We start from the raw sequence: 55,878 nt of genomic DNA, 5'->3' as shown, positions 1-55,878 counted from the left end.
GATAGGTGGCGATGCTGTTGAGGTGGGCCTGGTACTGGGCCTCGTCCATAGGGAAGGACGCCTGCTCTAGGTAGCGCCACATTACCTGGAAAAAGATTTGCCCTTGCTGGCGACGGAACTGCACATCAAAGGAATAGCCCCATTTTTGGACAATGAGTTCGTGTAGGTCTTCTCCGGTCATGGGTACTCCAACCCCGCAGCGTTCATATTTTTTCACATTTCCATCATCCCCCCAGGGCCGGGGGCGCGATCGCAGTCTTTCGTCCCCTAGAATCCCCCTCAGGTTGGTCGAAATGCCCACCCTGGCAATCATTGGGCCGATGCGTAGGGGAATAGGGGGGGAAATAGGAGCCACCCATCGCCCCGATCGCGACCCATCATCTAGACACCTCTGGCCCCCTTCCTATCCAGTTCCTCACGGTAGGGGCGATCTCAGAGACGGGGGAATGCAATAATACCCGTAGAAGTCTGCAAACTTATGTGACGAAGAACTCATACAGGGTCAGGCCCGAAGGGACGTTCCCTGGGTCAGATTCGCGTTTGAAGGACGCCAAGTCCTTCCCCTGAAACCATTCTCCGTTACTAGCGCCTGTAGTTTGTTAATTAGTTTGTACTGAACTCAACACCCTGCCTGGAATATGACTCAAGCGTCTGGAATGTCCGATGTCCCCGATTTGGGACGCCGCCAATTTATGAACCTACTGACCCTCGGTGCTGCCTCGGGAGCCGTGGGCGGCATGTTGTATCCGGTGGTTCGATACTTTATCCCCCCTTCCAGCGGTACAGCCGGGGGGGGGCTCCTTGCCAAGGATTCGCTGGGCAAGGATGTCATTGCTAGCCAGTTTTTACAGACCCATGGACCGGGCGAGCGCGTCTTGGTGCAGGGACTTAAGGGCGACCCCACCTATCTGGTGGTTACAGAAGACAGTTCCCTAGAGCAGTACGGCATCAACTCGGTCTGTACGCACCTCGGCTGTGTGGTGCCCTGGAATGGCAGCGAGAACAAGTTCATCTGCCCCTGCCACGGGTCTCAATACGACTCCACTGGCAAGGTGGTACGCGGTCCCGCCCCCCTCTCTCTGGCCCTAGCCCATGCCGATGTCACGGAAGATGACACGGTTTCTCTAACGGAGTGGTCAGAAACCGATTTCCGCACGGGGGAAAATCCCTGGTGGGCTTAGGCAGTCGTCTGATAACCCGCTGTCCTAATCTCTAGTCCGCTGCTGTGTTGTTTGCACATCCCTTGATAGCTAATACCTAAATGAAGATGCGAGCCCTATTGAGTCGGTGCAACCCCATCCTGGGTTGGCTGCACCCCCTAGCGAAATCCACCGCGATCGCGATCGCGGTTGCCCTGGTTGTGGTTTCCGGAAGTCTCGTGCTTCCCCAGCCCGCCGAAGCCTATCCCTTCTGGGCTCAGGAGAACTACGAATCTCCTCGGGAAGCCACCGGGCGCATTGTTTGCGCCAACTGCCATCTGGGGGCCAAGCCCACCGAGATCGAAGTTCCCCAATCTGTCCTGCCAGACACGGTCTTTAAGGCTGTGGTCAAAATTCCCTACGACCTGAAGGCCCAGCAGGTGTTGGGTGACGGCTCCAAGGGTGGGCTCAACGTCGGTGCAGTCCTGATACTGCCCGAAGGCTTCAGGATTGCCCCTCCCGACCGCATCTCGGAGGAATTGAAGGAAGAGGTGGGTAACACCTACTTCATGCCCTACGCCGAAGACAAGGAAAACATTCTCATTGTTGGCCCCTTGCCCGGTGAGCAATACCAGGAAATTGTCTTCCCCATCCTCTCCCCCGATCCGTCTCAAAACAAGGCGGTCAAGTTCGGCAAGTATGCTGTTCATGTCGGCGGCAACCGGGGCCGAGGTCAGATTTACCCCAACGGCCAAAACACCAACAACGTGGTAGTTAAAGCGCCGACGGCGGGCACTATCACCGCCATTGCCGGTGTAGAAGCTGGGGGCTACCAGATCACTATCCAGTCCGACACGGGAGAAGCCGTCGTCAAGGACGTACCCGCTGGTCCTGAACTGATCGTCACGGAAGGGGAAACCGTTGCTGCTGGTGCCTCCCTCACCGCCGATACCAATGTGGGTGGTTTTGGCCAGGTGGATACGGAGATTGTGCTGCAAAGCTCCGGTCGGATTAAGGGACTGATTGCCTTCATCGCCGCTGTCATGCTCACCCAGATTATGCTGGTGCTGAAGAAGAAGCAGGTAGAGCGCGTCCAAGCCGCCGAAGGTCTTAGCCTCTAGCTCTCCTAGTACTGGGCGGCGGAAATACCCTGGCCGTTCCACCGTGGCACAATCGGCCCCTCACCCTAGCCCTTTCCCAAGGGGAGAGGGGACCGGAAAATGTTGGGCTGGCGCGGCAATAGTGGACTGATTTACGCCCTGCGGTACTAGGTGTCTTCATCCCAGAGAAAACGCTCAAATACAACGCTAAAGAGGGGCAATATTGCCCCTCTTTTTTGGTCTATGGCACCCCTGACACTACTGACGGACTTTGGCCTCCAGGATCCCTATGTGGGGGTGATGAAGGGGGTGATCGCCACACTGGTTCCCACCGCCCAAGTGATTGACCTCAGCCACCAGATTCCCCCCCAAGATGTAGTGGCGGCGCGGTTAGCCCTGATCTTGGCCTATCCCTACTTTCCCGCTGGAACCGTGCATGTGGTGGTAGTGGATCCGGGGGTGGGGACCGATCGTCGGGAACTTGCAATCGCACTTCCCCAGGGCTATCTCGTCGGGCCAGATAATGGGGTCTTGATGGGGGTAGTGCAGGACCAGTTAGCCTCCCCCCCAGTAGCCCCAGACAAAACTGAATCCCTGATCACAGCGGTGGCCCTAACCCAACCCCAGTATTGGCGCACCCCGACCCCCAGCCGCACCTTCCATGGACGGGACATTTTTGCCCCTGTAGCGGCCCATTTGGCCCTAGGCGTTCCCATTACCGCCTTGGGACCGGAGATTCCGGTGCCAGACTTGGTCACCCTACCTCTAGATCGCCCTGAGGCCCAAAGCAGTGACGGGGTGGGTCAAGTGCAGGGCTACGATCGCTTTGGCAACCTGATCACAACCCTGCCCGCCCCTGTGCCCTTGCCCTCGACCGCTAGAGTACTGTTCAAAAACGAAACCCTCCCCATAGGACAGACCTACGGGGAGGTTCCCATCGCGACCCCTCTAGCCCTAGTGGGTAGCCATGGCTGGATTGAGATCGCGGTGAATCAAGGCAGTGCCCAGGCCCATTTTCAGGCCCAGGTGGGAGATAGAGTGAATATGCTGTGGGAGTAGTCGGTCTATTGTGGTGTGGTGCTGTGATGGACAGGGTCCGCCACAGCACGGGTTTTGCAAATAATGGATCTATTGGGGTGGATCGACGGGCTGCCCCGGCTCACCCCCTCCTGGGCCATCCTGACCAGGAGCTGCGGGGTCTGTGGGAGCCGTTGGATCTACTGGTTCCCCTGGAGCCGCAGGTTCCGTAGGTTCTACCGGGGCGGTCCCATCAGGAACAGGCTCTTCGGAAGGCACGTCTCCCCCCCCACAGGCCACCCCCACGACAGAGATTCCCGCTAAAAAGGGCAATACGGCCCATTGCGTCCATTTCAATTGTGTCCATTTCATAGGATGGTTCCTCATTCAACACTGGTTTATAGCGGTTCCCTAATGGATGAGGTACAGCTCAACTTGATGGCAATTCGGGGAACAAGGGGCTTAAGCCCCTTGCCTGTACTTAACCCGAGTGAGAACCGCTATAGGCCCCAGTAATGGGGCCATAGGTAGGGAAGATCATCCCCGTCTGTCCTGTGGAATATTCCCTGAAAATAGCTATAGCCTTGGCCAATTTGCTTAAGACACCGAGCACCGTAGGTGCTTAGTGGCAAAGCAAATTGGCTCGCAGTCTTGCCCTAAACGGACTTGTGACTGCTGTAGTTCCAGCTTTAGTCCTCCGCTAGACGCTGGTTAATTTCTGCCCGCAGGGTGGGGTCTTGCTGGGCCGCCTCTAAAATGGCGTCAAACTCCTCCAGAGTGAGACCTTCTGCCTGAATGGCTTCCTGCATATCTGCCCGAGCGGCCTGCTGAAGTTCCACGACTTGCTCCGATGCTTGGGCAAACTGTTGCACCTGTTCCGGCGGTACCTGTTCCGCCGTTTCCGGCGCTTGCTGGGCTTGGGCAATGGTGTTGAACTCTTCCACCGTCAGCCCCTCTGCCTCAACAGCGGCGACCAGTTCTGGCTGGATGTCCTGCTGGATTTGTTGAATAGCCTTGTAGGCATTGACGAAGAGGTCAATTTGCCCGCCAGAAACCTGAATTTGTGGTTGCTGCGGTAGGGGTTCCTGGGTTTGGGCTAGGGCTGCCCCGGCGCTCGGGAACCCGATTAGGAGAAGAGCGGCTAGGGAACCTCGGAGCAGTTTGGATGTGACCATGGTTGAGTCCTTGTTACTTACATCAGCAGCCCACGCGGGACTCGGGCGATCGCCTTTGTCGAAGTCTGATGGGGAGATGACTTGGCTACTATCCTGGGTGCGACTCCCCTAATCAGTTCCAATCAGTTCCGAGGGGCCTAGAGTTTGCCCGAAATCGGTGGTGCTGCAAGGCACGGTTTGTCTGTCTGACTGTCTATGCCTCAGTTATGGAGCAGCTTAGGAAATGGGTATGACAGAGATGTTCAACAGAGATGACAGGGATGTGAAGTTTTTGAGGGGCTGGGGCCAGATCGGTGGATCTGGGGGTGATGATCTAGGCTGAAGGCAGGTTGTCTCCGTCGTGAAATGCCATGGTTTTTCCGTCTCCCTCTACTTCCCCTCCAACCTCCGAGGTCTACCAGGGCCAATTTGGGGAATTTACAATTACTGAAGATGATCGCTGGGGGGTGCGGGTCTATCGCGGTGGACTTGCGATCGCAGCCCTGAGCCTCGTCTTGTCTACGATGGTCGTTCTCTGGCCCCAGCGCCCCGACTGGGCACTGGCGGTGGTGAGTGGCCTCTATGGTCTATTTTGGCTGGCCTTAGGGGTGAGCCTGTGGACTATTCATATTTATCTCAAGCCCCTGCACCGCCTACTCCAGGTCTTTTGGCTGGTGGGGGGCGTGGCCTCCCTGGTGGTGGCCCATGGTGATGCTGCCCCCTTTGTCCAGACGGTGTACCAGCATCCCGTAACGCTCTGGGGGGTAGGCTTTACCTTTGTGGCGCTGACGGGCATCTACTTTAAGGAAGCCTTTTGCTTTAATCGTTTGGAGGCAAAAGTGCTGACTCCCCTCGTTCCCCTGCTCCTTTTGGGCCACTTGGCGGGGGTTTGGTCCGTCCCTTGGGCGACGGGAATGCTGATAATCTGGGCGGTGGGCTTCACCGTCTTTGCTCTGCGGAAACTAGTGCAGGCAATTCCCGATGATGTAGGGGACAAGAGCGTCTTTGTCTATCTGGCCCAGCAGCGCCAAGCCCCATCAGAGGGAGTTGGCTAGTACAGAAAGGTAGAAATCGGGTATCAACTCAAAGCGGGACAAATCTCTTGGGGAGGAGTTAGGAGTTAGGAGCCAAAATCTAGGAGAGTACTGGATTCTGGCTCCTGACTCCTGAATTCCTCGGAACCAATTTGGCATCAACGACCTTGGCATCAACGACCTTGGCATCAACGGTATCAGAACGGGTATTGTGGTGGGCCTGGAGCCGCATTGATGGGGTTGGCCCCGTCACCCTCAAACGGTTGCACGATCACTTTGGCTCGCTGGCGGATGCCTGGATGGCGGATGCGCTGTCGCTCCAGGCGGTTGAGGGCATCGGGGCTAAATTGGCGGGGGCCATTGCCCAGCAGCGTCACCAGCGAGATCTAACCCAAATTCAGCCCGTCGTGCCCGCTGCGCCGGGGGCCTATCTGACTCCCGCTGATGCCGCCTACCCTGCCCTGCTATTTGAAATCGCCGATCCGCCTCCGGTGCTCTACTACCAGGGGGATTTGGCGCTCCTGAGTCAATGCCAGATCCGCCCTGCGGTGGGTATTGTGGGAACTCGCAGTCCCTCGGACTACGGACGACGCTGGACCCGCCGCATTACGGTTGCCCTGAGTCGGGCAGGGGTGACGGTGGTTTCAGGGCTAGCGGATGGCATCGATCGTGAAGCCCATCAGAGCTGCCTAGAACACCAGGGAGCCACCATTGCCGTCCTCGGGACGGGGGTAGATGTGGTGTACCCCAGCGTTAATCGGGATTTGCATCGCGCGATCGCAGATCGGGGTCTTTTACTCAGCGAATATCCCCCCGGCACTGGTCCAGATCGCGCCCACTTTCCCCGCCGTAACCGCATCATTGCCGGGATTAGTCGGGCCGTGCTGGTCACCGAAGCCCCAGCCAAATCGGGAGCCCTGATCACCGCCCGCCTTGCCAATGACTATGGCCGCGATGTGTATGTGCTCCCCGGTTCCCTAGATAATCCCCGCAGCCGAGGCTGTTTGGAACTGGTGAATCAAGGGGCGCAACTGGTCCTAGAGGAAGACACCCTGGTCGCCGCCATGGGGGCGATCCCGGTGGATGGAGAACCAGGATCTACCGCCTCCCCACCCCCCACCCCTCTGCCTCCCCCGGACCTGGCTCCACCGCTGTTGCAGGTCTGGCAAGTATTACAGGGAGAGCCCCTGACCTTGGATGCCATTGTGATCCAAGCCCAGCCCTTGACCACAGGGGAGGTGCTCAGCGCCCTAACCCAGCTAGAGCTGATGGGGTTGGTGAACCAACTACCGGGAAGCCGCTACCAGCGGGCTTCCTGATGAGGACAGGGTATCAACTCAAAGGGGGACAAATCTCCTGGGGAGGAGTTAGGAGTTAGGAGCTAGAATTCAGTACCCTCCTGGCTTCTGGCTCCTAACTCCTGAATTCCTCGGCAGTTACGTTGATGCCCGAGAACCAGGTGCGGTGCAGTGCCCACCCGACAGAGCCCATCTCAGGGCTGGAGGACAGTGGCCGCAGCGGTGATGTGGCCAGCCTGCACCGTCAGAATTTGAGAGGAATTGAGCCACTGGGCATCGAAGGAGCCCAGATGGGTGGTGGTAATCAGGGTTTGAAAGCGGTCTTGGATGGTGTCGAGGAGCTGGTTTTGGCGATTCAGGTCGAGTTCCGCCAAGACATCATCCAGCAGCAGCAGGGGCGGCTCCCCCACCACCGACTCAATCAACTTCAGTTCCGCCAGTTTGAGGGCCAGCACGAGGGTCCGCTGCTGCCCTTGGGAGCCGTACTGGCGAGCGGGGGTGTCGTTGATGGTGAAGGCAATGTCATCGCGATGGGGACCGACGAGGCTGGTGTGCTGCATTTGCTCCGCGATCGCGCGTTGTCGAATCTTGTCCAAAAAGGCGGCTTGAATCTCCCCCGGCTCATCCCCCTCTAGGGGCACATTGGGCTGGTAGTCCACCCGCAGTCCCTCCGTCTGTCCGCTGATGTCCCGGTGCCAGGTTTCGGCTAAGGGAGCCAATCGGGCCAGCCCCCGCGATCGCCGCCGCATCACCCGCGTCCCCAGGGTGGCCAGTTGGGCATCCCACAGGGCCATCTGGGTAGGGTCTGGCGATCGGTCCTCTGCGCGCCGCAGTAGGGCATTGCGCTGTTTCAACGCCTGGTTGTATTCCGCCAGAATACTGGCGTAGACGGGCTCTAGCTGCATTAGCAGGGTATCGAGCCACACCCGCCGCTCCCCCGGTCCCCCCCGGACTAAATCCAGGTCTAGGCTGGAGAACTGCACCGCATTCAACGCCCCGAGAAAGTCTACCTGCCGCCGTAGCTTTTCGCCACTGCGGCTAGCGGTGCGGCGACCCGCCTGCCGCAGCACCAGTCCCAGATCCGCCCAGCCCACTTCCCGATCCACTGTGGCGGTGATCTGGGCCAGGGTCGCCCCCGATTGAATCAAATCGCGATCGCGGCTGGTGCGATGGGATTTGAGGGTGGCCAGTAGCTCCACCGACTCCAGCAGATTGGATTTGCCCTGGGCATTGTCCCCCAGCAGGATTGTCTTAGGAGCTGTGAACTCCACGGCCTGTGCCCCGTAGTTGCGAAACTGCCTCAGTTGTAGGGTCTTGAGGTACATGGAGGGGAGTGGGGGAGTAGGTGACAGGTGACAGGGTCTAGGAATTTTAAGTTTTAAGTTTTGAGTTTTGAGTTTTGAATTGAATTTTCCGGTAGGGGCGCGGTTTCCGCGCCCAATGCAGGATGTCGCCGTAGTGCCCGCGTCCCATGGAAGATGTCGCCGTAGGGGTGCGGTGCTCATGTCCCATGCAGGATGTCGCCGTAGGGGTGCGGTGCCCGCGCCCAATGGAGGATGCTGGAAATCTTCGCTCAAATCTAGAGATGGTGTTGGAGTCTGCGGAACCCTACCGGCTCCCCCCGGTACACTCTATGCGATCGCACATTTACTGACGCCTGCAAATCCAGACCAGCGTGTTTGCCTATGCCCCATCTTTTCAACCTGGTCCACTGTGACATGGTTCCATTGAAGCGCTCAACCCTGCCCATCCCAACCGCCAGTATCTTTCCCGTCACGTTCACCCGTTACTGGATGGCGCAACGGCATTATCAGCGCTAAAGGATCAGTTTGCCCCGTGAAGCCTTTTAACCCCAGCACTGTTCGTCCTGGCTCCTAGCCTCTGGCTGGGAGCCGCCTGGGATCGAGAGACAGAGCCTCAGCGGGGGGGCCTAGGCTCTGCCTGGGCACCAGGGGTAAAGACGAGGATTTTTGCAGAAATTAGTGATCATGCACTTTTTCGACCTACTGCATCTTTTTGCAGCATAAAGTCGATGTATTCCTCAATCTGAAGTAACCGGGCTGGAGATAATTGACGCAACTTAGCCAGAATTTCCGCCTCTTGTTCCCATTGATGTACTGGGATAATTTGTGATGCGATTACTTCCACGGTGATATTAGGTACGTTGAATCCTTCCAGACTGTAGCCATCTTCCTCGCCATCAGCCATAGGGTAGTGCTCAACGATAGTGGCAACACTTCCTCTTTTTAGATTGTGTTCCGGTAAATCGATCGCTAAGGCAACCTTGGAGAATAAAGAATATTTATCACTCATGATCCGCCCCCTTGTCTGGCACTAATGTCACAAATTTTGTTGCCTCAGTCGTGACCATCCAGATGGTTAAAACATTCAACTCAACGCCATTGACACCCTTGAGGCAGGCTCGAATACGATACTTTTTACCAAAGCGATTGGTCTCGACCAGTTCAGCAGACTTTGTCAATACTTGCGAACGTAGATCTTGCTCAAGCTGATGCCAATTTTTCAGAGAATAGCCTGCCTGCTCTAAAAACTTAGACTTATCATCCTTGGGCAATGGAATGAGTAGGTACTGTGTCAGCTTCTCCTCGGAAATGATCGCATCCTGTACCAGGAAAGTCATTTGCCTTAAATATCACCCTGTTTTTGCCTAATGTATCACTTTGTCCTTGGAGGACACACGCCAGAGTTCACCTGCTGCATGAAGAGCGATCGCGATCTCTCCCCGCTGATTTAGCCATGTTTTAGAGGATACAGTGCCAAATCTACCCCACCAGTCCTGCTGGGCGAAGGGGACGGGTTCCTGGAAAGGGGGCTGGCTACGAAGTAAAACTGTGGCCTAGGAACCCGTCCCCTGGGTCAAAGGTTATGGCCTCATTATTGTATCAATGGGTTGGTGGGCCTCACTGCGCGCAGGGCGATCGCAGCTATGGCAGAGATAGCACTGATGCCTGTCATGCTGACCAGTCTTCAACTAACAAGTCTGCTACTTGCTTAAAATCTGAGGTGTTGCGGGTCAGAAGAGTTGCTTGGAGTGAAATCGCGATCGCAGCAATTTTCAGATCCATTGTGCCGAGGCGAGGGTAGGCTTTTCGTAACCGTACATAAGCTTGAGCGGCATTGGTGTCGAAGGGCACAATGGTAATCACACTGTAATCAAGGGCAAGTTGTTGTAGCCAGTGGTAAGCAGAAACTTGCTCTTCGACTGTTTTTGCCCCAGCGACGACCCGCAGCCGCCCTCTAAGCTGCTCTTCGTAAGTGATGACGGTGACTGCTACCTCGGCTCCTTTAATGGCAGCAAGTCTTTGTAGAATGCGTTGGCCTGCTGGGTTTTTACGCTGAATGAAGCTGAGGTGGTCAGTATCAAAGATATACATACCGCAGCAGGCTACCTAATCGGCGGTCTTGCGCCAGTCTTGCCCAAAGTTGATCGCGGCATCAAAGGTAGGATCATTTTCAAAGCTGCCTGCGATCGCTGACCACCAGGGGGTTGGCTTTTGCAGAAATGCAGACAACACCTGCCTGAGCTGCGCCAGTTCTGTTTCTAGGGCTGCAACTCGCGCTTCGAGGTGCTGGGAGCGCTCTTCGAGTTGTTGAGAAGTCATGGCAGCAAGCATGAAAGCTGCTGACATTATATAGCGAATATAGCGATCGCAGGGGTGCATCTCAATGTGGTGCCGATGGCTGAGAGCCTGCGGGGGCTGGCTCTGCCTCCCGTTCCCTGGGGGCGGGGGAAAGGGGACGGGTTTCTGAGAGGCAGAGCCTCAGCGGGGGGTGCCCAGGGGTAGCCTAGGAAAAGGGGACGGGTTCCTAGAAAGGGGGCTGGCTACGAAGCAACGCCATGACCCAGGAACCCGTCCCCTGGATGCAAATAATTGACAGTCCTGTCGCTTCATCGGCAGGACACTATCCTCAACCAACGACATGTCTAGGACGCTTACCATTAGGATGAAGCCAGAGAGTGTGATTAACCCAAGGGCCGCTGCTGCACCCCCCGTAGCCCGGATACTGATCACAGTTCTGAGGTGCCACGCACCTGCGCCTGCAACCTCAAATCTTCACCTGCTACCGCGATCGCACCTATGCTGACGCAGCAAATTACCATCGAATTGCCGGAGCCTGTGATGCGTCAACTGATGCGCATCGCTGCGGCCACGCAGCAATCAATCGAGACGTTGGTGGCTCAAAGTGTGCTGGGTAATCTGCCCCCCTCGGCTGAGAATGCGCCGCCCGAGCTACAGAAGACCGAGTTGTTGGCGATGCAAGCCTTGAGCACTGATGAGTTGCTGACGATTGTCCAAGCCCAAACTCACCCGGCCCAAAGCGATCGCCACACTGAGCTTTTGCAAAAGAATGAAACGGCCCAACTTTCTGCGGAAGAAACCCAGGAATTGACTGCCCTAAGACAGGCTGCGGATCATCTCATGTTGCGTAAAGCCTACGCCTGGTCGCTGCTGCGATGGCGGGGACACAAGTTGCCTAAGCTGGCTGATTTACCCACGCCAGCATGAGCATTGCTGCTGACCTGCGGCGGCAGGTGATTGAGGAAGCCAGTCATCGCTGTGAATATTGCCAAGCGTCATCGCGGCTAACTGGAATGCCCCTGGTCATGGAACATATCCTGCACTGCCTGCTACCGCTGTAATGAGTTCAAAAATGGAAGATTGCGGCGAAAGCATTACTCTTCTCAAACAAACGCCCTTGCGCTCCCATTGCAATCTTGTCAGGAAGGACTAACTTTCAGACGTAACCGTCACCTTGCCGTTGCTAATTACAATTCGGGTGGGTTGCTGGATGCCTACACAGTAAGTTTCTCGACGAATGTTCGCTGCTATTGTCTTGAGGTGGGGTTGAATCCATTTGGGATCATTTTCGGGATACAGATACACCTCCCAGCGTTTACCAGTCTCGGTTGCATGTTCAAAATCATCAACCCGCCGAATCCCTTTTACTACTGCCGCTTGATAAAAGAAGTTGATACTCTTACGCAAGCATCTTTCCCATTGCGTCATTGAATACACGTTCTGAACTTTGAGAAGTTCGTTTGGAAATGGGTTGCTAGGTTTTGACAGTGGCGATTGGTGCTTGCGGAAGTTGATTTCTTCAATGCCTTTTTTCTGATTACATGCCCGACAAAGCATCTGGAGATTTTCTAAATCATGAGTGCCACCATGGAATTTAGGGTTGATGTGATCTACCTGCAACCACTTGTCAGTACCGCAACATTGACATTGAGAATAATCGCGTTCTTTAACTTGTTCCTTAGTCGCCTCGTCTAATTCTGTCGTTGATGGCCCGACTCCCTCGCCACCGGGCGGATTAGGTGGTTCTATACCTAACTGCTTAACTCTCCTTACACAAGCATCAAAATAAACTCTGAAGTTGGCAAGATTCTTATAAAATACTTGCCAAAATCTGTCTTCACGTGAATATTCGCTTGCCAGAAATTCTTCGATCTCACTCATGCGAAGATCCCTAGCAATACTGTCCTGGGCAATCAAATCTAGATCATGTTCTTTGCGAGCATCGAAATCAAACCATTCTGGCTCTTCGCCGTTTTGAGCAATGTGCTTTGCGATTTGATACAGGTTCGTCAGCAGGCGATTTTGGTTCCCTTCAGTATTTGGGAAGAAGCGCTCCATTATCGAAAATATCGAATGACTATCTGGCTCCTTTTCGTAGTCAACGTGCACTAAATTATCCAGATCTTCTGGGCTCATTCTTTGGAAGAAGTCGATACTGTGACTGTAGGCATCCTTTTCATGCTCAAACACCATGGCGAGGCGCTGAACTACTTCTGAATCTTCGTTGTTGTCAACCAGTTCAATTTCCGTGAGATACCAGCCGATAGGAATAAGGCTTAAGAATGGCCCTGGTGTCACCTCAAATTCTACTTGGGCTAACTTGCGAATTAAATCAAGCGAAATATATTCAATCTCTTTGGGCTTGGTAGGTGGTCGATCACCAATCTCGATACCACCTTCTAAGTCATCAAATTTTGCCCAGTCAATCACCTGTTGCCAGTTGTCAATAAAGCAGACGATATAAGCCTGCTCAGTACCTCCAGCCTTCGGCCCTCGCAAGGCCCGACCCACCATTTGGGTTAATAAAATTTGGCTGGTGGTTTGTCGAGTCAAAAAGACTGATTCTACATCTGGAATGTCCGTTCCAGTGGTCAACATTTGAACGTTGATTAAAACCTGAATTTCACCTCTCTTGAACTTTTCTAGAACCTCTTTGTTATGGGTCTTGTCTATTTTGTTGCGCTCATCTGCTGTGGCTGGCTCTGTTTCTACATACGTAAACATGAAATCAGCTTTGATGTCTCTTCGTTGTAGAGCCTCTTTTAAATAAACGCATTGAGCTCTGCGATCTGCAAAGATGATGGTTTTGCCATACCGCTTTGCGTTTCTGGCGTAAACTTCTGCGATCAATTCATTGCGACCTTTGTTTTTCGCCAATTGAGTCACGATGTCATCGGGAAGATCGCGACTTGCCTGCATCCATTTTCGATATTGTTCTTCCTTTAGCTCCACATCTACTTGGGTGTTTTCATGTTCGTAGATGGGCTTTGCTAGAATCCCTTCTTGGATAAGTCTATCTACATTAACTGTATATAAAACTCTCTGCTGGAAGAGTTTCGCTAACCATCCCTTTTTGCTAGCATTGTTGTAAGTTGGGGTTGCAGTTAGACCTAGTAGAAAGTGCTTGGGTGAGCGATCGCGAAAACTATTGAGCAATTGGCAGTAGCTCGTTGCCGGAGCATGATGGGCCTCATCGAAAACCACAAACAATTTGTGGCCCGCTGACTTAATGAAGGCGTGAAATGCTTTCTGATTGTTGTTGTAGGCATTGCGGGCAGTTTGCAGAGTGGCAATTACAACATCATCCTCTGGTTTGATCTCCGCTGCTTTGAAATGTCCTTTAGTACCTGAGACTACACGGACAGTCAGAGTTTTGCGTTGCTGAATATGCCCAACCTCTCGTTCCAAGCTATAGAAGGCTTGCTCTAGCAGGTGATGGGTATGGGCTAACCACAGGACTTTGTAGCCTTCAGATAATGGCCCCCGGCAGAGAAAATGCCATGCAGTAAAGGTTTTACCGCCCCCTGTCGGCAGGGCCAAAATGCCGCCGGGTTGGGCTGGCTTTTGGGTAAACCATTGATGTAGTGCCCTAAGGGCCTCGCTTTGGTGCGCAAATGGAGTATGTCCTGTGGGCCTTCGTGCTGTCAGGTCATAGATTTTGCACAAGTATTCGATGTGCTCAGGAGAAGTTGGGGCTGCCATCTTGAAACCTGGGGGCTATAGCTAAAGCCAGAATTCCCAGATCCTCTGCAACTATCCCACAAGGGTTTCACCATCGTCCTGGCTCCTAGTCAGAATTTGTAGGCTGGGTCAAGGCACGCCGACCCAGCAAGCCTGTCCTGATGCTGGGTCTCACTTCGTTTGACCCAGCCTACATCGACGAAGACGAGGAGGTTTGAATTTCTTCCTCTTCCATTTGCCCTGGCCCCTAGCCTCTGGCTGGGAGCCTCCGGGAGCGGCTCTGCCGCCTGAGATCGCGAAGCTTCGTTTGACCCAGCCTACGTCAACTGAACTATGCAGTCTGAAGAGCATCCAAAACCAAGACTTCCAAATCAGAGACAGCAGCCAAATGGATATCATTAGTCAAGAAAAACATGGCACCTCCTTGCATAGCAGATGCAATCTGGATTGCATCTGGAGTTCGCAAGTTTTGTGTTGCTCTTAACTGGGCGGTAATTTCGGCAATCTCAACAGAAACAGGTAGCGTAAATAAGTTCTCTTGGTCAAGAAAAATATCGCGATACTGGCCAGCAAGTTCTACATTGCCTGAGCGTAGTGGATGGACTAAAACTTCGGTCAGCGTCAACGTAGACGTAACAACTTGAAACTCACCTTGACTCATCGCCCCAAAAAAGGCACGAACAAGCTCCAAATATGTCTCATTTTGCTCAATCAAGTAAATGAGTGGTGCAGTATCCAAGCCCACAACTTGACCTTGCAGTTGCATCAGCCATTCCATGAAGTACGCTCCTGGTTAACGTACTCTTGAGCATCAATCCCATACCAGGTTTTTTTTCCTAGTCCTTCCAATTCCATAATGCTACGCTTGGGCTTGAGAAGCATACGGTGACGTACTATCCCAGCCAACTCTTCTAGTAAACGAAGTTGCTCATTTGGGGTAAGATTCTCAACTTGGCGACGGATATCTTGATAGGTAGCCATATTCTTCGTTTAATAGCTCTACCGCCAATCATGCCACATTACTAACAGATCCAACTTTCTCTTCTGCTTAAGTAATGACTAAGTCCATTGTCCAGAATCTCCCCTCCAGATGGCTTGATCCTAGCCCAATCTCCCAGCCCGAATTGGCAAAGGGGACGGGTTCCTAGACCACGACTTTACTCCGTAGCCAGCCTCCCCTCTAGGAACCCGTCCCCTGGGCAGAGACAGAATTTGTAGGCTGGGTCAAGGCACGCCGACCCAGCAAACCTGTCCTATCGCCATGTTGTTACTCACCTTCCCCCACCTCAAACAAGATCCTGGGCCTGTCACCACTGCCCTGGTGCAGGCAGGAGCCAGTGCCGAAGTGTTAGGCGTTTGGCGAAACTGGGTGCAGCAAGACCTGCAACCCATCGACGAAGACGAGGATTTTTGAATTTCTTCCTTTTCCATTTGCCCTGGCTCCCAGCCTCTGGCTGGGAGCCTCCGGGGGCGGCTCTTCCGCCTGGAACCGAGAGCAGTGGGTGCCCAAAACATCCAGAACAGCCGCCCTATCAGGGAAATCTGCTATCTCCTAAATGAAACCTGTCGCCACCATGGAGCGGTTACACTCGACATAGCTGACTTGGTCAACATCGCAAACAACGCCATGCTTGAAACCACCCATCAGTCCACCGAGTATAAGTACATCAGGCTTAAGGATGATGGCGTTCCCCATATCGCCGAAACCACCATGAAAGTGGTAGAGCTCGTGACCTCCCACCTCACCTACGGCTGGAGTCCAGCAGAACTGCACTTTCAATACCCCCATATCACCATGAGCCAGATTTATTCCGCCCTGGCTTACTACTGGGATCACAAAGCAGACATTGATGCCGATATCGATCGCCGCCTTGCCCTAGCCAAGCAACAGCAAGCCACCGCTCCCCCATCGATCGTGGCAAAGCTCCAACCATAGGGTTGATCAGGTGACCATCAGCTTTTACATGGACGAACAAGTGCCCCGCCAAATCACCTTGGGGCTGCGGCTACGCAATGTTGATGTTTTAACCGTCCAAGAAGATCATCGCGCGGGCTTAGATGACCCCAGTGTGCTGGTAAGGGCGGGGGAATTACAGCGGGTTCTGTTTACCCGTGATGATGACTTCTTTGCGATCGCTAACGCCTATTTAGAATCAGGACAAGCTTTCAGTGGCATTGTCTACAGCCATCAGCAACTCGCAAGTATTGGTGACTGTATTCGTGATTTAGAGTTCATCGCCAACGCTTGCGACATAGCAGACTTCGTCAATCATGTTGAATTCTTGCCCCTATAGGAACCCTATGCCAACTGTAAAACTCCCAATACCCCTGTCACTTGCAGCCCTACTCTCATTGCAGCCGCTCTCCCACAGATTTACTAACGACGATCATCGCCAATCATTGACTTCTAGGGTTCTCAGGTCTTGCCGAAAATCTTCAAGGCCATAATGGATAGGGATTCGGAAATGACTAACCCCATTGTCCAGAATCTCCCCTCCAGATGGCTCGATTCTAGCCCAGTCTCGCAGCCCAGATTGGCAAAGGGGACGGGTTCCTAGATAGGGAGGCTGGCCACGGAGTAAAGTCATGGCCTAGGAACTTGTCCCCTGGGAAATGAGAATTACAGAAGATCGGCTTTTGTGGTGGATCGACACAGCTAAAATAGTGCAATAAGAAGTGTCGATGCAGGAGTTTTACAATGGGGCGCGGGAAAAAAGATGAAAATAAAATTTGTTTAAGTGCTGAGCAACGCCACCGATTGGAAGACATCAGTCGCAATGGTCACGCCCCTGCCAAGAAAATCCTCCATGCCCAAGTTCTACTGATGGCGGACGAGGGAGAGTGGGCAACCAGACACTGGACGGATGAGGAGATTGCAGCAGCACTCAATCTGCACCGCAACACGGTGGGACGGATTCGCTACCGCTTCTTAGCGGACGGGGAACAACCAGCGCTCAACCGACGAGTCCGAGCAACACCGCCAGTTGCCCCGGTGGTGGATGGGCATTTGGAGGCTCAAATCATTGCCCTGTGCTGTTCTGAAGCCCCTGAGGGACGCACCCGCTGGACACTCGAACTGCTCACCCAGCAGTTGAAAGCCCGACAAATTGTGGCGCAGATCTCGCGAGAGACGGTGCGACGGACGTTAAAAAAAACAAGTTACGCCCTTGGAAAGTAGAACGTTTTTGCATCCCAGAACGGGACTTGCCACGCTTTGTGGCTCAGATGGAAGTGGTTTTATACTAAATCCGAGTAGCATACCCCCGCAATGATTGGACTTGTCATACGGGCCACCAGTGATAGTTGGTCAGGGCTTTAATCTCGGATTGCATTGACAGCAACGTGCGGCAGCGGGCCTCAAGGACATACTCGAGATCACTGAGAGTGTCAAAGCAGCGATTAACTAAGGGTTCATCGGCGAGTCGCCAGAGCCGTTCTGCCGGCTGCAACTCGGGTGAGTAGGGGGGTAATATCTCCAGATGAATGCTGTCCGGCACGACCAGGTCTTTACTGGTGTGCCATCCGGCTCCATCGATCACCAACAGGATCTGCTGATGAGGGCTAGCCCCGACTTGCTCAGCAAAAGTGGCTAGGGCTTGGTTAACGTGAGTTCGACAGTTAAAAAGCTGCTTGTGGCAGGGCTTTAAGCTCATCGTTAGGGATGCCCAGCGAGGGCTTATCGGGGTGGTAGGCGTAGGCGATCATGCCTGACACCAGATTGACGTGGAATGGACCCCCTCGGCCCTGCTGCCCCTGTGTGTGTATCTGAAACACTGCTTTGGCACCTGTAGTGGCATTAGCTTCATCGATAGCAGCAGCCTGAAGGTTTGTCATAACCGTCGCATCCGCCGCCACAAAGTCTTCCGAGGCATAGCGGCTCGTGGCAAAATCTCGGTGGATTGGTTCTTTGGCTTCAAACTCCATCTGGTCGTGAATGACCAGGGCGAGTTGCTCAATATTGAGATCACACCGGGCAATACTGATGACCGTAAGCCAGTGGAGAGCTTGCTCAAAGGCTGCTATGGCAAGGTCTTTGCCGACCGTGGTTATGTGTCTAAGGCGTTGGCTAACACCCTCTTTGAAACCTATGGCATTGAGTTCTTTGCCAAATCCAAGCGCAATATGAAAAATCAACTGATGCGCTTTACGGACAAGTTACTGGCCCGCAAGCGCTCCATTGTTGAGACCATCATTGACCAGCTCAAAAACATTTCCCAGATTGAGCATTCTCGGCATCGCAGCCCCACCAATTTCATGGTCAATGTCATCTATGGCTTGATTGCTTACTGCCATCAGCCCAAGAAGCCGTCGCTCAATCTTGACTTTGCTCTTCCTCAAGCCGCTTAACCCGAACTCAGGTTACAAAACTGCCTTCTGCCAGCCCCTAGAGCCACTGGCGCTGCAAATAGGGCTGGAGCACCTCTGGCACCTGCACCGTGCCGTCGGGTTTCTGGTAGTTCTCTAGCACCGCCGCCATAGTGCGCCCGATGGCCAGCCCCGAGCCATTGAGGGTGTGAACAAACTGGGTGCCCTTCTGGCCTGGTTCCTTGAAGCGGATATTGGCGCGGCGGGCTTGGAAATCACCGCAGTTGGAGCAACTGGAGATCTCCCGGTAGGTGCCGGAGGAGGGGAGCCACACCTCCAGGTCGTAGGTCTTGTTGGCGGAAAAGCCTAAGTCCCCGGTACAGAGTTCAATCACCCGGTAGGGCAGCTTCAGGGCTTGCAGAATTGCCTCTGCATCGGCGACGAGAGCCTGATGCTCTGCCTCCGAGGTGTCGGGGTGGACGAACTTGTACATTTCCACTTTGTTGAACTGGTGCAGGCGAATCAACCCCCGCGTGTCGCGCCCGTAGCTGCCTGCCTCCCGCCGGAAGCAGGGGGTATAGGCGCAGTAGTGGAGGGGCAGATCGGTGGCGGATAGAATTTCGTCCCGGTGCAGATTGGTGACGGGCACCTCCGCCGTGGGGGAAAGCCACAGGTCATCGTCTTTGCACTGGAAACTCTCTTCTCGGAACTTGGGCAACTGGCCTGACGCTTGGAGCGAGGTGGAGTTGACCAAGTAGGGGGGCATGACCTCGGTGTAGCCGTGCCGGGTGTGGCGATCTAGCATGAAGGTGAAGAGGGCTCGCTCTAGGGCTGCCCCTAGGCCCACCAGGGTAACAAAGCGACTCTGGGCAATTTTGGCGGAGCGCTCAAAGTTGAGGATGCCCAGGGCTTCCCCAATTTCCCAGTGGGGCTTGAAGGCGTCCCCCTGGGGCAGGTATTCGTCTCCCCAACGGCGCACCTCGACATTTTCGCCCTCGTCCTGGCCGTCGGGGGTGGTGGCGCTGGGCAGGTTGGGCAACCCCAGCAAAATGGCCTCAATCTCCGTCTTCAGGGCTCTTTCCTGAGGATCCAGGTCGGCCAGTTGGGCTTTGACGGCGTTGCCTTCGTCCCGCAGAGCCTGCACCTCGGGACCATTGGGGTCGGCTCCTTCGCGGATGCGCTGGCCCACGGCTTTGCCCACTTCGTTGCTGCGGGCTTGGAGGTGCGATCGCAGTGTTTCGAGCGATCGCTGTTGCTGGTCAAGATCCCGCAGGGGGGCGAGATCGTAGGTTCCCCGACGGCTCAGGGCCGATTGGGTGGGGTCAAACTGTTGTCGAATTTGCTTGAGATCCAGCACGGCGTTCCACTGAAAACGGAATAGTTAAGGCGAATTAAAGCGCGAACCAGTATGGCGCAGCCAGTATAGTAAACCCAAAGCCGTCGCAGGCCGCAGAGATTGGGTGAACAAAAAGCGATTTCCGCCGTTGCCCAGCAGACTCCTCACTTCCGCCTACACGGGAATACCCCCCTATGTCATCGTCTGCCGCTGATTCCTCTGCCCCTATGCCCGAATCTGATACCAGTGGGAAGGCCACGACTCCCCAGTCCTCCGAGCCTTCTACAACCCTATTTCCCATTGTGGGCATTGGGGCGTCGGCGGGGGGGTTGGAAGCCTTTACTCAATTGCTGAGCCACCTGCCTAACGACACAGGCATGGGGTTTGTCTTGGTGCAGCATTTAGATCCCAGCCATGACAGCTTTCTGAGCGAGATTTTGGCAAGGACGACATCGATGCCGGTGGGTGATGCTCAGGATGGGATGGCGATCGCCCCCAACCATGTCTACGTGATCCCCCCCAATACCACCATGACCCTAGAGGGGGGGAAATTACATCTTGTCCCCCGAGTAAAAGTTCATGGCACCAGCAAGACCATTGATACCTTTTTTGAGTCCTTGGCAATGGACCGCCACAACAAAGCCATCGGTGTGGTGCTGTCGGGGGGAGACTCTGACGGCACTTTGGGGCTAGAGGCGATCAAGGCAGCGGGGGGGATTACCTTTGCCCAGACCGAGACATCGGCCCAGGTGAGGAGTATGCCAAGTCAGGCGATCGCGACGGGGCAGGTGGACTTTGTGCTGTTGCCAGAGGAGATCGCCCAAGAACTGGCCAAGATTAGTCACCATCCCTATGTCTCCACGGCCAAACCTGAAAACCTGGCTTCCACCTCCAGCAGTGAACAGGAAGTCTTCTCGATGATCCTGGGGCTGCTGAAAACTGCCACGCGGGTCGATTTTCAGCACTATAAACCCACCACCCTCAGGCGGCGGATCTTCCGGCGGATGGCCCTCTACCGCCTACAGCACCTAGAGGACTATGGGCGATATCTGCGAAAGCATCCGGAGGAGGTGCAGGCACTGCACCAGGAGATCTTGATTCACGTCACCAGCTTTTTTCGCGATGAGGAAGCTTTTGCGGCACTCAAGCGTCATGTCTTTCCTGCGATCGCAAAAAATCGTTCCCCCCAGACTCCGATCCGAATTTGGGTGGCGGGCTGCTCCACAGGAGAAGAAGCCTACTCCATTGCCATCTCGCTGCTGGAGTTTTTGCGCCACCGCACCGATGCCCCTGGGATCCAGATTTTCGCCACCGATGTCAGTGACTCCGCCATCGAATTTGCCCGCTTGGGGGTGTATTCCCACAATAAGGTAGCGAATGTTTCCCCTGATCAGCTCAAACAATTCTTTGTGCCGGTGGAAAACGGCTATAAGGTACAAACCAACGTGCGGGAGCTATGTATCTTTGCGCGCCAAGACTTAATTAGTGATCCGCCTTTTTCCAATCTAGACCTGATTAGCTGTCGCAATGTTTTGATTTACTTTGGCTCAACGTTGCAAGGGCAAGTCTTGCCTATGTTTCACTATGGCCTCAAGCCCACGGGATTTTTGCTCCTAGGAACATCAGAAAGTGTCGGGGAATTTTCTGATCAATTTGCAGTGGTAGAGAGCAAGCAAAAACTCTATACCAAGCAATATTCCTCACGACCATTGAATATGAACTTCATCGCCAGTAGTGAACCCCCTAGATTTGCAACACCCCAGGTCAATCGAAGCAAAGGAAAAGCCAGCGACAGGGCACTATACGAGACAGCAGATCAGGTTGCCTTGGCCCATTATGGGTCGGTGGGGGTCGTGGTCAATCCCCATTACGATATTGTGCAATTTCGAGGCCAAACCGGGGCTTATCTAGAGCCTGCACCAGGAAGAGCCAGCCTAAATCTAATCAAGATGGCTAAGGAAAGCCTAAGATTGGAACTCCAAACGGCACTGCATCAGGCTAAACAGACGGACCAAACCGTTAGCAAAATGGATATTCCCCTAAGGGAGGAGGAGATCCAATCGAGTGATGCCCCTATGGGGATCCGACACATTCGCCTAGATGTGATTCCCTTTCAACCCGCAGGGATTCAGGAAAAGTACTTTTTGGTGTTGTTTAAGACCCAGATCACCGTATCGCCAGATCAGAAGAATGGGGTAGATCTAGATCCAAAGCAGGCCCAATTGTCTAGGGCAGACCGCTCAGAAGTTCAGCGACTCCAGCAGGAATTAGCCACCACTAGTGAGCATCTTCAAGCCATCATTGAGGAGCAGGAGGCCACCAACCAGGATTTTCGGGTCGCTAATGAGGAGGTACTCTCTAGTAATGAGGAACTCCAAAGTACAAATGAAGAGTTGCAAACCGCTAAGGAGGAGGTTCAGGCGACCAATGAAGAACTCAGCACCATTAACGAAGAATTGTACCGACGCAATGCGGAAGCGACGCTGATTAACAATGATTTTCAGAATCTATTGAGCGGCATAAGTATTCCCATCTTAATATTGGATCGAGGGCTACGCATTCGCCGCTTTACCCCCGTTGCCGGCATCATTTTTAATCTGATTGACAGTGATATTGATCGTCCCTTTAGCAATATAAATCATACTCTTAAAATTGGGGATCTAGAGCAGAAAATCACCACCGTTATCGATACTCTTGCCGTGTCAAATCAAACGGTGCAATCTCAGGGTGGGCACTGGTATGACTTGCGGATTCGGCCCTATCTCACGGTGGATAATCGCATGGATGGGGCGGTGGTGGTACTGGTGGATATTGACGCCCTAGAACGAAGTAGGAAGGAATTAGAGGCGGCGCGGAACTATGCTGAGGCAATTGTGCAAACGGTGCGGGAAGCGCTGGTGGTGCTCAATAGTGATCTGCATGTGGTGACGGCAAATCAGAAATTTTATGATCTTTTTCAGGTGGCACCCAGTCAGACGGAAAACCGCTCCATCCTTGAGTTGGGGAATGGTCAATGGAACAATCCCCAGTTTCGAGCACTGTTAGAAGATATTTTGCCCCACCATCAGCAAATTAAAGACTTTGAGATCATCCACGACTTTGAGCAGATCGGGCCGAGAACTCTATTGCTCAATGCCTCTGAGATGATCCAAGGGGAGGGCCAGCGACTGATTCTCCTAGCCATTGAAGATATTAGTGATCCCCAGTCTTAATTCTGAGATTTTTCCAGAAATAGACTTGAATCTTTACCGGCACAGCATCTTATACATGGTAAGACTGAGATGTAGGCAATGTACATCTCTTCAGTATCTTAATTCCCCATCGGACATCAACTGTGTGTTCCGGCAAGCGATGGGTTGAACATAGAGGTCAGATCCGCGAATCCAAGACAGAGTAAGGATTGCAGATGAGTTTTTGCTTAATTAGCATTTAGATCCTTTCTATCGCAATGAGGTGACGCCCTCACCTTGATCGCGTCCCTAAGTTGGGTTTCATTCTTTCATTAAATTTTCATTGAATGTAGGGTTCAGGTTTCCTGACCCAATGGCGGATGTAGGTGGCGGACAGTTGTGTCAGTGTGGAGACGCTGCACGAACGCTTCTTAACCCACACTACGACGGCTAGATATAGTTTATGGCGGTTAGGGATCTGCGGGTTAATAGTGTCCCCAGTGGCCCGGTTTTCTCCCTTCGGGAGACGCTACGCGAACGACTTCGCTCAATCTTCAGTAATCGAGGCTTCAGTGATCGAGGGCTGAGCGAAGTCGTATGTCTTTCAGACAGGCTGCGCCAACATGTAATGGCTCTCCAGGGAGCAAGCCCGATCAGCGGGTAGTTTATTTTCCTGAAAGTCCCTTATTGGAACTACGAAGTACACCAAAAGTCCTGAAGATCTGATCTGACAAGACTCTGGCTTCTTCTAGCTATTCTCCTAAGGATGAATATTGCCATGGCTGGATCTTATCTTTGAGGCCGTAGCACCTCACTCTTCATCTTTTGGATTGGAGCAATTCACTCCTCCCTCGGCTAAACCACTACCACCCTTGATCCCTCGTTCGAGGGTAGGGGGGAGGTGAAGGGTTACGTCGCATCACTCAATCAAACATTATTTCAAGCTTTTTTCAAACATTACTTCAAGATTTCAAGCTTTTGTTCGATACCCTTTTAACACAGGCGATTAAAATATGAGCATTTCCCTACAGATCGAAGCCGTATATCAGCGGGCCTTACTGCTCCGTCAGCGGGCGACAGAAAACCCGGTGCAGCATGATTTGATGTCGGAGGCTCTGAAGGAACTCTATTTTGTTCTGGAGGAGTTGCAGACCTCTGACGAGGAACTCCAGCTTCAAAATCAAGCCCTCGTCCGCACCCACCATGATCTGAGGGTGGAGCGCCAGCGCTATCAAGATCTGTTTGACTTGGCCCCCGATGGCTACATCGTCACCGACCGTAAGGGGATCATTCAGGAGGCGAATTATGCGATCGCGTCTATGCTGCAAGCGTCCCAGGATTTTTTGATCGGGAAACCGCTGGTGTTGTTTGTTACAGAGGAGGCCCGAGCAGAGTTCCATACAAAACTCCTAGAGCTGTGCCGCTTTAATGGCTCTGACAAACCCCGAATGAAAGACTGGCATGTCCAGATCTGCCCCCGTCATGATCCCCCCTTTGAGGGGGCGCTCACCTTGTCGATTACCCGCGATCTCGCTGGCAAAGTTTCCAGCTTTCGCTGGCTTTTTCGCGACATCACTCAACAAAAACAAACGGAGGCAACGATTCGCCACCAGGCGTTTTACGATACCCTCACCGGGCTGCCCAACCGGGCCTTCTTTAATGCCTGCTTACCCCAGGTCTTGGCTCAAGCAGATCGCCAGCAGGCCCTTGTGGCGCTGCTATTCCTAGATTTAGATGAATTCAAGGCGATTAACGACACCCTGGGCCATGCTGTGGGTGATCTGCTGTTGCAGGAAGTGGCCCAGCGATTGAGCACCTGTTTCCGAGAAGGAGACACGCTGGTGCGTTGGGGTGGAGATGAATTTACGGTGATTTTGCACCCAGTCGAAACGGCGGAGGCTGTAGCGGATGCCTGTGAACGGGTGTTGGAGAGTCTGCGGGAGCCCTTTGAGATTCACAGTCATCCCCTGCATATCAGTACCAGTATTGGGGTGAGCCTGTTTCCCCACGATGGCCGCGATGCGGAGACATTACTGCGCCATGCCGATGTCACCCTATACCAGGCGAAGGATGCGGGTCGGAATACCTATCGGTTTTATACGGCTAGTATGAATGCCGATGCCGCTGAAGCCTTGCTGCTGGAAAATGAATTGTATCAGGCTCTCGGCAATCGAGAGTTCCGCCTCTATTTTCAGCCCCAGTTGGACAGTGTCACGGGAAGCGTGGTGGGGATGGAAGCTTTACTACGTTGGCAACATCCTCGCCTCGGACTGCTGTCGCCAGAATCCTTTCTGAAGTTAGCGGAACGGACGGGGTTAATTATTGCCATCGGTGAGTGGGTTTTGAGTATGGGCATCGCCCAAGCCCAGATTTGGCATTCCCTCGGCTTTGGTCATCTAACTTTGGGGATCAATCTTTCGGCGAGACAGTTTCACCATCCTCAGTTGATGGCCCAAATTCAGCGGGCGGTTGAGGCGGTTAACTACGATCCCACCTGCCTGGAGCTAGAAATTACAGAGACGGTGGCTCTCCGCAAGCTCAAGGCCAGCCAAGAGATGATGGCGCAACTGAGGGTAATGGGGGTGAAAATCAGCCTTGATGATTTTGGCACGGGCTACTCTGCTCTCCATGCGTTGAAGGTGCTGCCCCTGGATCGGTTGAAGATCGATCGCTCCTTTATTACTGAGTTGGTGGACAGTCCTCCAGACCAAGCGATTGCGATCGCAATTATTGCCCTTGCCCAGGGTCTATTTTTAGATGTGGTAGCGGAGGGGGTAGAAACCGAAGCCCAAGCCACTCTCCTCAATTCCCTCGGCTGTGCGCACATGCAGGGCTACTGGTTCAGCCATCCCCTGAGCGAAGCGGGGGCGATTGATTTCTTGACCCAGCATCGCAACCAACTTGAGCATCAATCTGCCTAGTGCGTTCATCCTAAGCCGCCGACACCGTTACCCCTTGGTAGAGATCCGTCATCGTCATTGTCAACCCAATACTCTCCAACACAACGGTGTCCTCAGCTTGATAGACCATCTTATGCCACCCATCCTGGGGCGATCGCCGTCGCCAACACTCCACTCGTCGCTGATCTTGAGCAATCAACACATACTCTTCCAGGGCGTTTAGTAGAAGAAGTTATCGACTCTACCTCACATCCTCAGATCCCTAGGGCAAAAATGGCTCTTGTACCCGCTTGAGCAGGTCGGCAAAGGGTTGCCAGTCATTTTCCACCGTGATCGGTTCCCACACCGCCTCAATTTCAGGCCGCAGTAGCACCGTAACCGGGTTAGTAGCTCGAATGCGATCGCGCACTCCCGGCAGTTCCGTCTCCGGTATGGCTTGCAAACAGCGGTGGTAGACCTGCCGCCAGTGGTGCAGGGGCGGCAGGGCAGCGGGGTCAGACCCCTGCACCGCCGCCGCCAAAATTTGCTCTGCTTCCCCCCGCCATTGGGGCGAAAACTGCTGCGCCAGCTCCACAAAGAAGCGAGAATACCCCACCTCCACCGCCGCCAGCAGCGCCACCGTCGCCGCCACCAACGCTGTCCCTAGGGGCTCCGGCAATTGGGCAAACCCCAGCTTCTGAAGCATTAACCCCTGGTAATGGGCCTCATAGCGGGGCAAAAACTGCTCTAGGGTCGCCACTAAGGTTTCCTTCGGCATTACCCGCTGAAGGGGCTTTTGCAGCATGGCCAGGTTCCAGCGACAGATTCCGGGCTGGTTGCGATAGCAGTAGCGACTGCTGTAGTCAAAATAGGCCGCCGTAAACTGGGGATCATAGCGATCCATAAAGGCATAGGGGCCATAGTCAAAGCTCTCCCCCGTGATGGACATATTGTCCGTATTCAGCACCCCATGGCAAAACCCCACCGCCATCCACTGGGCGGCTAGGGCGGCGGTGCGATCTACCAGCTCATCGTAGAACTGGGCATAGCGCTCCGCTGCATCGGTGCAGAGGCGGGCCGCTGGATAGTAAATGTCAATCACATGCTCCAGCAGCCGCTGGATCAGGTCTGTCCGGTCTAGATAGTCCAACCGCTCAAAGGTGCCAAAGCGAATGTGGGAGCGGCTAAAGCGCACCATCACCGAGGAGCGGGTGGGGGAGGGCTCATCCCCCCGCCAGAGCTGTTCCCCGGTTTCAATCAGGCTCAGGGTGCGAGAGGTGCGGACCCCCAAGGCATGAAGGGCTTCGGCAGCCAACACCTCCCGCACGCCGCCCTTGAGAGTGAGGCGACCATCTCCCCCCCGAGAATAGGGGGTCGGCCCCGAGCCCTTGGTGCCAAAGTCGTAGAGTTCTCCATCCAGTCCCCGCACTTGGCCGTAGAGAAAGCCCCGGCCATCCCCCAAAAAGGGATTGTAGGTGCCGAATTGGTAGCCGTGGTAGCGCAGGGCCAGCAGCGGTTCCCGCCCCTGGAACTGGCCAAAGGCTTCGATGAAATGGCTATCTTCGACCTGACTGGGATCGAGGCCCAGGTGCCGCAAAACGGCATCATTACGAAACCGCAACTGGTGCTGAGGAAAGTCCGCCGCCGCGACTTGATCGTAGTAGTCATCGCCGATGGCCTCTAGGGCAGGCACGTAGTCTAGGGTCAGAAGGGGATTTTCAGGGGCAGCGGTGGGGGAGGTCATAGAGGGTAAAGGGTGCAGGGTAAAGGGTAAAGGGTAGGAATCTGCGGGTTAATGGTGTACCAGGTGGCTAGGCAAGGGGCTTAAGCCCCTTGTTCGCCGAAGTGTCATTAAGTGCATAGCGCTAAGGCGCGGCTTCGCCCACGCGAAGCAATGCACCGCACAAATGCAACACCTAGGGAAAATGGGCACAGGATTTCTGCCGCCCAGTACTAGGGCACGGAATGGGGCGGGGGCTACATCCGCTCTAGGACGGCGATCCCCAGGAGGGACAGCCCCAGCTTGAGGGTGCGGGCGGTGAGGTCACAGAGAATCAGGCGGGAGGTACGCTGGGGTTCCTCCGCCTGGAGTACGGAGCAGCGATCGTAGAACTGGTTGAACTTTTGGCTCAGTTCAAACAGGTATTGGCAGAGACGGCTGGGGAGGAGATCCCTGGCTACCTCCGCCACTACCTCATCCAGTTGCAGCAGGTGCTTGGCGAGGGTGAATTCGCTGTCATCGCCGAGATGCACCGCTGCATCCGTCCCCAACTGACTAAGATCAATGGTTCCCTTGCGGCTGATGCCCTGCACCCGCACATAGGCGTAGAGCAGATAGGGGGCGGTGTTGCCCTGGAGGGCCAGCATCTTGTCGTAGCTAAAGATGTAGTTGCTGGTGCGGTTTTGACTCAGGTCGGCGTATTTCACCGCGCCAATGCCGACGGTTTCTGCCACGGTTTGGATGAATTCCTCCGTCTCTTCCCGGCCCTCGGTTTGAATGCGGGTCTCTAGGTCAACTCGCGATCGCGTTACCGCCTCATCCAGCAGATCCTTCAGCCGCACGGTTTCGCCGGAGCGGGTTTTGAACTTTTTGCCATCCTCCCCCTGAACCACGCCGAAGGGAACGTGGGTGAGTTCCACCCCCTCGGGAATCCAGCCCGCCCGCGCCGCCACCTGGAACACCTGGGCAAAATGGTTGCCCTGACCCGCATCCACCACATAGAGAATGCGCTGGGCTCCATCCTCCTGGGTGCGGTAGCGAATGGCGGCGAGGTCCGTGGTGGCGTAGTTAAAGCCGCCGTCGGATTTTTGAATAATCAGCGGCAGGGGATCTCCCTCTTTATTGGAGAATCCCTCCAGGAACACCACTTGGGCTCCCTGATCCGCCACCAGTAGCCCCTGGGCGGCTAATTCCTGAACCACATCGGCGAGGAAGGGATTGTAAAAGGACTCTCCCCGTTCCGTTAGACAGATATCGAGGCGGTCGTAGAGGGTCTGAAATGCCTTGCGGGATTGGTTGCAGAGGGCTGTCCAGGCGGCCCGTGCGGTGGCGTCACCGGATTGGAGGGCGACGACGGCTTCCCGCGATCGCGCCTTAAAATCCTCATCCTGATCAAACCGCTCCTTAGCCTGTTTGTAGAAGGTGACCAGATCACCGATATCTACATTGCCCCCACTGGTGAGGGCTTCTGGACAGGCGGTTTGCAGGTGGGTGATCAACATGCCGAACTGGGTACCCCAGTCGCCCACATGGTTCAACCGCAGGACATCATGGCCCGCAAACTCCAGCACCCGAGCAATAGAGTCGCCGATGATGGTGGAACGCAGGTGGCCCACATGCATCTCCTTGGCGATGTTGGGGCTAGAGAAATCCACAATCACCTTCTGGGGCTGGGCCACCGCCGCCACCCCTAGGCGCTCATCCCCGGTGAGGGCGTTGAGCTGGGCCTCTATATAGGTAGCCTTGAGACGCAGGTTAATGAACCCCGGCCCCGCAATTTCCGGCGGCTCACAGAGATCCGTCACCTCTAGGTGGGCGACAATTTTTTCCGCGATCGCCCTGGGTTTGTCCTTCAGTCGTTTGGCCAAGGCCATGGCCCCATTGGCCTGAAAGTCCCCAAACTTAGGGTTGCTGGCGGGTACCAAGACCGGATCGGTCCCGGCCAGATCTGGTCCAAAGGCACTAACCAGGGCTTGGTCTAGGCGGGTGGTGAGGGTTGCGATCGCGGCCAACATAGGCTCTCAGGTCTCGGGCTAGGTCAACAATTAGGTCTCGAACCTTTCCAATCCTAGAGCATGGGGGAATCCCCCGAGTTACGGGATAGAGCGCAGCCAGTATAGTAAACCCTAAAGCTGTCGTGGGCCGCAGAGATCAGCGTGCCGTAAACACCGTAATTAACATCCGCGAGTTTTTTCAAGCCACGAACCCCGCCCGCACCCCCACAAAACCTCACTGGCATCCACGCATAAAATGAGAATAGGTAGATATTGACCCATCGTTGACACCACTGCCATGGCCACCACCGCAGATGACGTTTGGCGGATTTTGAATGAAGTGGCAATTTCCCAGAAAGAGCTGTCCGCTGCTCAAAAGGAAACTGATCGCCTGTTCCGCTTGCATGTGGAAGAGAACGATCGCCGCATGAAAAACCTGCAACAGGAACTTGGCAAGCTGGGTAACCGCTTGGGGGAATTTGTGGAGTGGCAGGTGCGGCCTGCGGTGTTGCGCCTATTTAAACAGCGGGGAATTGAGGTCCATGAGATTTTGCCGGAGGTGTCGATCCAGCGGGATGACGCCGGGTTGGAAATCGACCTCCTAGTGGTCAACACCACTGAGGCGATCCTTGTGGAAGTGAAAAGCAAGCTGTCCCAAGGGGATGTGGATGAGCATCTGGAACGACTCGCGAAGTTCAAGCGGCTGATGCCCCGCTACAGCGATGTGCAGGCCATGGGGGCGGTGGCGGGAATGGTGGTGCCGTTGGAGGTGTCTCGCTATGCCTATCGCAAGGGGTTGTTTGTCTTGGCGCAGTCGGGGGAGACGGTGGTGATTTTGAACGATGATCGGTTCCAGCCCAGGACTTGGTAATCTGCTCTGTCTGGATAATTCTGGATAATCTTGGTGGGCATTTTCATTAACTCTGGCGCTAAAGAGTGCATCCCACATTCCGCACTTTGTCTCGTGCTGAGGCTCTGCCTCGACACGCGATCCTGAGGCTCTGCCTCTAGGCTCTGGAATGGCGGCGGAGCCGCCGGGGGACGCGCCAGCGGTCGGCTGGTGCGAGTCAGGAATCATCTTGGGGCCACCCACTGCGCTGGCGAATCGTGGCGACCAGTGCCGCTGCTGCTTCCTCGGACTGTAAATACTCGCTCAACACCTGCTGCGCTGCTTCCAGGGTTTGCCCTGCCCGCAGTTGGGTTAAATCCGCCCGCAAACACCGCCCAATATAAAACTTCAGTAACCCTTCCAGGGACATCTGTTTCTGCGCGGCGACGACCCGCAGAGAGGCCAGCGTATCTATAGGGATAGAAAGAGCAACCGCTTCCGTGGGGCGGGGGGTGATTGTCAACTCCCAGGGTTCTTCAGGACTGCCCATAGAGATCACGCTCAGAACGGGTGGCCACACGGGCGGAAATGAGACGAGTTCTCACGCCCCTTTCAACATAAATCGCCAGCAATAACCCGGTAGCCAAAGAATATCCGAGAATAAAGCTCCGGTTTTCCCCTTGCCTAGATGCATCACCCACTTGGTAGAAGGGAGCCAGCCCGACTTCTAGGGCGCAGGAGCGCCACGGGCAGCATTCCTATGCAGAGGGTGGGAACGGTGGGAGGGAAAGTGGCGGTATCATAGCAGCTATAGACCATCGGCCAGAGAAACCATCCTAGAGATGCGGTTAATGACTACTCAATCGCTTCAACTGTCTCACCACTTCTACAACCTTTTCCAGGCTTTACCCGACGATGCCAAGCAGGGTTTCCTAGCCGCCCTTATCACCCACAATCGTCAAGAGATTGAAGACCTCTTGTTTTACCAAGCTTGCAAAGCTGCCAAAGAGGAAGGCTTCTTGTCTGATCAGGAAGCACAGGAGTTTGTAGCCAACCTGCCGCAAAGTAGTGTCCCCCTCGTGCCGAGGCTCTGCCTCGACACGCTATCTTGAGGCTCTGCCTCTAGGAGTGGCTCTGCTGCCGGGGGCGGGGGAATGGCGGCGGAGCCAAACAGTGTGGCAATAAAACTTGTCTGATTCCTCACTTCAAAATGTCTCCACCCGTCCAACCCGATCAACTAGAAGCAGGCATCAATAAAAATGCTCCCCATATTTTTCGCCAAGCCCTAGGACACTTTTCTGAAGACACACCCGCCATTCGTCAATTACTGATTGACACCGCAATGAATCCCAACTACCACCTCGGTCAAGACAAATACAAAACGGATTGGTACAGTCAAATCTTGCCTAGTGGCGCTCAAGTTTGGGTTCAAGTCAGGAAAGGAGAAATCCGCAATGCTGGCATCAACGCGACTCCTAGAACCTGGCATCCTGACACAGGGTTGGCAGGCTCACCAGAACTTAATTAGATTCTAGGTAAGAGGTAAAAGTCATGGAACAACTTACAGAACGCCAAGCCTTTGAGGCGATGGTGCTGTTTTTAGAACAGGTGTATGAGCGCACCGAGTCTGATGATATTGGAGGTCTTTTATCTGATCTCATGATTGCTGCTAACAATCAGACTGCTGACCCCGCTGCATGGCAAGACTGGCTCAACTGCATTCACCAAGTCGCCAGCACCCAACTAACCTCCGTCAACATATCGACCCAAAACAACGAGTCACGTTAGCTCCCTACATCCCAGTCGGAAACATCGCAATTATTTGGGGAAGCCGGGGCTGTTGGAGATGACGCCATTGGATTGATCTAGCCCCCTCGTGCCGAGGCTCTACCTCTAGGAATGGCGGCGGAGCCGCTGGGGGGCGCGCCCAGTGGTCGGCTGGGTGCGATTTAGTCCCTTCTCCTGCGTCCCCGTCTCTGCTTGGGATGCGGAAACGTACAATAGGATTAAGTAGCAAGGAGTGTGGCCATGAGTGTTATTGTCCCTGATGAAGTCCTAACTGCAACTTGTATGACTGAGGCTGAAATGCGTCAGGAAATTGCTGTTATGCTCTTTCAACAGGAAAAGCTTACCCTTGCTCAAGCTAGTCGATTTGCTGGAATCCACCGCGTTGCATTTCAGCACTTACTTGCCAGTCGTCGGATCCCAGTCCATTACGGCGTAGAGGATTTTGATCGGGACATTCAAAATCTACGGGAAATGGGTAGATTGTGATTATTGTCAGTGATACATCACCTATTAATAACCTCGCTGCAATTAACCACCTACACCTCCTTCATCACCTGTATGGAAAGGTTCTTATTCCCGAAGCTGTTTATCAAGAACTAACCGACCCCAATTTTCCTGTTGCAGGTGCGACCGAAGTTCAAACCTTTAGCTGGATTCAAACTCGTGCTATTAGCGATCGCACTCTTGTTGAAGCATTGAGTAACGAACTTGATATTGGAGAAGCAGAAGCGATCGCTCTAGCAGTCGAGATGAAAGCTGATCAAGTTTTGATTGATGAACGCCGAGGTCGGCTAGTCGCAGGTAGGCTGAATCTCCACTACACAGGTATCTTGGGAGTCTTAGTTGAAGCGAAAAGTAAAGGCTTGATTGTTGAGGTGAAGCCTTTATTGGGTGCGTTGATTAATGAAGCTGGGTTTTGGATTGCAGAACCTTTGTACAACAGTGTTCTACAACTTGTTAACGAGATTGACCTACCTTGATCGTTGGGGTGACAGGTAGGCTTTGTGGATGTTCCATAGTGACCTAAAGAGTAGGGTGGGCATTGCCTACCCTACTACTGAAAGTCTGGGAGGCGGCGCTGGCGGCGCTGGCTCTTGGGAATGGCGGCGGAGCCGCCGGGGGACGCGCAATGTAGATCATAAATAATGAATATGGATAGAGTCATTTTTAGTACTCAGTGGATTTTAGTTAAGGAATCTCCCAGAGGATTTCAATATTTAGAGCGCAAAGGCAAAGACTCCGTTGCCGTATTTTTGCTCAGAAGAACTGGCGAAAGTCCTGACCAGTGTGAGGTATTAATTCGTCAACAGCATCTTTGTATTGATAACCGAGAAGTGGATGGAAAGTTCAGGCTGTTTCCCTGTCCAGTGACAGGAGCGTTAGAGGAGGGGGAGTCGCCGGAATCGGCGGCTCAACGGGAGGTGTATGAGGAGACGGGGTATCGGGTTCAGGTGTCACCGTTGGGTCGGTATATTGTGGGAACTCAGGTGAATGAGATCTGCTATCTGTACTATGCTGATGTCACAAACATGAAACCAGATGTGGCTCAACAGGATGGCACTTATATGGAGTCGATCGCCAAAAATGAATGGCATCCATTTCAGTATTTAGAATCTTGTGAGTATTCAGCTTGCCAAATTGGATACTTGAAGCTAAGAAAGACACTCTTTAAAAATACAGACTAAGATCTTGAATTTAGGCAGCTATCCCTTTATGAAAACCATGCCAACTAACGTTTCAGACTGGGTTGAAAAGAATCAGGACTACTTGATTAAGCAAGCTGAGATGTTGCAAAGTGCGATCGCTCGCATGGCAAATAACTCATTAGAAGTCAAAAAAGTTGGCATCACCGTTTGGGCAGCAATCGCAGGCTTTGGGTTTACTAATCACAGTGCAGCTTTGTTTGTGTTGGCATTTGTCGCTTTTGCGCTATTTGGTGTCTTGGATGTTTACTATTTATATCTGGAGCGAAAATTTCGCGATAACTTTAATCGATTAGCCCGAATTTTGAGTGGATATATTATTCCTGACGATCAGGAATGGATCGAGAAAGTTAAAGGGAATTTTATCAAACCCGACAACTCAACTAAATTCCTGGAGCAGATTCCTAACACGCTCAAGTCCTGGGCAAACCTGCCGTATTTGATTACGTTCTTGATCACGATTTTGCTGCTGGTGGTGCCACTGCCAGCATCGCCATAGGAAGCTTGTCAATCATCGACCCGCAGCCCTCGCTGCATCTTCAACCCACTTGCTAAAGTTATTGTATCCATCGTTGTAAACCCAGTCATAGGTTGGGTAAATCTGAGACATGCTAACGTAAGTCTTCGGCATATGGGAATACAGACCGGGCTTTTCGAGAGTGAAGCTATCAAAAGGGTTGCGACCTTTCGAGTCAGCAAATCCGTTTATGCTCTTAATGTTGTGAATGTATATCCCCAGCATTCCATTGCCGCGTTTGTAACTTTCCTCAATTTCATATTGAACCCACTTACGTTCAGATGTCTCAGTGCCAATCAGCACAACGGTAACGGATGTATTTTGTAAACCTGAATTAATCAGTCGCTTGAGCGCAACTTCGCCTGTTCTCTTTGTTGATTCCCAAAGAGAGCAATCCCAATAGCCAGCTTCTTGATATCCACTTTTCACCTTGGCATGGTTGCGTACAACATTGACACGCCAGATATCTCGCTGGTAATGAAAGCTAAAGAAAACTCTTCTAGGCATAAGAACTCCAGGAAACTGGCCAAGTGGATAGTACTATTGTACGAAGGCTCTGCCCATAGCGTCAAGTCTCAAGTATTTCCTGAGGTGTACCTGATATGTAGTGCCCTAGGGAGTAGGGTGGGCACTGCCTACCCTACAAATCTGTGTAGCGATTTACTAACTCTTCACGCCACTTTTCCTCGGCTTAACGCTCTTCAATGACTCTAGGCAGACAAAATCTGTAATGCTGATTACTCGTCGGAAATCCTGCTGACTGTCAGGCGATCGGGAACGAAAAATGGTTATTTCAAATAACCTCTAGCGGAAGCTATTGAAGAGCGTTAAAGCGTTTATTACTCCCGTGAGGTACAGCACGATCCCTAAAATCCTTGCCATGCGGGAATCTTAGATATAAATTTGTACCTCATCCAACTAGTACCGGCTGGCTGAAATCGCCTTACTATTAAGTCCTATGAGCCTAAGCTATATCGCCTACTGGCATTTCGCGATGGCAAGGACACTTCCGCCACCCGGTACTAGGAAACGCCGTATTGTTTTAATTGCGCTTAATGTTACTCTTCTAATTCTTGAGACTTGGGCCTTTCTGTACCTGCACAGCTTACAAGTCTTGACACGAGAGAAGAAACATAACTAGGTGACCTTCTGATAATATGTTCCCAACTACTAGTCGTCCACCCATAAGCCCATGCGTTGTGAAAATCTTTCTTCCATTTCCCCAGTTGCATAACGCTGTTCCAACCAATAGGGAGGTGACCAGATGGTGCTGAAATGTCAAAAATCACTTCGCTGAAGATTTTCCAATCATTTTTTACTCCGAGAACGCCCTTCTTTTTCCATCCCACCTCTTCACCAAACTTTTTCCACTGCGTACTGTACTCAGTTGGGCTACCCCATTTCTGCCAGATCTGTTTCTGGACGCTGAATCCAAACTTGCCCTTGCTATACTTCACCCAAAGTTGATCCATCATGCGGAGATCAGCACAAGGAAACTGCTCAATATCTTTAACCCGAAGTAATTCTGTTTGTCGTTCCATCACATCGGACATTTGCTTGGCAGTTTCATAATCTGCCTCTTTCCACTTACCTGCCTTCATTAGTGCTTCTAAGTGAGCATAATCTCCCCTTAGAGCGTCAGGCGATGATCTCGTTTGATCGGATGGTTGCTGCTCTTGCTGGATGCATTCCTGTTCTTCCTGTGCCTGACTACTACGTCGTTCCTTAATCTTTGTTGCAGCAAGATAGACCCCATTCACCACATTCGTATAGGCTTCATCAATATCTTTCCAACTTTTGATTGGCTCAGCCTTTTCAGGATACGCCTGGATCTTTGCCAGGGGAGTATATCGCCAGCCGCATGATCTCAAAATGACGGGCATTACTGTAGCTTCGCCCGCTTCATGTCGCCGCAATGCCTCTGGGATCTCAACTCGGGTGCAGTAGTCAGTTGCTAAAAAGTCAGAACTGATCAGCAGCAAAATAATGTCTGCGGCGTTGAGGCGGGCTTTAATTTCTGCGTCCCACTCGGTACCCGGTAGGATTTGGCGATCGTGCCAACTGATGATGCCTTTTGCTTCGAGGGGGCGTAAGTGGGAAAGCAATCCATCACGCAATGCTTTGTCTTGCTTAGAGTAAGAAATGAAGACTTCAATGGTGTCCGACATAAGGATTGAACGCAAAGATTGCTTTAATGCAAATTATATAACCACAAACTTTTTAAGCCAGAGCAGATCTTAGTTGACTTCAAATTCTAAAACCTAGTCTTACGAGCGGTTAGACAAAACCATTTCACTCCATTTGTCCCACTCGCTCCATTAACGCCACAAACTGCTTCATAGTATTTCCATAACCACCATGTAACCACAATCTAGTCCGGGGGAAACAGCCTGGAGGAGCTTTGATCGAGAAATTGAGTTTTGAATCTGGCAATAGCTTCTCATCCTCACTACGCCAGCCTACTAAGCATCCCAGTCGGTTCCATATCTGTGATTCAGTTAAAGGCTCTATCTTTTTAGCAAAGAGAGTAAAGCGTGGTTTTTCTGGCTCCTGAGTTTTTTGCCACATCTGCTGCTGAACTTTCAATCCAAACTTTCCAGCACTATATTTCATCCAGAGCCGATCAATGCTGTCAAGTAAATCCAAAGAAAGCCGTCTAATTTCGGGAGCAGTTAAAGGCTTATTTTGGTTTTCCATCAAAATTAGCTTTCTGGTTTGCTCGTCTGCTTCTTTTATTTTTTCCGCCTTCAGCAGGTCTTCTAACTTCAGCAGGTTCTCTGGCCCAGTCGCCTTTTCTGTCAAAGTGTTTGTCGGTTGTTCTTGTTTTTCCAATCCTTGTTGAGAGGCAATTTCCTTGGTGCTTGTTTGCTCAATCTGGCTCCCATACACCCTTTCTAGCCTCTGCTGCATCTGTTGAGTTTGAACTGCCCCCCCTGGAACTGTTCCACGGAGAGGAACATGCAGGTTTGCTTCAGATTTAAAGACATCTCCTGTGGATATCCTCACATAGAAGTTTTGGCAAGCATGCTCACGATTATCTACAGGAAGCTCATTTACAGAAATCCATGTTTCCCAAGATTGATCCAAGTCTAACCTTACAGGAAGCGTTCTTGAAGGTTGAGCCACTGATATATGATGATTTTTGTCATCTTCGTACCAGATATGAGTTATTTCTAACAGCCTTACAGGTGATAAATTTGTCACATTTATGAAGTAATACTCGGTTGGGCTATTAGTGAAAAAAGCTCGATGAACCCTTACTTTTATTGTTCGAGAAGCATCAAAGGAAACTAGTGGAGGCTGTGTTTGATCTGTGAAAAACTTTGGTTCTAAAGGTGCTTTTAGTTTTGCTATTGCAACGTCTGGTATTGCAATAATCGGCTCTTTTCTGAGGCGATAACACAGTTCTGTTAAGCTTTTTTCATCCTCAAGTATATATTTATCGCTTCCATTGAAAATGATGGGAATATGGGGTAAATCTTGAGACGAAAAGACAACGGGAATAAACTTAGTGCATGCCAATTGATTGTTATAAAGATGTTGCCTGATGATCGTTCCTTCCCAGGTGCTTCCTCGTCCAATCCCAGGTTCTTCATCCCCTCTAAATCGCCGCTGATAGGTTTCCGTACAAACTATCAGCACAAACTCAGCCCATTCAATCCTTTTTTCCATCCACAAGTCCCACCCCTGTGGGGGAGTAAATGGATGCTTGGCTCTAACGTATCGATCTATATCAGTTTCTATTCCCCAAGGGTTTCGCAGCGTGTTTGCCAACGCCAACACACGGTCTTTGTGGGCTTCTGAGTCCCAGCTATAGCTGATAAAGACTTTGGTCGGTGCTTGTGTTTCCTCGGTCACGTGTTTCTCCGCCAAGCTTTGGATCGATTATAGTTTCTCTCTACGAGTCGGCGAGAGAGCCTTTAATAGAGACTCGTCGCCAGTTTCAGGAATTCCCCTTGGGCCACCTGCCAGTGCTGGTTGACCCAGGTGTCGAGGACGCAATCGCGGTACTTAAACCACCGCACCAAGCTCAGGGGCAGCTTCCACGTCGTCCAGGGCACGGCAATATCCTGGGCGGGCAGCTTCAGCAACCACAGAGGCCGCAACCACAACACCCCCAAGTAGCCCCCCAACAATAGTCCCGCCAGAATCACCGAGATCTGATGCCCTTGCCACAGGGCTTCCACCCGCTCTCGGGGCGTGGGGGCGGTAGTCACCAGGGCGGGGGTTTGGGCCAGGGTAGGCGTACCGCCATGAATCGCGATCGCGCCGGAGAGCAAGCACCCCGCCAAGAGGGAGTGGAAACGTTTGGCAGTCATGCCGATGGATTATAGCTGGGGGGCGCGATCGGGTAGGGCAAACGCATTCTGGCAATGAAAATATTACCCATTATCTTCGTCAGTGAGGGCGATCGCACGGTGTTCTGCACCATTGATGGGGAAATTCGCGATCGCGCGGTGTTCTGCACTATTGGCGGGGAAATCCGCGATCGCGCCATGTTCTGCACTATTGGCGGGGAAATCCGCGATCGCACGGTGGTCTGTACTATTGGCGGGGAAATCCGCGATCGCACGATGGCCTGCACCATTGACGGGGAAACTTGGCGCTTTGATTGAGCGATGGCGATATAAAGTGGGAACCTGTTACCCCCTTCGGCATTGTTTTCCTTCTCGGAGCGATCGCTGTGCTTGACCTGCGCCAGTTTTTTCAAACCACCAACCCCGCCCGCACCCCCGACCCAGAGAGGCAAACAGAACAGCAGATCCTCCCGGTCAAAAATCAGCCCACCCGCCGATTTTTGACCGGGACGGTAGCGGTGGCAGCACTGGTAACAACAGGCACTCTGGGGGTAATGACTGTTGCCCTAGGCCAACAACGCCTCGTCCAAGCCGGAACCCAACTGGAACGCGCTGGAGCCTCGGCCCTCCGACCGTTTCAATCTCAAGAAACAGAGCCCCTAGTAGCAGCCCCACGGACAACCAGTACCCTTGATGCCCTAAACCAGAAACACGGCATCACCGCCCTGGCCAATTCCCCCGCCACCAGTCCTCTCCTAGCGCTGCAAATCGCCCTAGGCACGATTCGCGCAACCCGCCTAGAAGGCCATCAGGGTTGGGTCGGGCAAGTACGCTTCTCTCCCAATGGCCAGCACATTGCCACCCTCGGGACGGATGGTACCGCACGGCTATGGGACTTGAACGGCAATCAAATCGCCCTGATGCAGAGCGAGCAGGGCCGTTTCTGGCAAGTGCTCTTCTCTCCTAATGGTCAGCACATTGCTACCAACGGAGGGGATAGCACCGTGCGGCTATGGGACTTAGAGGGCAATCAAATCGCCCTGATGCAGGGCCATCAGGGCTGGGACTCGCAAGTGCTGTTCTCCCCCAATGGCCACTACATTGCCACCAGCGGGACGGATGGTACCGCGCGGCTATGGGACTTAGCGGGCAATCAAATCGCCCTGATGCAGAGCGAGCAGGGCAGTGTCAGGCAAGTGCTCTTCTCTCCTAATGGCCAGCACATTGCCACCAACGGGGAGGATGGTACCACACGAATTTGGGACTTAGCGGGCAATCAAATCGCCCTCATGGAGGGCCATCAGGGCTGGATCTTGGCAGTGCGCTTCTCTCCCAATGGCCAGCAACTTGCCACCAGCGGGACGGATGGCACCGCGCGGCTGTGGGACTTAGTGGGCAATCAAATCGCCCTGATGCAGGGTCATCAGGGCAGTGTCAGGCAAGTGCGCTTCTCTCCCAATGGCCAGCAACTTGCCACACTCGGGGAGGATGGTACCACACGAATTTGGGACTTAGCGGGCAATCAAATCGCCCTCATGGAGGGCCATCAGGGCTGGGTCTTGCAAGTGCTGTTCTCTCCCAATGGCCAGTACATTGCTACCAACGGGGAGGATGGTACCACACGAATTTGGGACTTAGCGGGTAATCCAATCGCCCTGCTGGAGGGCCATCAGGGCTGGGTCGGGCAAGTAAGCTTCTCTCCTAATAGCCAGCACATTGCCACCAGCGGGGAGGATGCCACCACACGAATTTGGGACTTGAATGGGCAGCAAATTGCCCAGCATGAAGGGCGGTTGGGTGATCTGTCCCCGGATTGGCGGTGGGCGGCGGTGGTGCAAACAGTTCTAGGGAGCCGGGACGAAGTGGTGAAGCTGTTCCCGGTGGATGATCTAGAGGGGTTGGTGGCGCGGTCCTGTGGGCGGTTGGGGTCGTTTCTGCGCCAGAGTTCCCTGGCCACAGATAGCGATCGCGCCCTTTGCCTAGACGCTCCAGCATCGTCAACCCAGGGCGCAGAAGCGCCACGGGCAGTCTGGTCGGCTGGGGCAAGGCACGCCGACCCAGCAAGCCTGTCTTGATGCTGGGTCTCACTTCGTTTGACCCAGCCTACGCCAATCAACTATCGACTGGTAGCGATGGTCTTTGGCCGCTTCTGGCCATGCGACTCCAGGGATTGAACTCTGAGCGCCCAATCTACCTCGATTCCAGCCAATCGCGCAATCTGGGTTGGCAAAGGGGACGGGTTCCTAGACCATGGCCTTACTCCTTAGCCAGCCTCCTTTCTAGGAACCCGTCCCCTGGACTGGATTGGCAGAGCCTCAGCCCCAATCTCCGTTACAGACCTTGGCAAAATTCTTGGATGGCCTGGAGCACGGGGAGGGTGATTTCGTGGCCCATATCCCATTCTTGATAGGCCACCGAGACCTGGAGAGACTGAAGGCGATCGCGGGCTTGGTGGGCTGCTGCGATGGGCACCACAGGGTCCAGTCGCCCGTGAACCATGAACACCGGGCTGGAGGGCTGATGGGGCTGGGGATCGCTGTGAAGATAGCCGCTCAACACCAGCACCGCCGCCAGGGGAAGTTGCAAGGCCACATCCATCGCCATGGCCCCGCCCTGGGAAAACCCCGCCACCACCGTGCGCTCTAGGGGCACGGCCATCGCCGCTGCCGTCGCCTCAATCCAGTCCCGGAGCTGCTGACGAGTGGCTTGCAGATCTGCCTGGTGTTCGACTTGGGGCGAGGAGCGAAAATCGTACCCAGCAGGGAAGTCGTACCACATGCAGCCCCCCGGCACCTGGGGCAGGGGCAGGGGGGCGTCGGGAAAGATCTTGGTGTAGTGAGGCAAGTTGAGGTAGGTGCCTAGGGCGGCCAGATCTGCACCATTGGCTCCCCAACCGTGGAGGCCAATAAAGAGATAATCAACGATACCTGTGGTGGCGGGTTGGGTGATGGCCCGGAGAGTCATGGTGGCTTTGGGGTGGGAAAGGGCGTTTGCTTTCCTGTTCTACCGTTCTGGGGCTTTTCTGTATAGTGATTGGATGGCGTTTGGGAGCAGGACCATGGCGGGGCTAGCACTACTGAGTGTGTCGGACAAGACTGGGTTAGTGGCGCTGGCGCTGGCTCTGGTGGAGCAATTTGGCTTTGAGTTAGTCAGCAGTGGCGGCACGGCCCGCGCGATCGCAGATGCGGGTCTAGCCGTCACCAAGGTGGCAGACTTTACCGGATCCCCGGAGATTCTGGGGGGTCGGGTGAAGACCCTCCATCCCCGCATCCACGGCGGCATTCTGGGGTGTCCTGGTTTATCCAGCGACCAGGCGGATATGGCGGATAACGATGTCCGCCCCTTCGACCTAGTGGTGGTCAATCTCTATCCCTTTGAGCAGACGATCGCCCAGCCAGAGGTGACGCTACCGGAGGCGATTGAGCAAATTGATATTGGTGGCCCTACCCTGTTGCGGGCGGCAGCCAAAAACCATGCCTATGTCACGGTGTTGTGTCACCCCAACCAGTACGAGGAGTATGTTCAGGCGCTGACGGAGCATGACGGCAGCGTTCCCCCCGCCTTCCGCGCTGCCTGTGCTCGCCAAGCCTTTTGGCATACCGCTAGCTACGATCAGGCCATTGCCCAATATCTGACCCTAGAAACGGCGACGGATACCGAGGCCGGGGTTCCCCTGCCGGAGCGCTGGACCCTCACCGCCACCCAGCACCAAACCCTACGCTATGGCGAAAATCCCCACCAACCCGCCCACTGGTATCAGGTGGGGGCAGTGCCCTCGGGTTGGACGGCGGCGGAGCTACTCCAGGGCAAACCCCTGAGCTACAACAATCTGGTGGATCTGGAGGCGGCTCGCCGCTTGATGGCGGAGTTTCCCCCGGTGGTGCCAGCGGCGGCGGTGCTGAAGCATACGAATCCCTGTGGTGTTGCGATCGCAGGTAGCCTCGCCGACGCCTATACACGGGCCTTCAATGCCGATAATGTATCGGCCTTTGGTGGCATTGTGGTGCTCAACCAGCCTATTGACAAAGCCACCGCCACCGCCCTTACCCAGACTTTTTTGGAATGTATTGTTGCCCCTGGCTGTGACCCAGAGGCAGCGACGATTTTGAAGAAGAAGGGCAATTTGCGGGTGCTACTGTTGGCGGATTTGACCCAGGGGCCCCACCACCTGCCCCGAGCCATCGCCGGGGGACTCTTGGTCCAGACCGCCGATGACCTCCCAGACGATCCGGCGACGTGGCGGGTGGTGACGGAGCGCAAGCCAGATACAGCCCAGCTAGAGGAACTGCTATTTGCTTGGCGGGTGGTGAAGCATGTGAAGTCTAATGCCATTGTCGTTACCCGCGATCGCGCCACCCTGGGTATCGGTGCGGGGCAAATGAACCGGGTAGGATCGGTCCAGATCGCCCTGACCCAAGCGGGAGAGCAGGCACAGGGGGCAATCCTGGCCAGTGATGGCTTTTTCCCCTTCGACGACTCCGTGCGGACAGCCGCCGCCGCCGGAATTACCGCCATCGTGCAACCGGGCGGCAGCAAACGCGACGAAGACTCCATCCAAGCAGCGAATGAATTGGGTTTAGTGATGGTGCTGACAGAGGTGCGTCACTTTTTACACTAAAAGTGATCCCTTGCCTGGGCACAATTGACTCTAATTGTTCCCCATCCCTTAAATTCATGACTCAGGTATTGATCAAAGGCGGTCGCATCATCACCGCCGTAGACGATTACATCGGCGACATTCTGATCCAGGACGGACAGATCGAGGCCATTGGCCGCAGTCTCTCCGTAGCGGAGGCCGAGCACCATGATGCTACGGGATTACTGGTGCTGCCCGGTGGTATTGATGCCCATGTCCACATGGAAACCCCCATGGGCAACGACATCTATACCTGTGACAGCTTTGAAACGGGGACAGTGTCCGCCGCCTTTGGTGGCACCACCACCATCATCGACTTTGCCCAGCAGTTCCACAACGACAGCCCCAAGGCGGCCCTAGATCGCCGCCTCGCTGCCGCCGAACCCCAGTGCTGCGTAGACTACGCTTTCCACGTCATTCTCACCGACATTAATCCTGCTTCTCTGGGGGAACTGCCGGATCTGATCAACCACGACGGCGTCTCTAGCTTCAAGCTCTATATGGCCTACCCCGGCGTGTTGATGGTGGATGATGCCGCCATCTTCAAAACCATGCGCAAGGTGGGGGGCCATGGGGGGATGGTCAATCTCCATGCGGAAAATGGGGTGGTGATCCAAGCTCTGATCGAGGAGGCATTGGAGCAGGGTAATACGTCACCCCAATATCACCAACTTACCCGCCCCAGCTTGATGGAGGGGGAAGCGGCCCATCGGGTGATTCGTATTGCGGAGCTGGCGGAGGTGCCGGTCTATATTGTTCACCTGTCGGCGGCGGAAGCTCTAGAGGCGGTGGTAGAAGCCCGCGATCGCGGTATCCATGCCTTTGCTGAAACCTGCCCCCATTACCTCTTTCTGGACCATCATGAATACGAGCGACCGGGCTTTGAGGCGGCGAAATATGTGATGACGCCGCCCTTGCGGGACCACAAATGCCAACATGCCCTCTGGCGGGGACTCCAGTTCGACGATCTACAACTGGTGGCAACGGACCACTGTCCCTTTTGTTTCAACGAAAATCCCCTGGGTCTGCTGAAGTCTAAGCGGTTTGGTCAAGACGACTTTTCTAAAATCCCCAACGGAGCCCCTGGGGTGGAACTGCGCCTCACTCTGCTCTACGACGGGGGCGTTCGGGCGGGGCGGATTAACCTCAATCGCTTTGTCCAACTCACCGCCACCGCCCCAGCCAAGATGTTTGGCCTCTTTCCCCGCAAGGGCACAATCGCCGTGGGCAGTGATGCCGATATTGTCCTCTTTGACCCCAACGAAACCCACACCCTCAGCGCCAGCACCCACCATTCCCTCGTGGACTATTCCCTCTTTGAAGGACGGGAGGTGACGGGCAAGGTGAAAAAGGTGTTTCTACGGGGGCAGTGCATTGTCGATTGCGATCGCTGGTTGGGGCGGGCGGGCATGGGCCAGTACCAGCCCCGCAGCGCCTCGGGCCGGGTGCTATGAATCTGGTTCGCCATTGCCTTGCCTTTCAACCGTGGCAAAGCTTTGTGCCTATCGTCATCAAATCCGCTGCGCCTCGGTCTATGTGACTAAGGATCCAAAAGTCAACACATATACTGACTCATAAAATTTACATAGGTAAATCATGAAATTCACGTAAAGTTCCCGTCCTTTATATGAATTTTGCGTGAGGTTTTACGAGATTCCTGGGATGTGGAAAGTACGTACACTGTTCACTGCTAAAGGATACAAGTTATGGTCGTGATGAATCAGTGGTTCCAATTTATAGCAATTCCATTTGATTTTTGAAGGCCGTCGTAGTGTGGGTGCAGCCGCGTTCGCGCAGCCTCTCCACCAGGAAAAAACCCACGAAGACGTTTGCTCAAAAAAGTTCATACAGGATTGCTATAGCAAATTTTCTCAGGAGACTTAACGATGCGCCCCATCGTAGCCTTTTACCAGCAACAGCCGAATGACACCTCTAATTCTGATAAACCCCAGCCTCTCCCAAGCATCCGCTTGCCCAGGCGCAAACTTTTAGGGGTAGTAAGCCTAGTCTCTGGGTTTATGACCCTGGGGGCTATGTTCGCCCAGGTTGCCTACAGTGCGACCCTGGTGGGCACTAAGCTGGTACTGTCCGTAGATGTCTCTGGTAGCGTAGACGCGAATGAGTTTGCCATCCAACGAAATGGCTATGTTGCGGCCTTCCGCAATGCGGAGGTGATCGACCGGATTGAAAATACTCCGGGGGGCATTGCTGTCGCTTTTTCCTACTGGGCGACAACAGCAGCCACCACCATCGACTGGTTTCACATTACCGACGCTACCACCTCCAATGAATTTGCCGACCTCATTGCCGGGGCAGCCCGACCCGGTACACTGGGCGTTCCCAGTGTCGGCCCCTTAACCAGTATCATTAACGCAATGGGAAAGGCATCGGATCTCTTTGCCAATACCAGCACCTTCACCACCAATCGCCGTGTACTGGATATTTCCGGGGATGGGACTAATAATTCTGGCGGTAATCTCAATACCTTAGCCGCCGCACGGCAGAACCTCTTGGATCAAGGGGTGATTATCAATGGGTTGCCCATTTTAGATTCCCCATCGAGTACCCTGGATGACTACTACACGAACAATGTCATTGGTGGGGAGGGCTCCTTTGTAGAGGTTGCAGCCAGCTTTAGTGACTTCGAGCAAGCAGTTCTGAACAAAATCAAGAAGGAAATTGTGGTGCTTCCCCCCGACCCTGGGCCAGGAACCTCGGTGCCAGAACCTGGTGTCACGGTGGCCTTAATGCTGTTTGGGGCCGCAACTCTAAGTTCGGTGTTACGGCAAGCATAAGGAGTATCCGTAGGATGGGCAAAGGGCATAGCCCTTTGCCCATTACCTTCAGGGATTGGAGGCCGGAAATCGTCGAGGGAAGATTACAATTTATTAAAGTACTGCTTAATGAAGCGTAATCTGCCTCCCTATGCCAACCCTACCTGCCTCCACTGCAACTACTGATCTGTCCTACACCTTGGCGGATTGGCGCAGTGGCTACCGTTCCCAGCCGAAGGAGTTTGCCTACTGGATTGACGCGGTGGAGGGAGTCATTCCCCCGGAACTGAGCGGCACTCTGTTTCGCAACGGGCCGGGGCTACTGGATATCCATGAATACCCCGTCCGCCATCCCTTCGATGGAGACGGCATGATCAGCAGCATTGCCTTCTCCCAAGGGCGGGCCTATTATCGCAATCGCTTTGTGCAGACAGCGGGCTATGTGGCGGAACAGCAGGCCCAGAAGCCCCTGTATCGGGGGGTCTTTGGTACCCAAAAGCCTGGGGGACTCTGGGCTAATGCCTTTGATCTACGGCTGAAGAATATTGCCAATACCCACGTCATCTACTGGGGCCAAAAGCTTTTGGCGTTGTGGGAGGCGGCGGAGCCCCACCGTCTGGATCCCACGACCCTGGAAACTCTGGGGCTGGATAATTTAGATGGGTTACTTCAGCCAGGGGACGCCTTTGCGGCCCATCCCCGTATTGATCCGGGGGATGGGGGAGTACCGCCGCGCTTGGTAACCTTTTCCCTTAAGGCGGGGATGTCGAGCACGATTACCCTGTTGGAGTTTGATGCAGAGGGACGGCTGTTGCACCGCGATGGTCAAGAATCGGCCTCAAAAGGCTATCGCACCACTGTTCCCGGCTTTGCCTTTCTCCATGACTTTGCCATTACGCCGAATTACGCCATCTTTTTCCAAAATCCCGTTAGCTTCAATCCCTTGGGGTTTATTTTGGGGAGCAAGGGGGCAGCGGAATGCATTCATTTCAACCCCAAGCAGCCGACCAAGGTGCTGCTAATCCCCCGCCAAGGTCAGGGGGCGGTAATTACGGTTGAGGCTCCCCCCTGCTTTGTTTTTCACCATGCCAATGCCTTTGAAGAGGATGGCCAGGTGGTGATCGATTCTATTGCCTATCGGAAGTTTCCATCTCTGGATGAGGGTATGGGCTACGAGATGGTGGACTTTAGCCAACTGCCGGAGGGGCAACTCTGTCGGTTCACCGTGGATGTAGCGACGCGGAAACTGACAGCCAAAACTTTGGTTGAACGCTGTTGCGAGTTCCCAACGCTGCACCGAGATCGCGTTGGTCGCCCCTACCGTTATCTCTATATAGGGGCAGCCCACCAACCTACGGGCAATGCGCCCCTCCAGGCACTCCTAAAGCGGGATCTACTCACGGGTGAGGAGCAGATGTGGAGCGAGGCCCCTCGGGGCTTCATGGGAGAACCGATCTTTGTGCCCCGTCCAGGGGCCACGGTGGAGGATGACGGCTGGGTGCTATGCCTCACCTACAATGCCGCTCGCCAATGCTCGGATGTGATCATTGTCAATGGGCAGAATATTTCGGCAGGTCCCATAGCCCGACTCAAACTCCACCACCATGTCCCCTACGGCCTCCACGGCAGCTTCACGGAGACCTACTTCGGTCCTTAGTACTCAGTCAACTTTGCCTTTGTGAGTCTGCGTAGGTTGGGTAAAACGAAGGGTCACCCAACAGCGGTGGGCCATGTTGGGTTCCGCTAGCGCTGCACCCAACCTACAACCAGAAAAAGCCCGGTTTGCGAACAAACCGGGCTAGGCATGTGTTATCAGGGAGTGAGACAGATGTCTTCGATGAAGTTGACTTCACCCCTAAGGCTGGGATTTCCAGAGCGTTGGGGTAATTTTTCTGTTTCAGTTATTTTCCCGACAGAACGTCTCTAAATCTATTGTGCGCACAGCCGTCATTCGGATTGAGTTTTTACTCGGATTGAGTTTTTACTAATGAACTATCTCAGGATGCGGGTGGTGCCCTGGGGCGTCATGGCTACGACCCGTTTCGCTAAGCCTAACCGCCGTAGGAGTTGAATGGTCCACCAAGTGACATCCACTTCCCACCAGCGCCAGCCCGTCTGGGCGGCACGGGGATGGGCATGGTGGTTGTTGTGCCAGCCTTCTCCGTAGGTCAGGAGGGAGACCCACCACAGGTTGCGGGAATTGTCTTTGGCGGCAAAGGTGCGATAGCCCCAGCGGTGGGTGGCGGAGTTGACAAACCAGGTGGCGTGCCACAGAAACACTGCCCGGACAAAGATGCCGTAGATCACCCAAGACCAACCGCCTAGGGCATAGAGTCCTGCGGCTAGGGGCAGTTGGAGCAGCAGAAAATAGCGGTTGAGCCAACGGTAGAAGGGTTGGCGCATAAGGTCTGGCGCATATTTGCCGTAGCGCTTTTGATCAAAGGTATCGGCTTGTAGGTAGATTAGCCAGAGCACATGGCTCCACCAAAATCCCCGTTTGGCGGAGTAGGGATCGGCGGCTACGTCTTCTGTGAAGGCATGGTGCCGTCGATGCCCCGCTACCCAAAAGATAGGTCCGCCTTGGATGGATAAAGCGCCGAGAAATGCGATCGCATATTCGAGCCAGCGGGGCACCTGAAAGCTCCGGTGACTAAGCATCCGGTGATAACCCAGACAAATGCCGATGCCGCCAAATAGCCAGTGCAGCAAGACGGCAACCCCCAGGGCTGACCAAGAGAAGAAGAAGGGGGCGGCCACTAGTGCAATGAGGTGAAACGCACTAAAAAAACCGAGGCTAATCCAACTAAACTGCTGGGTCGGCTGAGTGTTGTAGGGGGCTAGGGCTGCCCCTGCTGGACTAGAAATCATAGGAATGTCCTTGTTTAGCATCGCCTGTTATGGTGAGATGCAAGTGTCACTTACATCCATAGCGATACGCTAACAGTATTTCCCAAAACATGCAAGTGACACTTGCATCTCCTCTAGCCTCCTACTGCCCTACTAAGGGACGTGCAATTAAATAACATCCCACCACCAGACCAATATCGGTCACCCACTCACCGGGCATCCTTCATTAGGCGCGGCATCTCTGCGGTGCATTGCTTCGCGTTGCGCAAGCGACATAAAAGGCGAAGCCGCGCCTTAGCGTTATGCACCCTCCAACCCCAACTGAAGATGGTGCATTGCTTCGCGTGGGCGAAGCCACGCCTTAGCGTTATGCACCCTACGGGACATTCAACTCAAAACTCAAAACTCAAAACTCAAAACTCAAAATTCCCTCACACCCTCACACCCAAGCCCTTCGGGCAGGCTTCGCCAACACACCCCCACACCCTCACACCCCCATACCCTCACACCCCCCCACCGTCCTCCCATGACCTCTCCCTCCACCCGCGATCGCTTAATCCAAGCTGCCCTAGACCTATTTGTGTCCCAGGGAATTAGCAATACCACCACGCGCCAAATCGCCAACTTGGCGGGGGTGAACGAGGTCACGCTGTTTCGCAACTTTGGCAACAAGTACGGTCTATTGCTGACAGTGATTGAGGAATCTCCCCTCTTTGCTGAATTGCCAGAAACCCTACGGCGATCGCTGCCGCCCAGTACTGATCTAGCCCAGAGCTTTTCGGCCTATGTCCAGGCCAATCTCCGCCTGTTGGGTCAGGTGCCGGAACTGGTACGCTCCCTGATCGGTGAGGCAGACCAATATCCACCCGAAAATCGGCGGGCCATCGGGCAATGCCTGACCCAGGCTACCCGTAGTGTGGCGGAATATTTTGCCCCCGCGATCGCAGATGCCGATCTAGCCCCGCCTCTGTCCCCCGACCAGTTTGCGGCCCTCCTCCACTGTCTACTGTTGGGCTACGCCGTTATTGAATGCACCAGTGAAGCCCATCAACTCTGGCCTCACCAAGACCAATTCATAGACACCGTGACCCAGCTCTTTTTGAGACCCCAGCCCATCACCGCCCTGAGACTCCCCATCCCTATTGCCCCTGCCACTGATACCCCCGCTACAACCGTAATGGACCTACCCCCCTCCCTGGTGCAGACCATTCTCCAATCAGCCCGCAAAGCCAGCCCCCAAGACTATGCCCTCGCCTATGGCATCCTAGGCGCGGGCCTATTCCCCACAGAGGTCGTTTATCTGCAACGGATTCATCACAGCAGCGAGCCCCAACAACAACTGTTACGCCTGAGCAGCCCCCAGGGCCGTCGCCAAGTCGCTATCAACCAGTGGATTGGCGGAAAGCGCTACGGTACACCCAAAAACAATCCCCTGACCAAGTGGCTCAAAACCCGTAAAGACGATCTGCCTGCCCTATTTCTAGACGAGACCGATACCCCCCTCACCCTGACTACGGTGCAGCACCATTGGCAACGTTGGACTGAAGGACTCCGTACCCCCGAAGGGCAGCCCCCCAAACTAATCCAGGCCCACCAAACCTGGTGTATCGACATGCTCATGCGAGGCATCAGCTTGGAAAATCTCACCCTTCTCACCGGGCAATCCCTGGAGCAACTTCAGCCCTATGCCGATCGGGCCAGAGAGAAGATTGCCCTAGAGCAAGCAATTCGTTTGGATCGCAAACCCACCTCCCCGCCCTCAGCTCCGCCCCCCACTTCTGGGGGAATCTAAACCGAAAAAAGGGTTTGAGGAGAGGGCTCGGGGCTTGGCAGCGTTCCCTGGATTAGCACAAACAAAAACCCGCGCCCCTACGGCGACATCCTGCATTGGGCGCGGAAACGCGCCCCTACGGAAAAAACAAAACAACTAGATGACCCGGCACGGGGCAGGGCGGGTTTTGCCAGCCCAGTCCTGAATCACCCACCTAATCCTGGCAAAACCCGCCCCTAGGGTTCTTCCCTATCACCTATCACCTGTCACCTATCACCTTCCCCCCACCCCCACGCCATGCATCCAGGACTCAACTCGGCAAAATCTGAGGCGACGGGAGTTGTAAGGCAACTGCCCTAGGACTGGAGTCTGCTTCAGAGAGCATCTCAGGGGCCTGAGGCGGGATTAATGCCGTAGCCACCTGTGCCACCTGCTCCGGTCCCAACTCTTGAAGGGCGATTAACCACTCCGCCGCCCGATCCAGCAGATCTGTGACATTGATACCGTAATAGGTTGGTTCGTAGGGTTCTAGACGGCGACTGCCCTCCCCAAAAAGAATTGCCGCCCCTCGCCAATTGTGATTACTCAGGTGATAGAGAGCCACAGCGATTTGTAAAATACCCTGGTAAAAAGGCTTGTCAGGGATATCCGCCGTCATCCAAATCGCCTCTAGGGTGTCATGGCAATCGTAGAACTCACCTTGATTAAACTGGGCGATTCCATCCCGGAAGGTAGGGGGGGGAGGCATGGGGTGTGGGGGTGTGGGGGTGTGGGGGTGTGGAAACCGCGCTCAATGGATGCTGCTGTCAATAGAATTTTAAATTTTGAGAGGTGAACGGGGGATCTGGGGGCCAATGGGGGAACTGGCTACAGATCCAAAGATTTCTAAAGAGAAATGGTATTCTCCACTGGATAGTGTGCGTGTGTGAGGAGCGATCGGTCAATGGTAGGGTCTTCTGTACGCTTGGCGGTGAATGGGGCAGTGCCTACAGTGGAGACAACCCAGTGGGGATCGCTGGTGTTACCGACCTCTCCCCTGTTTGGCACCGATGGAATTCGGGGGCAGGCGGGGCAACTGTTGACAGCTCCTCTGGCGATGCAGGTCGGCTACTGGGCAGGTTTGGTGTTGCAGCAGCAGGGTGGTGCTGTGGGACCTGTTTTGGTGGGTCAGGACTCGCGCACCTCTGGCTATATGTTGGCCACAGCCTTGGCGGCGGGGTTGACCTCGGCGGGTTTAGATGTGTGGCAGTTGGGGCTGTGCCCGACGGCAGCGGTGGCCTACCTGACCAAGGCTATGGGGGCGGTCGGCGGCATTATGATTTCCGCTAGCCACAATCCTCCGGCGGATAATGGCATCAAGTTCTTTGCCGCAGATGGCACCAAGCTGCCGGTTCTCCTTCAGCAGCGTATTGAGGCGGCACTGCGGGGCACTGGAGACCTGCAACCGGCGGCAACGGGGCGCTGGGGCCAGTGCTATAGCCGTCCTGAGCTGATTGATCGCTACCTGGACTTTCTCCACGATCCCTTTCCCACAGGTTTGGCATTGGGGGGAATGCGGATTGTACTGGATATGGCTTGGGGATCGGCGGCGGGTATTGCTGAGCGAGCATTTGCGGGCACCCAGGCGAACATTGTGGGGCTCCACGGGTTACCGGATGGCGATCGTATTAATGTCAACTGTGGCTCTACCCACCTAGGAGCCCTGCAAGCAGCGGTTCAGGCCCACAATGCTGACATCGGTTTTGCCTTTGATGGCGATGCCGATCGGGTGCTGGCGGTGGATGCCCAGGGACGGATCGTAGACGGTGACTACATTCTTTATTTCTGGGGCAAGACCCTGCGGGACACGAACCGCCTGCCGGAGGACACGATTGTCTCGACGGTGATGGCAAATTTGGGCTTCGAGCGGGCCTGGAATCACTTGGGGGGAACCTTAGTCCGCACCCAGGTGGGGGATCAATACGTTCATGCTGCCATGGTGGAGCGGGGGGCTAAGTTGGGGGGCGAACAATCGGGTCATATTCTCTGCCACCACTACAGTCTGACGGGGGATGGTATTTTGACGGCGCTGCACTTGGCGGATTTGGTTCATCAGTGTGGCGGCTCTCTTTCCGCTCTGGTGGATCGAAGTTTCCAAACCTATCCCCAACGGTTAGAAAATGTGCGGGTCGCGGATCGCGATCGCATTAAGCATTGGCAAGACTCTGCGCCGATCCAAACTGCGATCGCGGCAGCCCAAGCAGACATGGGAGATCGGGGCCGGGTGCTGGTGCGCCCCTCCGGTACAGAACCCCTGATTCGCGTCATGGTAGAAGCCGAGCACCAATCCCTAGTGGATCACTGGACTGATCACATTGCCCTAACCGTCCGACAACATCTCGTGGGGTGAGGCCATTACGCCCATCAGAGACCTGCTGTAACCAATGCAACTTTATTTGAGCGGCATTTTGCCCTATGGTGCTGACTAATCCCACCCTCTAGTGATCAAACAATGGCCTTCAACGTGAAGACGCTGCTGCGGGACGAGCGATTCTGGAAAATTGCCTTCCAGGTGTTGACCGTTCTGGTAGTCGGGGCACTAATTGCCTTTTTCCTAGGCAACTTAAATCGAAACCTGATTCGTCAGGGTAGCCCTTTTGGCTTTAGGTTTTTACTCAACCCAGCGGGCTTCAGCATTGGCGAGAGCGCCATCAGATACCTGCCCCAGGATCCCTACTGGAAAGCTCTCGCCGTAGGGCTATCGAACACCGTAACCCTGGTAATTGCGGGCATTGTCTTCACCACCATTGTCGGGGTGACAGCGGGGGTCGCCAGTTTTTCCCCCAACTGGCTCCTCTATAAAATCAGTCGGGCTTACGTTGGCCTAGTACGCAACGTTCCGCTGCTACTCCAGCTCTTCTTTTGGTACTTCGCGGTCTATAGCAATCTGCCCCGGCCCGCAGACCAAATTAATGTTTTGGGGCTGATGTATCTCAACAACCGAGGGGCCTATCTACTCTGGCCGGCAACGGCCCAACTGGCCTTGCTCGGAATTGGGGTCATTGTGGTGGGCTTAGTAGGCAGCTTTTTCCTTTGGGGGTGGTACACCCAAGTTCGGGTGGCGACCGCAACTGGCGGTCAATCCCAGCTTTACGGCCTAGTGGGGCTGGTGGCGATTGTGCTCCTAATCGTCATCTTTGGGTTGAACTGGCGCGTTCCTGAGGCCGTAGAGGGTGGCGGTGTTACGGGCGGGTTACGCCTCTCGCGGGAATATGTGGCAGCCCTATCAGCCCTAGTGTTTTACACTTCTGCCTTTGTCGCGGAAATTGTCCGGGCAGGCATCCAATCGGTTTCTAGAGGCCAGTGGGAAGCAGCGCGATCGCTGGGTCTGTCCGCTGGGGCAGTCATGCAACTCGTCGTCTTTCCCCAGGCCATGCGGGTGATCATCCCCCCCCTCAACAGCGAGTACATGAACCTGACCAAGAACTCCAGTCTGGCCTTCGCTGTTGCCTTCCCGGAAATCTATTCCATTGCCAACACCACCTTTAATCAGACAGGTCGCCCTGTAGAGGTGTTTGTGGTCTTGATGGCCACCTATTTGGTGATGTGTCTAGCCATCACCGTTGTTATGAACCAGCTCAACCGAGCGGTGCAGTTTAAGGAGCGCTAAGCCATGACCACCGCAACTCCCGATTCCTTTTCCTCTGGCCCCCCTGCCCTAGTCAAGACTGGCCCCCTCGCATGGGTGCGTAAAAACCTGTTCAACGACTGGTTCAACAGCCTGCTGACGATCATCATTACTGCGATTTTGGGATTTGGAGCCTATCAGATGGTGATCTGGGCCTTTACCAAGGCCCAGTGGATCTTGATTCCGAACAATATCGGCCTGTTGATGTCAGGCACCTATCCCTCGGCAGAATACTGGCGGATATGGACTCTATTGGGGATTATTTGCACCCTAGCAGGACTGTCTTGGGGGGTTATCGCCCGCAATCTCCCCCGTCTATTCAGCCCATCGGTACTGGTGGGTCTGGGGGTCGTTTGTGCCTTTTTTGTCCTGTTTCCGCCGACTCGGCCCAGTAGCGCTATTTTGCTGCCCATGGTGGCAATTGTGGCGGCAACGGCCTGGGTAGGATACGGGGTAGGACAAAAGGTGCCGGGATTGGGGAAAGGGCTTTCCCTGCTGTGGTTTTTGTCCTATTTCGCTGCGCTGTGGCTGATCGGGGGTGGCTTGGGCCTCCGAAATGTGGTGACCAATGACTGGGGTGGGTTAACCCTGACGCTGTTCTCTGCTGTCAGTGGCATTGCCCTATGTTTTCCCCTAGGGCTGCTGATGGCCCTGGGTCGCCGCAGTGAGTTGCCCGTTGTGCGCTGGTTGTCTACGGCCTATATCGAGCTAGTCCGGGGCGTCCCCTTGGTAGCGTTTCTGTTTATGGGCCAGGTGATGATTCCCCTGTTCCTGCCGGAAGGGGCACGACCGGACCGGGTGATTCGGGCCATCATTGCCCTAGCCCTATTTAGTGCCGCCTATCTAGCGGAAAATGTGCGGGCAGGTTTGCAGGCGGTGCCCCGAGGCCAGCAGGAAGCTGCTGCATCCTTGGGGCTAAATACCCCCATGACCCTGGGGCTGATTGTTTTGCCCCAAGCGTTGAAAATCGCCATTCCCGCGATCGTGGGTCAGTTCATTAGTCTCTTTCAGGACACGACGCTCCTAGCGATCGTGGGCTTAGCGGAACTGCTGGGCATGGGCCGATCGGTCCTAGCCAACCCCAGCTACCTGGGACGCTATGCGGAGATGTATCTGTTCTTGGGGGTGATTTACTGGGTTTTCTGCTACTCCATGTCCCTGGCTAGTCGCAAGTTGGAAGAAAAGCTCAACACTGAGCATTAACCTGTCCCAGCTAAGTTAATTGTCTACACGCTCTAGTACCGTAGGGCGTAAATCAGCCCACTATTGTCGCACCAGCCCAACATTTTCCGGTCCCCTCGCCCCGTGGGAGAGGGCTAGGGCTTCGGCGTGAGCTCAGCCGAACGGTGAGGGGCCGAGATGTACCACGATAGAACGGTTAGGATATTTCCGCCGCAGACCACTAGTACCGCAGGGCGTAAATCAGTCCACTATTGTCGCACCAGCCCAACCTTTTTCGGTCCCCTCTCCCCCTGGGAGAGGGCTAGGGTGAGGGGCCGAGATGTACCACGATAGAACGGTTAGGATATTTCCGCCGCAGACCACTAGTACTGGGTGGCTGAAATGACCTTACCATTGAGAGGTAGGGTAAAGAGGACTTTTCTACAATGGCTAGACTG

At 54.2% G+C, this 55,878-nt stretch carries 55 protein-coding genes and 1 pseudogene (1 of these 56 cut by a window edge); 32 read left to right on the top strand and 24 right to left on the bottom strand.

The genetic code is table 11. The features are described from left to right. Positions 1–355: the 5' portion of a DUF3067 family protein gene (locus LEP6406_RS35140; RefSeq protein WP_315874570.1), read on the bottom strand. It extends 134 nt beyond the left edge of the window; the window shows 355 of its 489 coding nt (coding positions 1–355); the start codon lies at positions 353–355; the stop codon falls past the left edge of the window. 283 nt (positions 356–638) lie between these two features. Between LEP6406_RS35140 and petC the strand changes: the two genes are divergently transcribed. From petC to LEP6406_RS0205355, 3 genes are all read left to right on the top strand, one after another. Next, positions 639–1,181 carry a cytochrome b6-f complex iron-sulfur subunit gene (petC, locus tag LEP6406_RS0205365; RefSeq protein ID WP_008310548.1) on the top strand — a complete coding sequence of 181 codons (543 nt, stop codon included), beginning with the start codon at positions 639–641 and terminating at the stop codon, positions 1,179–1,181. An 80-nt stretch (positions 1,182–1,261) separates the two neighbouring features. Next, the gene (gene petA, locus LEP6406_RS0205360) at positions 1,262–2,260 is read left to right on the top strand and encodes a cytochrome f (RefSeq protein ID WP_008310545.1); all 999 of its coding nucleotides are present in this window, start codon (positions 1,262–1,264) and stop codon (positions 2,258–2,260) included. 222 nt (positions 2,261–2,482) lie between these two features. Continuing rightward, positions 2,483–3,298: an SAM hydrolase/SAM-dependent halogenase family protein gene (locus LEP6406_RS0205355; protein ID WP_008310543.1), complete on the top strand. Its 816-nt coding sequence runs from the start codon at positions 2,483–2,485 to the stop codon at positions 3,296–3,298. Positions 3,299–3,367: 69 nt separating this feature from the next. Here LEP6406_RS0205355 and LEP6406_RS32670 read toward each other — a convergent pair whose 3' ends face one another. Both LEP6406_RS32670 and LEP6406_RS0205345 read right to left on the bottom strand, forming a co-directional pair. Next, positions 3,368–3,628 (bottom strand): hypothetical protein, encoded by a 261-nt coding sequence (locus LEP6406_RS32670; protein ID WP_008310541.1) that lies wholly within the window; start codon positions 3,626–3,628, stop codon positions 3,368–3,370. 317 nt (positions 3,629–3,945) lie between these two features. Beyond that, the gene (locus LEP6406_RS0205345; protein ID WP_008316841.1) at positions 3,946–4,431 is read right to left on the bottom strand and encodes a DUF4168 domain-containing protein; all 486 of its coding nucleotides are present in this window, start codon (positions 4,429–4,431) and stop codon (positions 3,946–3,948) included. Positions 4,432–4,781: 350 nt separating this feature from the next. Between LEP6406_RS0205345 and LEP6406_RS0205335 the strand changes: the two genes are divergently transcribed. Both LEP6406_RS0205335 and dprA read left to right on the top strand, forming a co-directional pair. Beyond that, on the top strand, positions 4,782–5,465 hold the full coding sequence (locus LEP6406_RS0205335) for a DUF2301 domain-containing membrane protein (protein WP_008316839.1): 684 nt from the start codon (positions 4,782–4,784) through the stop codon (positions 5,463–5,465). A gap of 146 nt (positions 5,466–5,611) precedes the next feature. Next, positions 5,612–6,763, top strand: coding sequence for a DNA-processing protein DprA (dprA, locus tag LEP6406_RS0205330; protein ID WP_008316837.1), 1,152 nt, complete (start codon positions 5,612–5,614; stop codon positions 6,761–6,763). 173 nt (positions 6,764–6,936) lie between these two features. Here the strand turns inward: dprA and recF are convergent, their stop codons facing one another. From recF to LEP6406_RS0205305, 5 genes are all read right to left on the bottom strand, one after another. Then, complete coding sequence (recF, locus tag LEP6406_RS0205325) at positions 6,937–8,067, bottom strand: DNA replication/repair protein RecF (RefSeq protein WP_008316836.1); 1,131 nt, start codon at positions 8,065–8,067, stop codon at positions 6,937–6,939. A 661-nt stretch (positions 8,068–8,728) separates the two neighbouring features. Then, positions 8,729–9,055, bottom strand: a complete 327-nt coding sequence (locus LEP6406_RS0205320) for a DUF4926 domain-containing protein (RefSeq protein WP_008316833.1) — start codon at positions 9,053–9,055, stop codon at positions 8,729–8,731. Next, positions 9,048–9,383 carry a DUF6883 domain-containing protein gene (locus tag LEP6406_RS0205315; RefSeq protein WP_008316832.1) on the bottom strand — a complete coding sequence of 112 codons (336 nt, stop codon included), beginning with the start codon at positions 9,381–9,383 and terminating at the stop codon, positions 9,048–9,050. Before LEP6406_RS0205315 ends, LEP6406_RS0205320 begins: the two co-directional genes overlap by 8 nt. A gap of 331 nt (positions 9,384–9,714) precedes the next feature. Further along, the gene (locus tag LEP6406_RS0205310; protein WP_008316829.1) at positions 9,715–10,137 is read right to left on the bottom strand and encodes a type II toxin-antitoxin system VapC family toxin; all 423 of its coding nucleotides are present in this window, start codon (positions 10,135–10,137) and stop codon (positions 9,715–9,717) included. Between the two features lie 15 nt (positions 10,138–10,152). Beyond that, the gene (locus tag LEP6406_RS0205305; protein WP_027268860.1) at positions 10,153–10,365 is read right to left on the bottom strand and encodes a hypothetical protein; all 213 of its coding nucleotides are present in this window, start codon (positions 10,363–10,365) and stop codon (positions 10,153–10,155) included. A 477-nt stretch (positions 10,366–10,842) separates the two neighbouring features. On the opposite strand from LEP6406_RS0205305, the gene LEP6406_RS0205300 reads away from it, so the two are divergent. Next, positions 10,843–11,271, top strand: a complete 429-nt coding sequence (locus LEP6406_RS0205300; RefSeq protein ID WP_008316918.1) for a hypothetical protein — start codon at positions 10,843–10,845, stop codon at positions 11,269–11,271. Next, complete coding sequence (locus LEP6406_RS30915) at positions 11,268–11,405, top strand: hypothetical protein (RefSeq protein ID WP_008316920.1); 138 nt, start codon at positions 11,268–11,270, stop codon at positions 11,403–11,405. The genes LEP6406_RS0205300 and LEP6406_RS30915 overlap by 4 nt, the downstream gene beginning before the upstream one ends. 88 nt (positions 11,406–11,493) lie before the next feature. On the opposite strand, the gene LEP6406_RS29985 is transcribed toward LEP6406_RS30915, so the two are convergent. The 3 genes from LEP6406_RS29985 to LEP6406_RS0205285 all read right to left on the bottom strand — a co-directional run bounded on the left by LEP6406_RS29985 (position 11,494) and on the right by LEP6406_RS0205285 (position 15,006). Continuing rightward, the gene (locus tag LEP6406_RS29985; RefSeq protein WP_008316922.1) at positions 11,494–14,046 is read right to left on the bottom strand and encodes a DEAD/DEAH box helicase family protein; all 2,553 of its coding nucleotides are present in this window, start codon (positions 14,044–14,046) and stop codon (positions 11,494–11,496) included. A gap of 310 nt (positions 14,047–14,356) precedes the next feature. Further along, positions 14,357–14,803: a type II toxin-antitoxin system VapC family toxin gene (locus LEP6406_RS0205290; protein WP_008316924.1), complete on the bottom strand. Its 447-nt coding sequence runs from the start codon at positions 14,801–14,803 to the stop codon at positions 14,357–14,359. Beyond that, positions 14,791–15,006, bottom strand: coding sequence for a hypothetical protein (locus LEP6406_RS0205285; protein WP_008316926.1), 216 nt, complete (start codon positions 15,004–15,006; stop codon positions 14,791–14,793). Before LEP6406_RS0205285 ends, LEP6406_RS0205290 begins: the two co-directional genes overlap by 13 nt. A 280-nt stretch (positions 15,007–15,286) precedes the next feature. Here LEP6406_RS0205285 and LEP6406_RS32665 point away from each other — a divergent pair, with 280 nt between their 5' ends. From LEP6406_RS32665 to LEP6406_RS0205265, 4 genes and pseudogenes are all read left to right on the top strand, one after another. Beyond that, positions 15,287–15,439: a hypothetical protein gene (locus LEP6406_RS32665; RefSeq protein ID WP_008316927.1), complete on the top strand. Its 153-nt coding sequence runs from the start codon at positions 15,287–15,289 to the stop codon at positions 15,437–15,439. 84 nt (positions 15,440–15,523) lie between these two features. Further along, positions 15,524–15,961, top strand: coding sequence for a DUF433 domain-containing protein (locus tag LEP6406_RS0205275; protein WP_225886419.1), 438 nt, complete (start codon positions 15,524–15,526; stop codon positions 15,959–15,961). Between the two features lie 10 nt (positions 15,962–15,971). Then, positions 15,972–16,319 (top strand): DUF5615 family PIN-like protein, encoded by a 348-nt coding sequence (locus tag LEP6406_RS0205270; RefSeq protein ID WP_027268859.1) that lies wholly within the window; start codon positions 15,972–15,974, stop codon positions 16,317–16,319. 404 nt (positions 16,320–16,723) lie between these two features. Further along, a pseudogene (locus tag LEP6406_RS0205265) lies at positions 16,724–17,265 on the top strand (helix-turn-helix domain-containing protein); the annotation flags it as partial. A gap of 41 nt (positions 17,266–17,306) precedes the next feature. Here the strand turns inward: LEP6406_RS0205265 and LEP6406_RS26670 are convergent. Continuing rightward, entirely contained in the window at positions 17,307–17,678 is a 372-nt protein-coding gene (locus tag LEP6406_RS26670; RefSeq protein ID WP_008310612.1) for a transposase, read from the bottom strand. Between the two features lie 70 nt (positions 17,679–17,748). Here LEP6406_RS26670 and LEP6406_RS26665 point away from each other — a divergent pair, with 70 nt between their 5' ends. Next, on the top strand, positions 17,749–18,372 hold the full coding sequence (locus tag LEP6406_RS26665; RefSeq protein ID WP_008310610.1) for an IS982 family transposase: 624 nt from the start codon (positions 17,749–17,751) through the stop codon (positions 18,370–18,372). Positions 18,373–18,409: 37 nt separating this feature from the next. On the opposite strand, the gene serS is transcribed toward LEP6406_RS26665, so the two are convergent. Beyond that, entirely contained in the window at positions 18,410–19,687 is a 1,278-nt protein-coding gene (serS, locus tag LEP6406_RS0205250) for a serine--tRNA ligase (protein WP_008310607.1), read from the bottom strand. A gap of 206 nt (positions 19,688–19,893) precedes the next feature. On the opposite strand from serS, the gene LEP6406_RS0205245 reads away from it, so the two are divergent. Together LEP6406_RS0205245 and LEP6406_RS26660 are read left to right on the top strand one after the other, a co-directional pair. Next, positions 19,894–22,878, top strand: coding sequence for a chemotaxis protein CheB (locus tag LEP6406_RS0205245; RefSeq protein ID WP_008310606.1), 2,985 nt, complete (start codon positions 19,894–19,896; stop codon positions 22,876–22,878). 971 nt (positions 22,879–23,849) lie between these two features. Then, entirely contained in the window at positions 23,850–25,757 is a 1,908-nt protein-coding gene (locus tag LEP6406_RS26660; protein ID WP_008310603.1) for a putative bifunctional diguanylate cyclase/phosphodiesterase, read from the top strand. A 10-nt stretch (positions 25,758–25,767) separates the two neighbouring features. Here LEP6406_RS26660 and LEP6406_RS32660 read toward each other — a convergent pair whose 3' ends face one another. The 3 genes from LEP6406_RS32660 to argS form a co-directional block, all read right to left on the bottom strand. Next, complete coding sequence (locus tag LEP6406_RS32660) at positions 25,768–25,938, bottom strand: hypothetical protein (protein ID WP_155834634.1); 171 nt, start codon at positions 25,936–25,938, stop codon at positions 25,768–25,770. 60 nt (positions 25,939–25,998) lie between these two features. Then, positions 25,999–27,459: a protein adenylyltransferase SelO gene (locus tag LEP6406_RS0205230; protein WP_008310601.1), complete on the bottom strand. Its 1,461-nt coding sequence runs from the start codon at positions 27,457–27,459 to the stop codon at positions 25,999–26,001. 233 nt (positions 27,460–27,692) lie between these two features. Next, positions 27,693–29,450, bottom strand: a complete 1,758-nt coding sequence (gene argS / locus LEP6406_RS0205225; protein ID WP_008310599.1) for an arginine--tRNA ligase — start codon at positions 29,448–29,450, stop codon at positions 27,693–27,695. A 277-nt stretch (positions 29,451–29,727) separates the two neighbouring features. Between argS and LEP6406_RS0205220 the strand changes: the two genes are divergently transcribed. Beyond that, entirely contained in the window at positions 29,728–30,300 is a 573-nt protein-coding gene (locus tag LEP6406_RS0205220) for a DUF1626 domain-containing protein (RefSeq protein ID WP_008310597.1), read from the top strand. Positions 30,301–30,496: 196 nt separating this feature from the next. Here the strand turns inward: LEP6406_RS0205220 and LEP6406_RS0205215 are convergent, their stop codons facing one another. Then, on the bottom strand, positions 30,497–30,808 hold the full coding sequence (locus tag LEP6406_RS0205215; protein ID WP_008310594.1) for a hypothetical protein: 312 nt from the start codon (positions 30,806–30,808) through the stop codon (positions 30,497–30,499). A gap of 301 nt (positions 30,809–31,109) precedes the next feature. On the opposite strand from LEP6406_RS0205215, the gene LEP6406_RS26655 reads away from it, so the two are divergent. The 7 genes from LEP6406_RS26655 (at position 31,110) to LEP6406_RS29980 (ending at position 34,248) form a co-directional block, all read left to right on the top strand. Continuing rightward, positions 31,110–31,370 carry a hypothetical protein gene (locus LEP6406_RS26655; RefSeq protein ID WP_008310592.1) on the top strand — a complete coding sequence of 87 codons (261 nt, stop codon included), beginning with the start codon at positions 31,110–31,112 and terminating at the stop codon, positions 31,368–31,370. Positions 31,371–31,468: 98 nt separating this feature from the next. Next, entirely contained in the window at positions 31,469–31,786 is a 318-nt protein-coding gene (locus tag LEP6406_RS0205205) for a hypothetical protein (RefSeq protein WP_008310590.1), read from the top strand. A 23-nt stretch (positions 31,787–31,809) separates the two neighbouring features. Then, positions 31,810–32,046 (top strand): hypothetical protein, encoded by a 237-nt coding sequence (locus tag LEP6406_RS0205200; protein ID WP_008310588.1) that lies wholly within the window; start codon positions 31,810–31,812, stop codon positions 32,044–32,046. A gap of 240 nt (positions 32,047–32,286) precedes the next feature. Continuing rightward, positions 32,287–32,532 (top strand): UPF0175 family protein, encoded by a 246-nt coding sequence (locus LEP6406_RS0205195; RefSeq protein WP_008310585.1) that lies wholly within the window; start codon positions 32,287–32,289, stop codon positions 32,530–32,532. Continuing rightward, on the top strand, positions 32,529–33,026 hold the full coding sequence (locus LEP6406_RS0205190; protein WP_008310583.1) for a PIN domain-containing protein: 498 nt from the start codon (positions 32,529–32,531) through the stop codon (positions 33,024–33,026). The genes LEP6406_RS0205195 and LEP6406_RS0205190 overlap by 4 nt, the downstream gene beginning before the upstream one ends. Before the next feature lie 171 nt (positions 33,027–33,197). Next, entirely contained in the window at positions 33,198–33,731 is a 534-nt protein-coding gene (locus LEP6406_RS0205185) for an NUDIX hydrolase (protein ID WP_202807514.1), read from the top strand. Between the two features lie 28 nt (positions 33,732–33,759). Continuing rightward, the gene (locus LEP6406_RS29980) at positions 33,760–34,248 is read left to right on the top strand and encodes a hypothetical protein (protein WP_008310579.1); all 489 of its coding nucleotides are present in this window, start codon (positions 33,760–33,762) and stop codon (positions 34,246–34,248) included. Between the two features lie 12 nt (positions 34,249–34,260). On the opposite strand, the gene LEP6406_RS0205175 is transcribed toward LEP6406_RS29980, so the two are convergent. The 4 genes from LEP6406_RS0205175 to LEP6406_RS0205160 form a co-directional block, all read right to left on the bottom strand. Then, positions 34,261–34,773, bottom strand: a complete 513-nt coding sequence (locus LEP6406_RS0205175; protein WP_008310577.1) for a TIR domain-containing protein — start codon at positions 34,771–34,773, stop codon at positions 34,261–34,263. A 551-nt stretch (positions 34,774–35,324) separates the two neighbouring features. Beyond that, positions 35,325–36,434, bottom strand: a complete 1,110-nt coding sequence (locus LEP6406_RS29975) for a GUN4 domain-containing protein (RefSeq protein WP_008309992.1) — start codon at positions 36,432–36,434, stop codon at positions 35,325–35,327. A 124-nt stretch (positions 36,435–36,558) separates the two neighbouring features. Beyond that, positions 36,559–38,124 carry a GUN4 domain-containing protein gene (locus LEP6406_RS29970; protein WP_008309994.1) on the bottom strand — a complete coding sequence of 522 codons (1,566 nt, stop codon included), beginning with the start codon at positions 38,122–38,124 and terminating at the stop codon, positions 36,559–36,561. A 62-nt stretch (positions 38,125–38,186) separates the two neighbouring features. Beyond that, a complete protein-coding gene (locus LEP6406_RS0205160; protein ID WP_008309996.1) occupies positions 38,187–38,585 on the bottom strand; it encodes a hypothetical protein in 399 nt (132 codons plus the stop codon). A gap of 54 nt (positions 38,586–38,639) precedes the next feature. Here LEP6406_RS0205160 and LEP6406_RS0205155 point away from each other — a divergent pair, with 54 nt between their 5' ends. Together LEP6406_RS0205155 and LEP6406_RS26635 are read left to right on the top strand one after the other, a co-directional pair. Next, on the top strand, positions 38,640–38,882 hold the full coding sequence (locus LEP6406_RS0205155; RefSeq protein WP_008309998.1) for a hypothetical protein: 243 nt from the start codon (positions 38,640–38,642) through the stop codon (positions 38,880–38,882). After that, positions 38,879–40,639 (top strand): WD40 repeat domain-containing protein, encoded by a 1,761-nt coding sequence (locus LEP6406_RS26635; RefSeq protein WP_051463620.1) that lies wholly within the window; start codon positions 38,879–38,881, stop codon positions 40,637–40,639. The genes LEP6406_RS0205155 and LEP6406_RS26635 overlap by 4 nt, the downstream gene beginning before the upstream one ends. Before the next feature lie 256 nt (positions 40,640–40,895). Here the strand turns inward: LEP6406_RS26635 and LEP6406_RS0205145 are convergent, their stop codons facing one another. After that, on the bottom strand, positions 40,896–41,528 hold the full coding sequence (locus tag LEP6406_RS0205145; protein WP_008310001.1) for an alpha/beta hydrolase: 633 nt from the start codon (positions 41,526–41,528) through the stop codon (positions 40,896–40,898). Between the two features lie 94 nt (positions 41,529–41,622). Between LEP6406_RS0205145 and purH the strand changes: the two genes are divergently transcribed. The 4 genes from purH (at position 41,623) to LEP6406_RS0205125 (ending at position 47,631) form a co-directional block, all read left to right on the top strand. Then, the gene (gene purH, locus LEP6406_RS0205140; protein WP_008310003.1) at positions 41,623–43,182 is read left to right on the top strand and encodes a bifunctional phosphoribosylaminoimidazolecarboxamide formyltransferase/IMP cyclohydrolase; all 1,560 of its coding nucleotides are present in this window, start codon (positions 41,623–41,625) and stop codon (positions 43,180–43,182) included. A gap of 56 nt (positions 43,183–43,238) precedes the next feature. Then, complete coding sequence (gene hydA, locus LEP6406_RS0205135; RefSeq protein ID WP_008310005.1) at positions 43,239–44,654, top strand: dihydropyrimidinase; 1,416 nt, start codon at positions 43,239–43,241, stop codon at positions 44,652–44,654. Positions 44,655–45,086: 432 nt separating this feature from the next. Beyond that, positions 45,087–45,995, top strand: a complete 909-nt coding sequence (locus LEP6406_RS26630) for a DUF1194 domain-containing protein (RefSeq protein ID WP_008310007.1) — start codon at positions 45,087–45,089, stop codon at positions 45,993–45,995. A 130-nt stretch (positions 45,996–46,125) separates the two neighbouring features. After that, complete coding sequence (locus LEP6406_RS0205125; RefSeq protein WP_008310009.1) at positions 46,126–47,631, top strand: carotenoid oxygenase family protein; 1,506 nt, start codon at positions 46,126–46,128, stop codon at positions 47,629–47,631. Positions 47,632–47,966: 335 nt separating this feature from the next. Here LEP6406_RS0205125 and LEP6406_RS0205120 read toward each other — a convergent pair whose 3' ends face one another. After that, entirely contained in the window at positions 47,967–48,842 is an 876-nt protein-coding gene (locus tag LEP6406_RS0205120) for an acyl-CoA desaturase (protein ID WP_008310010.1), read from the bottom strand. Positions 48,843–49,347: 505 nt separating this feature from the next. Here LEP6406_RS0205120 and LEP6406_RS0205115 point away from each other — a divergent pair. Continuing rightward, entirely contained in the window at positions 49,348–50,613 is a 1,266-nt protein-coding gene (locus LEP6406_RS0205115) for a TetR/AcrR family transcriptional regulator (RefSeq protein WP_008310012.1), read from the top strand. A 289-nt stretch (positions 50,614–50,902) separates the two neighbouring features. Here LEP6406_RS0205115 and LEP6406_RS26625 read toward each other — a convergent pair whose 3' ends face one another. Continuing rightward, a complete protein-coding gene (locus tag LEP6406_RS26625; protein ID WP_036028175.1) occupies positions 50,903–51,340 on the bottom strand; it encodes a DUF309 domain-containing protein in 438 nt (145 codons plus the stop codon). Positions 51,341–51,535: 195 nt separating this feature from the next. Here LEP6406_RS26625 and glmM point away from each other — a divergent pair, with 195 nt between their 5' ends. The 3 genes from glmM (at position 51,536) to LEP6406_RS0205095 (ending at position 55,462) form a co-directional block, all read left to right on the top strand. Next, positions 51,536–52,981: a phosphoglucosamine mutase gene (glmM, locus tag LEP6406_RS0205105; RefSeq protein ID WP_008316138.1), complete on the top strand. Its 1,446-nt coding sequence runs from the start codon at positions 51,536–51,538 to the stop codon at positions 52,979–52,981. Positions 52,982–53,083: 102 nt separating this feature from the next. Further along, the gene (locus tag LEP6406_RS0205100; RefSeq protein ID WP_008316137.1) at positions 53,084–54,241 is read left to right on the top strand and encodes an amino acid ABC transporter permease; all 1,158 of its coding nucleotides are present in this window, start codon (positions 53,084–53,086) and stop codon (positions 54,239–54,241) included. A 3-nt stretch (positions 54,242–54,244) separates the two neighbouring features. Continuing rightward, positions 54,245–55,462: an amino acid ABC transporter permease gene (locus LEP6406_RS0205095; protein ID WP_008316136.1), complete on the top strand. Its 1,218-nt coding sequence runs from the start codon at positions 54,245–54,247 to the stop codon at positions 55,460–55,462. Positions 55,463–55,878: the final 416 nt, after the last annotated feature.

Origin of the sequence: Leptolyngbya sp. PCC 6406 (assembly GCF_000332095.2) — a bacterium.
GTDB lineage: Bacteria > Cyanobacteriota > Cyanobacteriia > Phormidesmidales > Phormidesmidaceae > PCC-6406.
The sequence above is the reverse complement of the archived record's forward strand: the minus strand, read 5'-3'. Positions and strand labels throughout refer to the sequence as shown.

What these genes read in the sequence shown, in the direction of transcription:
- petC (WP_008310548.1), top strand. Translation starts at nt 639, where the DNA reads ATGACTCAAGCGTCTGGAATGTCCGATGTCCCCGATTTGGGACGCCGC.
- LEP6406_RS0205145 (WP_008310001.1), bottom strand. Translation starts at nt 41,528, where the DNA reads ATGACTCTCCGGGCCATCACCCAACCCGCCACCACAGGTATCGTTGAT.
- LEP6406_RS0205230 (WP_008310601.1), bottom strand. Translation starts at nt 27,459, where the DNA reads ATGACCTCCCCCACCGCTGCCCCTGAAAATCCCCTTCTGACCCTAGAC.
- LEP6406_RS32670 (WP_008310541.1), bottom strand. Translation starts at nt 3,628, where the DNA reads ATGAAATGGACACAATTGAAATGGACGCAATGGGCCGTATTGCCCTTT.
- argS (WP_008310599.1), bottom strand. Translation starts at nt 29,450, where the DNA reads ATGTTGGCCGCGATCGCAACCCTCACCACCCGCCTAGACCAAGCCCTG.
- LEP6406_RS26655 (WP_008310592.1), top strand. Translation starts at nt 31,110, where the DNA reads ATGACTACTCAATCGCTTCAACTGTCTCACCACTTCTACAACCTTTTC.
- LEP6406_RS0205300 (WP_008316918.1), top strand. Translation starts at nt 10,843, where the DNA reads ATGCTGACGCAGCAAATTACCATCGAATTGCCGGAGCCTGTGATGCGT.
- LEP6406_RS0205120 (WP_008310010.1), bottom strand. Translation starts at nt 48,842, where the DNA reads ATGATTTCTAGTCCAGCAGGGGCAGCCCTAGCCCCCTACAACACTCAG.
- LEP6406_RS0205290 (WP_008316924.1), bottom strand. Translation starts at nt 14,803, where the DNA reads ATGGAATGGCTGATGCAACTGCAAGGTCAAGTTGTGGGCTTGGATACT.
- LEP6406_RS26670 (WP_008310612.1), bottom strand. Translation starts at nt 17,678, where the DNA reads ATGAGCTTAAAGCCCTGCCACAAGCAGCTTTTTAACTGTCGAACTCAC.
- recF (WP_008316836.1), bottom strand. Translation starts at nt 8,067, where the DNA reads ATGTACCTCAAGACCCTACAACTGAGGCAGTTTCGCAACTACGGGGCA.
- LEP6406_RS0205205 (WP_008310590.1), top strand. Translation starts at nt 31,469, where the DNA reads ATGTCTCCACCCGTCCAACCCGATCAACTAGAAGCAGGCATCAATAAA.
- LEP6406_RS0205200 (WP_008310588.1), top strand. Translation starts at nt 31,810, where the DNA reads ATGGAACAACTTACAGAACGCCAAGCCTTTGAGGCGATGGTGCTGTTT.
- LEP6406_RS26660 (WP_008310603.1), top strand. Translation starts at nt 23,850, where the DNA reads ATGAGCATTTCCCTACAGATCGAAGCCGTATATCAGCGGGCCTTACTG.
- LEP6406_RS0205245 (WP_008310606.1), top strand. Translation starts at nt 19,894, where the DNA reads ATGCCCGAATCTGATACCAGTGGGAAGGCCACGACTCCCCAGTCCTCC.
- LEP6406_RS29980 (WP_008310579.1), top strand. Translation starts at nt 33,760, where the DNA reads ATGAAAACCATGCCAACTAACGTTTCAGACTGGGTTGAAAAGAATCAG.
- petA (WP_008310545.1), top strand. Translation starts at nt 1,262, where the DNA reads ATGAAGATGCGAGCCCTATTGAGTCGGTGCAACCCCATCCTGGGTTGG.
- LEP6406_RS0205310 (WP_008316829.1), bottom strand. Translation starts at nt 10,137, where the DNA reads ATGTATATCTTTGATACTGACCACCTCAGCTTCATTCAGCGTAAAAAC.
- glmM (WP_008316138.1), top strand. Translation starts at nt 51,536, where the DNA reads ATGGTAGGGTCTTCTGTACGCTTGGCGGTGAATGGGGCAGTGCCTACA.
- LEP6406_RS0205175 (WP_008310577.1), bottom strand. Translation starts at nt 34,773, where the DNA reads ATGCCTAGAAGAGTTTTCTTTAGCTTTCATTACCAGCGAGATATCTGG.
- LEP6406_RS0205160 (WP_008309996.1), bottom strand. Translation starts at nt 38,585, where the DNA reads ATGACTGCCAAACGTTTCCACTCCCTCTTGGCGGGGTGCTTGCTCTCC.
- LEP6406_RS0205355 (WP_008310543.1), top strand. Translation starts at nt 2,483, where the DNA reads ATGGCACCCCTGACACTACTGACGGACTTTGGCCTCCAGGATCCCTAT.
- LEP6406_RS29975 (WP_008309992.1), bottom strand. Translation starts at nt 36,434, where the DNA reads ATGTCGGACACCATTGAAGTCTTCATTTCTTACTCTAAGCAAGACAAA.
- LEP6406_RS0205100 (WP_008316137.1), top strand. Translation starts at nt 53,084, where the DNA reads ATGGCCTTCAACGTGAAGACGCTGCTGCGGGACGAGCGATTCTGGAAA.
- LEP6406_RS0205315 (WP_008316832.1), bottom strand. Translation starts at nt 9,383, where the DNA reads ATGACTTTCCTGGTACAGGATGCGATCATTTCCGAGGAGAAGCTGACA.
- hydA (WP_008310005.1), top strand. Translation starts at nt 43,239, where the DNA reads ATGACTCAGGTATTGATCAAAGGCGGTCGCATCATCACCGCCGTAGAC.
- LEP6406_RS0205095 (WP_008316136.1), top strand. Translation starts at nt 54,245, where the DNA reads ATGACCACCGCAACTCCCGATTCCTTTTCCTCTGGCCCCCCTGCCCTA.
- LEP6406_RS0205305 (WP_027268860.1), bottom strand. Translation starts at nt 10,365, where the DNA reads ATGACTTCTCAACAACTCGAAGAGCGCTCCCAGCACCTCGAAGCGCGA.
- LEP6406_RS0205195 (WP_008310585.1), top strand. Translation starts at nt 32,287, where the DNA reads ATGAGTGTTATTGTCCCTGATGAAGTCCTAACTGCAACTTGTATGACT.
- LEP6406_RS26625 (WP_036028175.1), bottom strand. Translation starts at nt 51,340, where the DNA reads ATGCCTCCCCCCCCTACCTTCCGGGATGGAATCGCCCAGTTTAATCAA.
- LEP6406_RS30915 (WP_008316920.1), top strand. Translation starts at nt 11,268, where the DNA reads ATGAGCATTGCTGCTGACCTGCGGCGGCAGGTGATTGAGGAAGCCAGT.
- LEP6406_RS0205335 (WP_008316839.1), top strand. Translation starts at nt 4,782, where the DNA reads ATGGTTTTTCCGTCTCCCTCTACTTCCCCTCCAACCTCCGAGGTCTAC.
- LEP6406_RS29985 (WP_008316922.1), bottom strand. Translation starts at nt 14,046, where the DNA reads ATGGCAGCCCCAACTTCTCCTGAGCACATCGAATACTTGTGCAAAATC.
- LEP6406_RS0205115 (WP_008310012.1), top strand. Translation starts at nt 49,348, where the DNA reads ATGACCTCTCCCTCCACCCGCGATCGCTTAATCCAAGCTGCCCTAGAC.
- LEP6406_RS0205185 (WP_202807514.1), top strand. Translation starts at nt 33,198, where the DNA reads ATGGATAGAGTCATTTTTAGTACTCAGTGGATTTTAGTTAAGGAATCT.
- LEP6406_RS0205345 (WP_008316841.1), bottom strand. Translation starts at nt 4,431, where the DNA reads ATGGTCACATCCAAACTGCTCCGAGGTTCCCTAGCCGCTCTTCTCCTA.
- LEP6406_RS0205155 (WP_008309998.1), top strand. Translation starts at nt 38,640, where the DNA reads ATGAAAATATTACCCATTATCTTCGTCAGTGAGGGCGATCGCACGGTG.
- LEP6406_RS0205220 (WP_008310597.1), top strand. Translation starts at nt 29,728, where the DNA reads ATGGCCACCACCGCAGATGACGTTTGGCGGATTTTGAATGAAGTGGCA.
- LEP6406_RS0205320 (WP_008316833.1), bottom strand. Translation starts at nt 9,055, where the DNA reads ATGAGTGATAAATATTCTTTATTCTCCAAGGTTGCCTTAGCGATCGAT.
- LEP6406_RS0205125 (WP_008310009.1), top strand. Translation starts at nt 46,126, where the DNA reads ATGCCAACCCTACCTGCCTCCACTGCAACTACTGATCTGTCCTACACC.
- purH (WP_008310003.1), top strand. Translation starts at nt 41,623, where the DNA reads ATGGCGGGGCTAGCACTACTGAGTGTGTCGGACAAGACTGGGTTAGTG.
- LEP6406_RS32665 (WP_008316927.1), top strand. Translation starts at nt 15,287, where the DNA reads ATGTTGTTACTCACCTTCCCCCACCTCAAACAAGATCCTGGGCCTGTC.
- LEP6406_RS0205215 (WP_008310594.1), bottom strand. Translation starts at nt 30,808, where the DNA reads ATGGGCAGTCCTGAAGAACCCTGGGAGTTGACAATCACCCCCCGCCCC.
- LEP6406_RS0205285 (WP_008316926.1), bottom strand. Translation starts at nt 15,006, where the DNA reads ATGGCTACCTATCAAGATATCCGTCGCCAAGTTGAGAATCTTACCCCA.
- LEP6406_RS26630 (WP_008310007.1), top strand. Translation starts at nt 45,087, where the DNA reads ATGCGCCCCATCGTAGCCTTTTACCAGCAACAGCCGAATGACACCTCT.